Below are 51,885 nucleotides of genomic sequence, written 5' to 3'. Positions count from 1 at the left end.
CGCCCGCCGCTCCGGCGAACGCCCCCCACCAGCCATGATCGCTTCGAGGATCCGCTTCATTCTCGATCTACCTCCGGCGTCTGTCGGGTGCCCGGTGGCGGGGCTCCGCCGCCCGGCGTGGTGGACGACCCGCAGGTCGGCGGGCCAGGAGAACTGAGGGGTGTCGGCGTGCCGCGCGACGCGATAGAACTTCTGGGACAACCTTGGAGGGTCGGCGCGCGTCAGACTTTGCGTGACCGCGCCCATGACAGTCGTGGAAGGGTGGCGGCCCGTGCCTGCGCGGAGCGACGCCGCCCGTAGCGCCGTCGCGCGGGACGCCGACGCCGCTCTGACGGCGTTGTACTCCGAGCACTACCGATCCCTCGTCCGTCTCGCGGCACTGCTGCTGGATGACATCGGGTTGTGCGAGGAGGTCGTGCAGGACGCCTACATCCGGGTGCACGGTGCCTGGGGTCGGCTCCAGGACCGGGACAAGGCCCTGGCCTACCTCCGTCAGACGGTGGTCAATCTCGCACGGTCCACCCTCCGGCGTCGACTGGTCGCTCTCAAGCACGCCCCCAAGCCGATGCCCGACGCCGCGAGCGCCGAAGAGGGGGCCTACTCTCTGGTCGAGCGGGCCGCCGTCGTCCAGGCACTGCGGGAGCTGCCCAGACGGCAACGGGAAGCGGTCGTGCTCCGCTACTACGCGGACATGTCGGAGGCTGACGCCGCCGCGGTGATGGGCTGCAGCGTCGGGTCGGTGAAGGCCTACACGTCACGGGGGCTGGCGGCACTGAGCGGCAAGCTGGAGGGCCTGCGGTGAGCAGCGGGCTCGAACCGGAGGAGCTCACCCGCCTGCTGCGGGCGGCGGTGGAGCCCGTGCGGGCGTCCCCCGACGCGCTGCACCGCATCCGGGCCGGGGTGGAGCGCCGCCGCTGGTGGCGCCTGCCGCTGATGGCCACCGGTGGCGTGGCGATGGCCGCCCTGATCGTCCTGGCCATCGTCGCGGTCCGGCCGAAGTCGTCGAACCAGCAGGTCGTCGAGCCTGCCGCACCGCCGCTGGTGTCCTCGGTGCTCTCCGAGACCAGCCGGCCGGCGACCCCGTCCACCGGGGGGTCTGGCGGCTCGAACGGCGGCAACGGCGTCCCCGGCTCGACCAGGCCGCCGCGGGCGACGTCCAGCCCGTCGGTGGCGGCGACGACCCCGCCGTCCACCGTGAGCCCGTCGAGCCCGCCCGCGAGCTCGACGCCGGGGCCTGGCGGCTCCGGTGCTGCGGACCTGCCCACCCCCGTTACCCGGCCGGCGGGCGCCAGCGACGTGGACGGGGACGGGATCGGCGACCCGGTCCGGGTCAACGAGACGACCTCGAAGATCGAGGTGACCCTCTCCCGCAGTGGCAGGACCACCAGCGTCGACCTGCCCGGCCTGCAGCTTCCGACGGTTCACGCCGTCGTGGACGCGAACGTCGACGGCTTCGCCGAGATTCTGGTCCGCACCGCGACCCGCGACGGCATCGAGGAGTACACGATGCTCCGCTACGCCGCGCGGGACGTGCTCGCGCCGGTCACCCTCGGCCCCGGAGTGCGCCTGTCCGCCGGCCAGCGCGACAACGCCGGCTTCGGCTTCGGCTGCGACGAGACCGGGATGCGGCTCGTCGCCGGCACGTCGTCGACCGTCGGAACGGACTTCCAGGTCGTCACCACCCCGCTCCAGCTCACCCTGGAGGGGCTGGTCACGGCCGGGCAGGGCACGACCACCCAGATGCCGGCGTCGGGCGCGAACAGCCAGTTCCGGGCATCCTGCGGCGTCTTCTCCTGACCGGTCCGCCCACCGGTCCGTTCTTCCTGACCGGTCCGCCCACCGGTCCGTTCTTCCTGACCGGTCCGCCCACCGGTCCGTTCTTCCTGACCGGTAGGCCGACGGCCCGTTCGTCCTGACCGCCGCCGTGGTTCGCCGCCGCTCCTCCCGGCCGCCGCTCCTCCGGGCGCGGCGGGCGATGTTCGTCACACAGGGCCGCCCTGGGGCTGTTCCGGCGGGCGGCACCCCCGGCGCGTCCACCAAGATCACGTTATTGTTGCTGGGAGAGTTTTGTTCTCCCCACCCGTCCGGCTGTCGTGGCCGGCGGAACGCGGTCGCGGCACATCGCGGGGGTAGCCTCGCGGCATATCGCGGGGGTAATCGTGCAGGGCCGGTGCCGCGCGAGCCGGTACCCGTGACCTAGGAGGCGTCCATGCCTGGTTCTGTCATCGTGGCCGGTGCGCGCACCCCGATCGGCAAGCTCTCCGGCGCCCTCAAGGACTTCACCGCGGTCGACCTGGGCGGTATCGCCATCCGCGCCGCGCTCGAGCGGGCCGGGCTGGCCGGCGACGCCGTCGACTACGTCATCCTGGGCCAGGTCATCCAGGCCGGCGCCGGACAGGCCGCCGCCCGCCAGGCCGCCGTGAAGGGCGGCATCCCGATGACGGTGCCGTCCACCAGCGTCAACAAGGTGTGCCTGTCGGGCCTGAACGCCATCTCGCTGGCGGACCTCTACATCTCCAGCGGTCAGTACGACGTCATCGTGGCCGGTGGCATGGAGTCGATGACCCGCGCGCCGCACCTGCTGCCCGCGCTGCGTGGCGGCGTCAAGTACGGCGACACCACCCTGACGGACTCGATCGCGGTGGATGCCCTCACCTGCGGGTTCGACCAGGTGTCGATGGGTCTCGCGACAGACCGGTACAACTCCCGCTACGGCATCACCCGCGAGGAGCAGGACGAGTTCAGCGCCCGGTCCCATCAGCGGGCCGCGGCCGCGGCGAAGAACGGCCTGTTCGAGAACGAGATCGTCCCGGTCGAGGTGCCCCAGCGCCGCGGCGACCCGATCGTCGTCAGCGCGGACGAGGGCGTCCGGGCCGAGACGACCGCGGAGAGCTTGGCCAAGCTGCGCCCGGCGTTCGACAAGGCCGGCTCGATCACCGCCGGCTCGGCCTCCCAGATCTCGGACGGCGCGGCCGCGGTCGTCGTGACGAGCCGGGCGAAGGCCGAGGAGCTGGGCCTGCCGATCATCGCCGAGGTGGGCCACCACGGCTACGTGTCCGGCCCGGACTCGTCCCTGCACTCCCAGCCGTCGAACGCGATCCTCGCCGCCCTGGCGAAGGAGAAGCTGACCCCGGCCGACCTCGACCTCGTCGAGATCAACGAGGCGTTCGCGGCCGTCGGCATCCAGTCGATGCGCGAGCTGGGGATCGGCCCGGACATCACCAACGTCAACGGCGGCGCGATCGCGGTCGGCCACCCGGTCGGGATGTCCGGCACCCGGGTCGCGCTCACCCTCCTGCTCGAGCTGCAGCGTCGCGGCGGCGGCATCGGCGCGGCGGCGCTGTGCGGCGGCGGCGGCCAGGGTGACGCCCTGGTGCTGCGCGTTCCGGCGTGAGCTCGGGCTCCGGCGTGAGCGCGGGCTCCGCCGGGGTCGCTCCAGCCGGGCGGGCGCGCGCCGCGCGCCCGAGCCCGGCGGAGCTCACCACCGCCGCCCTGGCCGGTGACCGGCGCGCGGTGGCCCGCCTGATCTCGCTCGTCGAGGACGAATCCGACGCCCTGCGCGAGGTGAGCGCCCTGCTCGCCCCGCACACCGGCCGGGCCCGGGTGATCGGTCTGACCGGGGCTCCCGGGGTGGGGAAGTCGACGTCCACCTCGGCGCTGGTCGGCGCCTTCCGGGCTCGCGGGCTGCGGGTGGGCGTGCTCGCGATCGACCCGAGCTCCCCGTTCACCGGCGGCGCGCTGCTGGGCGACCGGGTCCGGATGGTCGAGCACGCCACCGACCCGGACGTGTTCGTCCGCTCCCTGGCCACCAGGGGCAACCTCGGCGGGCTGTCCTGGGCCACCCCACAGGCGCTGAGGGTCCTCGACGCGGCCGGCTTCGACATCGTGCTGATCGAGACCGTCGGTGTCGGCCAGGCCGAGGTGGATGTCGCCTCGCTGGCCGACACCACGCTGGTCCTGCTCGCCCCGGGCATGGGGGACGGGATCCAGGCGGCCAAGGCCGGCATCATGGAGATCGCCGACATCCTCGTCGTCAACAAGGCCGACCGTCCCGGCGCCGACCACACCTACCGCGACCTCGTCGCCGCCGTCCGGATGGCCGGTGGCAGGGCGGTCGGTGGCACGGCGGCCGGTGGGGAGACGGAAGCCGGCTGGCGGCCCGAGGTCGTGCGACTCGAGGCCGCGACCGGGAAGGGCGTGCCGAAGCTCCTGGACGCGATCGAGCGCCACCACGACTGGCTGCGGGCGTCCGGTGAGCTCGAACGCCGCCGGCTGCACCGCGCGGCCGAGGAGATCTCCCAGATCGCCCTGGCCGGCATGCGGGCCCGGCTGGGCAGGCTCAACGGCGCGGCCCAGCTGGCCGACCTGGCCCGCCAGGTCACCTCCGGCCGCCTCGACCCCTATACCGCGGCCGCCACCCTCCTGGCCGCCATCCCCGACCCCCACCTCCCGCGCTCCGGGTGACGCGACGGTCAGCTGCCAGGGCGGCCAGCTGACAGCCGGCCGCCCTCCAGGCGTCAGGCGGTGGTGAGCTGCGAGGTGGCGGCGATCAGCGAGGTGACGTCCAGCGGCATGCCGAGGACCTGTACGGCGCCCGCCTGGCGCAGGCGGGTCCACTCGTCCGGGTCCACCTCGGTGGTCAGCACCAGGGCGGGGACGGTGCCCGCCACCGGGTCCGCGGCCAGCCGGGGGAGGAGGTCGACCGCGGTCACGTCCGGCAGGTCGCGGTCGAGGAGGACCAGCGACGGGCGGGCCCGCCGGATGGCCTCGACCGCGAGGGCCCCGCGCGGCACGCTGATGGTGTCCGCCCCGAGCGCGCTCGCCAGGGTGTCGCTGACCAGGGCGCGCAGCCCCGGGTCGCCGCTGACATGGACCACACGAAGGCCACCCGGCTCGAGCTGCCCGTCGCCCATGAAGTCGTCCGGGTCATCCTCGGTGTGGTCGTAACGGACGTCCACGGCGTCCAGGACGACCGCGAAGACGCTGCCCACCCCGGGCCTGCTGGCAACCGTCAGAACACCGCCCATCGCCGTCACAAGGGCGTGGGAGAGGGCCAGACCGAGGCCGCTGCCCTCGACTCCGGTGTCCTCGGCCCCGAGGCGCTCGAACGGCCGGAACAGCCGGGACAGCGCGGACGGGGACAGCCCGATCCCGTCGTCCTCCACCTCGATGCGGATCCGTGAACCGGTGACCGGGACCACGCCGACCCGGACGTTGCCGCCCTCCCGGCCGTACTTCAGCGCGTTGCCGACCAGGTTCAGCAGGACCTGCCACAGCCGGCGGCGGTCCGCGTCGGCGATCAGCGGCCGGGCCGGATGGATGATCCGCCGGATCCCGCGGCGCTCGGCCAGCGGCTCGACCAGCTCGACCACGCCCTGGACGATGTCCAGCACGTTCACCGGCCCCTTGTTGATGTCACCGCGCCCGGCGCGCAGCCGCGCCAGGTCGAGGACGTCGTCGATCAGGGCCTGCATGTGGCGGCCGCCGGTGATGATGCGCTCGACGTCCTCGTGCAGGTCGGGCGTGAGCGGTTCGAGCTCGAGGAGCTGGGCGAACCCGAGCATCGCGTTCAGCGGTGTGCGCAGCTCGTGGCCGAGCCGCGCGACGAACTCGTCCTTGGACCGCGACTCGGTCTCGGCGGCCCGGCGGGCACGCGCATCGACGGTGTCGCGGGCGACTATGACCATCCCGCCGGCCGGGTCCAGCCGCGCCGTGACCGTGTACGGCGCGGTCGTGCCGGCCAGGTCGATCAGCGAGACGGTGCCCCGCCACACGCCCGTCCGGGCCAGTGCCTGCGACACCGGGCCGGCGAGCTCGACCCGGCACGCGGGATCGACCACGTCGGACAGGTCGTGCAGGTGCGGCGCCGTGCCGATCCGGTCTCCCACGAACGCGCGCGCGGCCGCGCCGAGTTCGAGGACACGCCCGTCACCGCCGACGACCACCACCAGGTCGGTCAGCGTGTCGAGCAGGGTACTCAGCCCCACCTAAGCCTCGTCTGCCTCGTCATAAGTCTGCATCCACCCCACGGCGGGTCATGGTAGGGCGTACCGTCAGCGCGCGTTGTCCCGGGTTTGGTGAACTCCGGTCAATTCTCACCTAGCATCAACATCCCGTGACGGGTTCGTCGCGAAAAATGGCTCTCCGGTTGGGTGGGCACCCATGGTTCGACTCCGCGTGGAACCAGCACGGACCTCCGTGTCCGCAGCGCGAGGCATGGTAGGCCTGTCCACATGCTTGTTGCCTTCAGCGTCACTCCCATCGGTCTCGGCGAGGACGTCTCGGCTCCGGTCGCCGAGGCGGTCCGGGTCGTACGCGACTCCGGCCTGCCGAACGAGACCAACGCGATGTTCACGATCATCGAGGGCGAGTGGGCCGAGGTGATGGACGTCGTACGGCGGGCCACCGAGGCCGTGGCGGCCCGGTGTGGACGGGTGAGCCTGGTGCTCAAGGCTGATCTGCGTGAAGGCGTGAGCGACGCGCTGCACGCCAAGGTCGCCAGCGTCGAGCGCCACCTGGCCGGCGGCTGAGGCCGGGCGCCGGGTCTCCGGTCTCCGGGTGTCCGGGTGTTGCCACCGGGGTGACCACGCGCGGAAAAGTGGCCCGGGGGCGTCCTGACCGCGACCGCCGGGTGTAACGATGGAGACATGCAGCGGAGGTCACCTGTCCCACCCGGCTCGCCGCGCAGGGGCGGGCCGGGCAGTATGCCCGACACCCTCGGCGGCCTACGGCTCGCCGGTGCGGTTCCCCTAGACCCGAAGCCGGCCCAGCCGCCGGCGCCCCCGGCCGGCCGGGCCGGCCCCGGCGGCTCTCCCGGCGGCGCGGCGCCCGCCGGTGCCGCCGGCCCGGTCGTGATCGACGTGACCGAGGCGACGTTCGCCGAGGACGTCGTGAACCGTTCCATGCAGGTTCCCGTGGTCATCGACTTCTGGGCCGAGTGGTGCGGGCCGTGCAAGCAGCTCAGCCCCGTCCTGGAGCGCCTCGCCGCCGCCGACGGTGGTCGCTGGGTGCTCGCCAAGGTGGACGTCGACGCCAACCCCGGTCTCGCGCAGGCCGCGGGCGTGCAGGGCATCCCCGCGGTCAAGGCGGTGGTCGGCGGTCGGATCATCGGAGAGTTCACCGGCGCGGTCCCCGAGCGGGAGGTGCGCGGCTGGCTGGACCAGCTCCTGAGCGTCGTCGGGGAGGCGATGGGCGGGCTGCCGGGGGCGGGAGCCGAGGGCGGTCCCGCGCTGCCGCCGAACATCGCCGCCGCGGAGGACGCGATGGCCACCGGCGACCTGGACGCGGCGGCCGCCGCCTACCAGGCCCAGCTCGCCGAGGCCCCCGGGGACGCGGACGCCACCCTCGGCCTGGCCCGGGTGGAGCTGCTGCGGCGGGTGCGCGGCTACGACCCGGCCTGGCTGCGTCAGCGGCTCTCGGAGAACCCCGACGACGTCGAGGCGGCGCTCGCGGTGGCCGACCTGACCATCGCCCAGGGCGACCCGGCCACCGGCCTGGGCCGCCTCGTCGACCTCGTCCGCCGCACCTCGGGCGACGACCGGGAGAAGCTGCGGGCGCATCTGGTCGGGCTGTTCCAGGCGCTGGGCGACGGCGAGCCGGCGGTCGCCCCGGCCCGGCGGGCCCTCGCCGCCGCCCTGTTCTGAGCACGTCTGTCTGACACTGCTGTCACCGCGGAGCCGCGGTGTGCCGCCGGGGAGGCCGAGTCCGACGAGGACCGGTCGCCCCGGCGGGGCCCGGCTGTCAGGCCTCGGGGTCGGACCGCACGCCGTCTGCCGGCTCGCCGGCGGTCAGCTCGTTGTCGGCCTGCCCGTCGGCAGAAGTTCCGTCGCCGGCAGGTCCGCCGTCGGCCGGCTCGTGCACGAACCAGACGGTGCCCAGCGGGGGAAGTGACAGGGCCGCCGAGGCGGGCAGGCCGTGCGACGGGTCCGCCACCGCGGTGATCCCGCCGAGGTTCCCCATGCCGCCGCCGCCGTAGTCGAGCGCGTCGGTGTTGAGCACCTCGCGCCAGCGGCCCGGAAACGGGAAGCCGAGGCGGTAGCCGACCTGGCCGACGCCGGCGAAGTTCGTCACGCACGCCAGCGCCCGCTCGCCGTCCTCACCCCAGCGTACGAACGCGAAGACGTTGTTCTCGGCGTCGCTGGCGTCGATCCACGAGAAGCCGCTCGGATCGGAGTCGCGCTCCCACAGGGCCGGGATCTCCCGGTAGGTGTGGTTGAGGTCGCGGACCAGGCGGGCCACCCCGCCGTGCCCGGCCTCGCCGAGCAGGTGCCAGTCCAGCGAGGTGGCCTCGCTCCACTCGTTGTCCTGGGCGAACTCGCAGCCCATGAACAGCAGCTGCTTGCCGGGGTGCGCCCACATGTAGCCGTAGAGCGCCCGCAGGTTGGCCAGCTGGGCCCGGCGGTCACCCGGCATCTTGCGCAGCAGCGAGCCCTTGCCGTGCACGACCTCGTCGTGGCTGAACGGCAGGACGAAGTTCTCGGAGAACGCGTACATCAGCGAGAACGTCATCTGGTGGTGGTGGTAGGTGCGGAACAGCGGCGCCCGCGACGAGTAGTCGAGGGTGTCGTGCATCCAGCCCATGTTCCACTTGAAGCCGAAGCCGAGGCCCCCGAGGTGGGTCGGGCGGGTCACGCCGGGCCAGGCCGTCGACTCCTCGGCGATCATCATCGCTCCCGGCACCCGCCGGTAGACGGTCGCGTTGACCTCCTGCAGCAGCGAGACGGCCTCCAGGTTCTCCCGGCCGCCGTGCGCGTTGGGCACCCACTCGCCCGAGGGCCGGGAGTAGTCGAGGTAGAGCATCGAGGCGACGGCGTCGACCCGCAGCCCGTCGACGTGGAACTCCTCCAGCCAGTACAGCGCGTTGGCGACGAGGAAGTTGCGCACCTCGGACCGGCCGAAGTCGAAGACGTAGGTGCCCCAGTCGGGCTGCTCGCCGCGGCGCGGGTCGGGGTGCTCGTAGAGCGGGGTGCCGTCGAAGCGGCCCAGCGCGAAGGCGTCCCGGGGGAAGTGGGCGGGCACCCAGTCGACGATCACGCCGATCCCGGCGGCGTGCAGCGCGTCGACGAGGTGCCGGAACTCGTCCGGGCTGCCGAAGCGGGACGTCGGCGCGTAGTACGAGGTGACCTGGTAGCCCCAGGAGCCACCGAACGGGTGCTCGGCAACCGGCAGCATCTCGACGTGGGTGAAGCCGTTCTCGCGCACGTACTCGACGAGCTGCTCGGCCAGCTCGAGGTAGCTCAGGCCGCGCCGCCACGAGGCCAGGTGCACCTCGTAGATGCTGACCGGCGCGGCGTGCCAGGGGATGCTCGCACGCCGCTCGAGCCAGGCCGCGTCGTCCCAGGTGTAGCTCGACTCGTGGACCACGCTGGCGGTGGCCGGGGGCTGCTCGGTGGCGAAGGCAAGCGGGTCCGCCTTCTGCCGCCACACGCCGTCAGAGCCGAGGATCTCGTACTTGTAGCGGGTGCCGGCCCCGATACCGGGGACGAACAGCTCCCAGACGCCCGACGAGCCCAGCGAGCGCATCGGGAAGCCGCGGCCGTCCCAGAAGTCGAAGTCGCCGACCACCCGCACACCGCGGGCGTTCGGCGCCCAGACCGCGAAGCTGACCCCCGCGACTGTCCCGGCGCCGCCGCCCGGCCCGCGGTCGAGGCGGCGCACGTGCGCGCCCAGGACGTGCCAGAGCCGCTCGTGACGTCCCTCGCCGATCAGGTGCAGGTCGATCTCGCCGAGCGTCGGCAGGTGCTGGTACGGGTCGTCGACCACGTGGGTCGAGTCGGGGTAGGTGACCTCGAACCGGTAGTCGGGGATGCCGCCGGGCACGGCGACGGCGAAGATCCCACCGCTGTGCAGCCTCGTCATCGGGTGGCGCGTCCCGTCGACGAGGACGGTGACGGCGGTGGCGTCGGGGCGCAGCGCGCGGATGAGTGTCCAGCCCCGGGTGGGGTGCGCGCCGAGCACGCCATGCGGGTCGTGGTGCGCGCCGCCGGCGAGGCGGTCGAGCACCTCCCCGGGCAGTCCCAGCGGGGGCGCGCTCGCCGGGTCCGGTGTGCCGGTCGGTTCCGGGGCACCGGCCGGGCGGGCCGCGGCGGTCGGTTCCGGAGCACCGCTCGGGGCCGCCGGATCCGCGCCACCGGTCCTGTCCGTGGCGCCGGTCCTCTCTACAACGCCTGGCCGGTCCACGACGGCGGTGTCGGTGAACCTCGACAGGTTCACCGAGTCAGGGCGCCCGTTCACGGATCCGGTCCGCCTCGTGTCGTCGGGGTCGTCCACTCCGGCCACCTGTCCTTCTCTCGTCGTCGAGATCGCGTCCCACCCAGGCGCCCCCCGGTGGGTTTCGGCGTGTCGCTCAGGGCGCGGGGAGCGCTGTTCGCTCAGCGCACGGGGCGTTTGTCCACTCAGGGCGCGGGGAGCTCAGTGGGTCGCCCGCCGGTCAACCGTTCGACCGAACGCAGCGGGATGCTGATCCAGCCCGGCCGGTGGCGCGCCTCATAGAGCACTTCGTACACGGCCTTGTCGAGCTCGAGACCACGCAGGACGGCGCCGCCGTCCCGGGGGTCCGCGCCGGACACCGCGCCGTAGCCGCGGCAGAAGGCGTCCCGGTTGCGGTCGGCCCACTCCAGCGCCCGGTAGGCCAGCGACGGCTCGTCGGAGCGCTCGAGCAGCATCGACTGGGCCGCGTAGTCGAACGACCGGAGCATGCCGGCGATGTCGCGCAGCGGGGATTCGAGCAGGGTCCGCTCGGGCACCGGCCGCGCCGGCTCACCCTCGAAGTCGAACAGCACCCAGCCCGACTCCACCCGCAGCACCTGGCCGAGATGCAGGTCGCCGTGGATGCGCTGGAACGGCGCCGCGTGGTCGGCGCGGCGGACCTCGTCGTAGGCGGTCCGCAGTGCGGCCTCGAACGGCGCGAGCTCCGCCACGGCCGCCAGCGCGGCGTCGAGCCGGCTGTGCAGGTAGTCGGCGACCTCGCCGAGCGCGGCGGCGTCGGCGGGCCGGGTCGGCAGCGCGGCGGCCAGGTCGCGGTGCACCTGGGCGGTCGCGGCGCCCAGCCGCTCGGCCTCGGCGGCGAAGTCGCCGCCCACCTCGTCGGCGTGCAGGTCGCCCTCGGCGTAGAGGTCGCGGACGCTGGCCAGGGCCAGCAGCCAGCCCTCGGCGCCGGTGCGCAGGAAGTCCTGCATGAACGCGAAGGTCGTCGGGACGCCGGAGAGCTGCCCGCTCAGCCAGGCCACCGGCCGGGCCACGTGCTCGCTGCCGGCGCGCGCCAGAACCCGGGTGATCTCCAGATCGGGATTCGTCCCGGGCCACAGGCGGCGGAAGACCTTCAGGATGTAGGCGTCGCCGTAGACGATCGAGGTGTTCGACTGCTCGGCGCCGACCGCGTGCGCGGGCAGGTCGTCCAACGACTCGACCGCCGTCGCGGTCAGCCCCTCGCGGCTCGCGCCCCGGCGCAGGTAGTCCAGCAGAGCGGCGCTTCCGTCGGAGTCGTGCAGGCCGTCGTAGACCAGGCCCACCGACGACTCGCCGATGAGGAACCCCTCGTGGCCGAAGGGGGCGTCCGGCCGGATCACCACCGGGACCTGGTAGTGGTCGGAGAGGCCGCCGTCGTCGTAGCGGACCTCCACCACCAGCAGGTGCATCGCCGCCTTCACCGCCGCGTCGAGGCTGAGGCGGACGTCCTGCCCGACGCGCAGCCTCCCGCCCGGCCGGCCCTTGCCCGCGAACCAGCGCTGCCTGGGCAGCCAGTCCGAGAGCAGGGCCGTGAGCTCGGAGTGGTGGTCCGTCATGCCCGACCTCCCTGCGCGTCACTTTTCACTTCGTCATCGGCGTCGAGCCGCCCCGCCGTGTTCCGCGGCTCTCCTCCGGCCTGGGTGCCGCCCGGGATGTGGAGAACCGCGCGGCACCGGAGGAGTGAATCCTGGCGTCGTCCGGCCCGGAGATCAAGACCGAACCGACCGGGTTCGGCCCGGTTCGGTTCCGCCCGGACACACCGCGCGGGCGACGCCAGCCGTACGGCGCGTCCAGCCGCATGTCCTGACGGCTGTCCTGACGTCTACTGAGTGAATTCCCCCGGATTGGACAGAGCGAACCAGTAGTGTCCGTGACCGGGCAGTGTCAGCAGGTACGGAAGCTCGCCGACCGGTGGGAAATGGACCCGGCCGAGCAGCTCCACCGGCACCAGGCCGGCGAATCTCCGCAGGTCGAGCTCGACGGGCTGGGCGAACCGGGAGAGGTTCGCGACGCAGAGCACCCTGTCGTCACCGAACTCCCGGACATACGCGAAGACCGACGGGTTCGACGCGCCGAGCTCCTCGTAGGTGCCGAGCCCGAAGACGGGATGCCGCTTGCGGACCTCGATCATCCGCCTGGTCCAGGACAGGAACGACGTCGGCATCCGCTGCTCGGCCTCGACGTTCAGTGCCTGGTAGCCGTACACCGGGTCCATGATCACCGGTAGGTACAGCCGGGCCGGGTCGGTTGTCGAGAACCCGGCGTTGCGGTCCGGGGACCACTGCATCGGGGTGCGCACGCCGTCGCGGTCACCGAGATAGATGTTGTCGCCCATACCGATCTCGTCGCCGTAGTAGAGCACGGGACTGCCGGGCAGGGAGAGCAGCAGGGCGGTGAACAGCTCCATCTGGTCGCGGCTGTTGTCCAGCAGCGGGGCGAGGCGTCGGCGGATCCCGATGTTCGCCTTCATACGCGGGTCCTTCGCGTACTCGGCGTACATGTAGTCCCGCTCCTCGTCGGTGACCATCTCCAGGGTCAGCTCGTCGTGGTTGCGCAGGAAGATGCCCCACTGGCAGTTCGGCGGGATCTCCGGGGTCTGCGCCAGGATCTCCGAGATCGGGTAGCGCGACTCCCGCCGCACCGCCATGAAGATGCGCGGCATCAGTGGGAAGTGGAAGGCCATGTGGCACTCGTCGTCGTTGCCGAAGTACTGGACGACGTCCGAGGGCCACTGGTTCGCCTCGGCCAGCATGACCCTGTCGGCGTACTTGGCGTCGATCTCCTTGCGGACCCGGCGCAGGTACTCGTGCGTCTCCGGCAGGTTCTCCCCGTTCGTGCCCTCGCGCACGTACAGGTAGGGAACGGCGTCCAGGCGGAACCCGTCGAGGCCGAGGTCGAGCCAGAAGCGCAGGACCTCCAGCATCGCCTCCTGGACGTCCGGGTTGTCGTAGTTGAGGTCGGGCTGGTGGGAGAAGAACCGGTGCCAGTAGTACTGCCCGCGCACCGGGTCCCAGGTCCAGTTCGACTTCTCGGTGTCGACGAAGATGATCCGGGCGTCGGGGTACTTCTCGTCGGTGTCGGACCAGACGTAGAAGTCGCCGTACGGCCCGTCCGGGTCCGAGCGGGACGCCTGGAACCACGGGTGTGCGTCGGAGGTGTGGTTCATCACCAGGTCGGCGATGATCCGTAGCCCGCGCCGGTGCGCCTCGTCGACGAGGTTGATGAAGTCACCCAGGTCCCCGAACTCGGGGAGGATCTGGAAGTAGTCGCTGATGTCGTACCCGCCGTCGCGCAGCGGCGAGGAGTAGATGGGCAGCAGCCACAGGCAGTCCACGCCGAGCCACTCGAGGTAGTCCAGTTTCGAGACCAGCCCGGCCAGGTCACCGGTGCCGTCGCCGTTGGAGTCGGCGAAGCCGCGGACGAGGACCTCGTAGAACACGGCCCGCTTGAACCACAGTGGGTCCTGGGACGTCCCCGTGTCGCCGCCCTCGGCCGCGGTCTCGCGCAGCGGTTGCTCCGCGAACGGTTCCGACTCGTTCACGGCAGGCGCCGCGCGGTCAGGATGTGGGCGGGCTCGGTCGGCTCCAGGCGGACGTAGTTCTCACGGCCCCACTGGTAGGTGGCGCCGGTTATCTCGTCGTGCACTTCGAAGCGGTCGCCCCAGTCAAGCCCGAGAGCGGGCATGTCCAGTCGCACGGTGGTCTCCCGGGCCGAATGCGGGTCAAGATTGACGACGACGATGACGAGGTCGTCGTCGGGGCGGAGGCGGCCGAGGGCGGGTCCGCCCGCCCGGGCCGTGGTGTGCCGTTTGGAGAAGACTGTGATCTCGGGCGTCGCGGACTCGTGGATGTGCAGGTTGCGCATCCAGTGCAGGGCCGGGTGGTCGCGCCGGATCTGGTTGAGCCGGGTGAGGTAGGGCGCCAGCGAGGCCCCGGCGCGTTCCGCGCCGGCCCAGTCCCGCGGCTTGTACTGGTATTTCTCCGAGTCGAGGTACTCCTCGCTCCCGGCCCGCACGGGGGAGTTCTCGTACAGCTCGTACCCCGCGTACACCCCCCAGGTCGGGGAGAGCATCGAGGCGAGCACCGCCCGGATGCGGAACGCCGCCGGCCCGCCCGTCTGCAGGAACCCGGGCAGGATGTCCGGGGTGTTGACGAAGAAGTTGGGCCGCATGTAGTGCGCCGCGTCGACCAGCTCCTGCGCGTACTCCTCCAGCTCACGGCGCTCGTTGCGCCAGGTGAAGTAGGTGTAGGACTGGGTGAAGCCAATCTTGGCGAGCGTGTGCATCATCGCCGGGCGGGTGAACGCCTCGGCCAGGAACAGCACGTCCGGCTCGGTCGCCTTGACCTGGCCGATGAGCCACTCCCAGAACTCGACCGGCTTCGTGTGCGGATTGTCCACCCGGAAGATCCGGACGCCGCGGGCCGTCCAGAACCGGACCACCCGCAGAATCTCGTGATATAGACCGATCGGGTCGGCGTCGAAGTTCAGGGGGTAGATGTCCTGGTACTTCTTCGGCGGATTCTCCGCGTACGCGATCGAGCCGTCGCTGCGCACGACGAACCACTCCGGATGGTGCTTCGCCCAGGGGTGGTCCGGCGCGCACTGCAACGCCAGGTCGAGTGCGACCTCCATGCCGAGCGAGCGGGCCCGCGCGACGAAGAGGTCGAAGTCGTCCAGGGTCCCCAGATCCGGGTGGACGGCGTCGTGGCCGCCCTGCGAGCTGCCGATGGCCCACGGTGAACCGGGGTCCTCCGGGCCGGGCGTGAGGGTGTTGTTCGGGCCCTTGCGGTTGATCTCGCCGATCGGGTGGATCGGTGGCAGATAGACCACGTCGAAGCCCATCGCGGCGACGGCCGGCAGTCGTTCCGCGGCGGTGAGGAAGGTGCCCGATCGCGGTGGGTCGAGGCTCGCACCCTCGGACCGGGGGAACAGCTCGTACCAGCTGCCGTAGAGCGCCCGCTCGCGGTCCACCCACACCCGGTACAACGGGGTGCGGGTCACGAGCTCGCGCAGCGGGTGCTCGTCGAGCAGACCGGCCAGCTCCGGGGAGCAGGCGGCGGCCATGCGCTCGTGCGGATCCGTCACGTTGTCATCGCGCAGGACCGCGACGGCCCGCGCGATGTCGACCCGGCGGGGCTCGGGCACTCCGGGCAGCGCGCGCAGCAGCAGCCGCGCGCCGTCCTCGAAGTCGACCGCCAGCTCGTCCACCGTCTGGCCGGCACCGACCTTGAGCTCGATGCCGTGCCGCCAGGTGGCCAGCGGATCAGCCCAGGCCTCCACGCGATAGCCCCACAGGCCCTCGCGGCCCATGGCGACATCGGCCTCGTAGCGGTCCGTGCCCGCGCCGGCGAGTTTCATCCGCGTAAACGGAACTCCCTGGCCGTCGGGGCCGGAAAGAACGACATTGGCCCCGATGAGGTCATGCCCCTCACGGAAGACCGTCGCGCTGACGGTGAGGGTTTCCCCCTCCACCGCCCGCGACGGCCACTGGCCACAGGAGACGACCGGGCGCGCGTCAGTGATGACAACCCGGCCTACTGAACGTCCGATCATCATGGGGACCTTATCCAGACGAACCACGACTCAATGGTCGACCCTGTACATGGCGTTCGGTGACACCGCCACGTGAACTGCATGCAACCACCGGATGGGCCCACGTTGTCTCTGTGGTGGGTCTGCCTGTGCTGTCCCGATGGTCACGGTCCTGACCGATGTTCCCGGCTTGCTCCGGTGGTTAACCTTCCGCGGCGAGTATTGCTCTCGTAGACACTGTGGTGTGTCCGGTGGGTGACGTCGGACGGGTCGCTGCGCCGGTCTGGGAGCCTCGATGGCGCTCGTTTCTGACGGTGTGCCCACCACATCGCCCGCCGCACGTCGAGTTCGGGCGATGTGTCGTTTGGGTGACAGTGGCCCCTGGGGTGGTGAGCCTTTGGTGGTGGCACGCTCGGTGATCTGGGAACCTCGTCGCGCGCTCGTTCGTCCCGCTGAACACAGAACTGCAGAACACCGAGTTCCGATCGACCCGGGCGCCGGGCGGGCGGAGCACGGCCCGGCCACGGCGGCCGGAGGGTACGGCCGCCGGGGCGGTCGCCCTCGGGCGAAGTGGCGGTGCGGGTGGCTGCCGGCAACTGCCCGGGGGCACGCGTCGCTGCCGGGCAGGTCCCGCCGGCTCGCGCGCGGCTGGACATGTGACGCAGGTGACCAGACCGGGCCCGCGAGGGTCCGAGGCGGACACACCGGACCCGCGAGGGCCCGGGGCGTGATGTGTGACGCAGTACGCTGCCGGCGCCCGGACCCCTGGGCGGCCGGGGGCGGCGCGCCGCCCCCGGCGCGACCACCGCGCGCGGGCGACAGCGCCGGGCCGGCCGGGAAGCCGGCCCGGCGAGCATCCGACAACACCGAACCTGGAGGAGCAGTGGGAGTCAGCCTCAGCAAGGGCGGCAACGTGTCGCTGACCAAGGAGGCGCCCGGTCTCACGAACATCATCGTCGGTCTCGGCTGGGACGTGCGGACGACCACCGGCGCCGACTTCGACCTGGACGCCAGCGCGATCGCGTGCCGGGCGGACGGCAAGGTGGTCTCGGACGGGCACTTCATCTTCTTCAACAACCTGAAGAGCCCGGAAGGCGCGATCGAGCACCAGGGCGACAACCTCACCGGTGAGGGCGAGGGGGACGACGAGAAGATCAACGTCGACCTGGCGGGCCTCCCGACCGAGATCGACAAGATCGTCTTTCCGGTCTCCATCTACGACGCGGACTCGCGCTCGCAGAGCTTCGGGCAGGTGCGAAACGCGTTCATCCGCGTGGTGAACGCCGCCGGCCAGGCCGAGATCGCGCGCTACGACCTCACCGAGGACGCCTCGACCGAGACCGCCATGGTCTTCGGCGAGGTCTACCGGCACGGGGCGGAGTGGAAGTTCCGCGCGGTCGGCCAGGGCTACGCCTCCGGCCTCGCGGGAATCGCCCGTGACTACGGGGTGAACGTCTGACGGTTCGCGTCCGCGTGCGCGACATCACCCCGGGACGACTTGGTCCCGGGGTGATCCTCGGCGTTGGCGCTGACCCCGGCATCGACTCCGGCTCCGCCGGCGGGCCCCGGCCGGGAGCTCGAGCGGGTCACGGGCCGGCCCCCTGCGACGCGTCCGCGCCGATGGATCCAGCCGTGTACGGACGGTGGGGAAGGTGGGTGCCTGTCGGGTTTCGGTCGTGCCGAGTGACCCGTACCTGGCTACGATTCGCTCGACCGCGGGACCTACACCGCCCGGTGAGCTGGACGCAGCGGTCGGCGACAGTGTGTGACGTTGTGTGTGGTGGGTTCCGTACGGACCGCGGAGCTCGTCCGTAAACGCCTGTCGAAGCACTGTGAGCCGGTCCGGGAGGTGTTTCAAGGAGTGCACGCACTTCGAATTTTCGGCTGGTCCCTCGCCATCACGGTGATCGGGGTCGCGGGGGCTGGTGTGATCGGCGGCGGCGACGCCGCGGCGATCGTCGCCATCCTCGCCGTCCTCGAGATCAGCCTCTCGTTCGACAACGCGGTCATCAACGCGACGATCCTGCGCCGGATGAGCGAGTTCTGGCAGCGCATCTTCCTCAGCGTCGGCATCATCATCGCCGTGTTCGGGATGCGGCTGCTGTTCCCGATCGTGATCGTGTCGCTGACGGCGCATCTCAGCCCGGTGGACGTCTTCGACCTGGCGCTGAACCACGAGGAGGAGTACGGGGCCCGGCTGCACGACGCGCACCCCTCGATCGCCGCCTTCGGCGGGATCTTCCTTTTTATGATCTTCCTTGACTTCATGTTCGACCCGGAGCGCGAGATCCAGTGGATCAAGCGCATCGAGGAGCCGTTCCGCCGGGCCGGCCAGCTCGACGTCGTGTCCGTCGTGCTGGGGCTCGTCGCGTTGCTGGTCGTGGGGGAGGCATTCTCCGGCGACCACACCCAGCAGGTGCTGACGGCGGGGGTCGCCGGTCTCGCCACCTATCTGGGTGTCCGCGGGCTGGGCGAGTTCTTCGAGGCCCGCGGAATCGGCGCGGACGACGACGAGGACGACGAGGACGAGAAGGCCGGGGTCGACGGCTCGGCAGCGGGGAAGACCACGGCACCCGGTCGCACCACGGGAACCTCGGACGTGGTCCTCGCGACCGGCCGGGCCGCCTTCTTCCTGTTCCTCTACCTCGAGGTGATCGACGCGTCGTTCTCGTTCGACGGCGTCGTCGGGGCGTTCGCCATCTCGCAGAACATCTTCATCATCGCGGCCGGCCTGGGTATCGGCGCCATGTACATCAGGTCGATCACGGTGTACCTCGTCCGGCGCGGGACACTGGGCGAGTACATCTACCTGGAGCACGGAGCGCACTACGCGATCGGCGCGCTCGCCGTCATCCTGGCGGTCTCGATCGAGACCGAGGTGCACGAGATCGTCACCGGGCTGATCGGTGTGGCGTTCATCGGGCTGGCCCTGCTGTCCTCGATCCGCCACCGCTCGAAGGAGCGGCAGGAGAACCTCGACGGCGGGGACGACGCGGCCGCGGGTGACCAGTCCGGGGACGCCGGCGATCCCGAGAGCGCGCCGGTCGTCGGCACCCGGAGCTGACGTCACCACCGACCACCACCCACCACCTATCTCACCGCCGACCACCCCACCGCCGTCACCCACTGCCATCACCCACCGACCGCAAGGGAGCGGAACATGGGCATCGACTACAGCAAACGACCCGCCGCACCGGCGGCGGGGCCGCCGGTGTCACTGAGCAAGGTCACGCTGACCAAGTCCACGCCGACCGTGTCGCTGAGCAAGCAGGGTGGCGGCGGGCGGCTGCACGTCAACCTGAACTGGAACCAGACCGGGACCGGCGGCGGCGGCGGGGGTAAGGGCGGCTTCCTCAAGCGGGTGCTCAGCGCCGGCAGTGGCGGCATCGACCTCGACCTGGCCTGCCTGTTCGAGCTGGCGGACGGCCGTTCCGGCGTGGTCCAGGCGCTCGGCAACGCCTTCGGCTCGTTCGACAACCCGCCGTACGTCAACCTCGACGCCGACGACCGGACCGGGGCCGCAACCGGCGGTGAGAACCTGCACGTCAACCTCGCCCGGATCGGTGAGATCCGTCGCCTGCTGGTCTTCGCCTTCATCTACGAGGGCGTGGCCTCCTTCGACCAGGCCGACGCCGTGGTGACGCTGACCCCGGCCCAGGGCGCGCCGATCGAGGTCCGCCTCGACGAGCGGGCCGGCGGCGCCCGGATGTGCGCGATCGCGCTGCTGACGAACACCGGTGGTGACTTCTCCGTCAGCCGGGAGGTCCGGTATGTCAGCGGACACCGCGAGCTGGACAAGGCGTACTCGTGGGGCCTGGACTGGACCGCTGGCCGCAAGTGACCGGTCACCGCGGCCCGTCCCGCGGTGCGAGGGGCGGACCCGGAGTTGAGTGGAACGCCGGAACCGGGCAGGCTGTCCGCAGTAGCCGGGAATCAGTCGTGATCAGGGCCCACGCACCGGGATGACCCGTCCGTTGCCGCCGCCTGACGGGGAGGGGCGTTACTCCATGTTCCAGCCACGGCGTTCCTCCCGGTCGGGCCGCTCCGGCGGCCCGGGTGAGGCGGGCGAGGGCCGGGGCGGCGCCGGTGGTTACCGCTGGTTCGCCCCTGAGGACCTGCCCGGCGAGGAGCTGCCCGACACCCGGGAGCAGGGTGAGGACGATCGGGGCGAGCCCCGGTCGGACGGGCCGGAGCGGACGTCCGCCTGGTACGACACGGACGACGGCACCGACCCGGGCGACGGGGAGTACCTCCGTCCCAGGGGCTACGTGTCACGGCTGCCGGGCGGCCGGTCGGGGCGCGAGCGCTCCGACTCCGGTGGCGCGGGCGCGCCGGCCGGGGGCGGTCGCGGATTCGCCCCGGACACCTACGAGCGCGCCGGGTACGGCCCACCGGACCGCGGCGAGGGAGATCCGGAGGCGGGCTACCGCTCCGCCTACCCGGACGAGGCCTACGGCGACCCCGGGTACGCCGGCGGCGGGTACGAGGAGAGCACGTACGAGTCCGGGCCGGAGGGCGAGGACCGGTACGCGGGCGACGGCTACCGGCGGCCCGAGACCGCCGACGGCGAGTACGACCGCGGTCCCGGGTACCCGGGCGGGCCGCGGTACGCGGGCGGTGACGGGTTCGCCGACGCTCCCGGCTTCCCCGGTGAGGCGGTTTTCACAGGCGAGGCGGACTACATCCGCGGTGGCGAGCCCCCGCTCCCGCGCCGGACCAGCTACAACGCCGCTCGCGGCTATCCCGACGACGGCGGCTACCGGGGCGAGCCCCGGTACGCCGGGGACGGCGGCGGTGCCGCGGCGTATGCCGGCACGCCGGGATACGCCCGCGACCCGGAGTTCGTCCCGGACGGCCCCGGTACGCCGGAGTACGTCGCCGAGGCCGATTACCCGGCCGGTGCGCAGTACTCCGGCGACGCCGAGTATTCCGGTGACGTGCGGTTCACTGAAGGTGACGCGCGGTTCGTGGGGGAGGCGCGGTACCCGGACGACCCGCGGTTCTCAAACGACTCCCAGTTCTCGGACGACCCGCGGTTCTCGGGCGACTCCCAGTTCTCGGGAGATGCGGAGTACCCGAGGGACACGACGTTCGCCGGTGACGAGGAGTACTCGGGGGACGGCCCGCGTGCCGGTGGCGAGGGCTACCCGGATGCCGCGCCGTACGCCCGCGGGTCCGACCGGTACGAACGCGAGGGCGACTTCCCCGACGGCCCGGCATACCGGCGCGACGCCGCCTACGCCGGTGGCGCCGACTACACCGATGATGCGGGCTACGCGGGTGGCGCCGCCTACGAGGCGAAGGCCGATGCCGGCCGCGGCACCGCTTTCGCGCCCGGCGGCGGAACCGGCTACGGCGGGGACACCGGCTACTCCGGCGACGGTGAGTACACAGCCGCCGCCGGCTACGACGGAGCCGGCGATCGCGGCGGTGCCGAGCTGCCGCCGATGCCCGCGCAGAAGATTGATTTCTTCCGGCGCTACGTGCGCCAGTCGACCGAGCCCGCCGGCATGCCGGACGCCCCGGCCGGGGACGGCGGGGACTCGACGGGGGCCCGTCCCGCCAGCCGTCGGGACGAGTTCGACCTGCTCGACTACGAGATCCTCGGCGGGAGCGCGTCCGACCGGCATGCCGGGGACGCCCCCGCCGGCCGCGTCCCCGGCCAGCTCGACGACGCCGGGGACCCGATCGGGAACTACCCGGCAGCGGAGCACGCCTTCGCCGCGCGGGACCGGGTGGACGTCCTCGTGCCGGGTGACCTCCCGACACCGGGTGGCCACCTGGCGGACGACGCCGTGGCGGCCGGCGATGTCGTGGCGACAGGCGACGTCGTGGCGGGCGACATCGTGCCGGGCAGTGTTGTGCCGGACAATGCCGCGGCGGGCGATAGCGCGGCGGGCAAGGTCGTGGCGGGCGAGGTCGTGGCGTCCGGCGAGCTGCTGGAGCCCGACGACGTCGTCGCGTCCGGTGATCTGTCGGCCTCCGATGATGTTGTGGCGTTCGATGACCTCCTGACGGGAGACGATCTCCTGACAGGAGACGAGGCAGGCACCGGCAGGACGGCGGACGGGGCCGGCGCGCAGGCGCTGGGCGCACCACCGCCGGGCACCGGCCTCGGCCTCGGTTTCGAGCGGGGGCCGTTCGACGGCACCGGCCGGCCGGCCGACGCGGACGTGATCGACGGATCGGGCGCGGACGCCGTGCCCGCGCAGACCATGCCGGCGGGCACCGTTCCGGCCGGCACCGTTCCGGCCGGCGCTGGGTCAGCCGGCGCTGGGCCGGCGGGCGCCGTTTCGGTGGGTGCCGGGGTCGTGCCGTCCGCCGCGGTCCCGGTGGGCCTGGCGGTGGGGGACACCGATGGCCCGGCCGTGACCGGCGCGGTCCCGTCGGACGAGGCCCCGCCGGCCGCCGCCGTGGACGGCGCTTTGAACGGAGCCGTCATGAACGGAGCCGGAGTGGACGTGTCCGCCGCGGCGCTGGTCGACCGGCAGGTGCTGGAACGCCTCGCCGATCGGGTGGACGAGCTCGTCCGCCTGCGCCGCCACGACGCCGAGCTGGTCGACCGCCTGCACGCGGAGAACGGCCGGCTGCGCGGCGGTGAGCTGACCGAGGCGATGACCCCGCTGCTGCGCGGGCTGGTCCGGCTGTACGACCAGATGAGCAGCCTCGGTGCCGAGGACGCCCAGAGCGTCGCCGGGATCCTGCGCAAGCAGCTGCTCCAGATCCTGGACCTGGCCGCGGACGTCCGTCCCTACGCGCCGGCGGCCGGCGACCCGTTCGATCCGGGGCGGTCGCTGGGGGTCCGCCGGGTCGGCACCGACGATCCGGCGCTGGAGGGAACGGTCGCCCGGACGGTTCGTCCCGGCTTCGTCCGCGGGGAGTCCATGGTCGTCCGACCTGCCGAGACCGAGGTCTACCGGGCCTTCTGACCAGGCGTCCCGACCGGGCGTTCCGGCGGGGTGGGACGGCCCGGGGGACGGCCGGCTCCGACGGCCCGGCACGCGCGCGTCATCATCATGAGGCAGATGCCGGCGCGCACGCCGCCGGCGGCGGAGCCGGTGGCACGTAAGCCGGCCGGGTGGGGGCGTCGCCGGTCGTGGTCTGCCGGCCGCAGCAGTCGTCAGGTGAAGGGAAGATCAGACGGTGGCAGGCACCAAGGTGTTCGGAATCGACCTGGGCACCACCTACTCGTGTATCGCCCAGGTCGACGAGTACGGCCGCCCGGACGTGATCCGCAACATCGAGTCACAGCCGACGACCCCCTCGGTGGTCCTCTTCGACGGCGTGGCCGCCGGTGGCCCGGGCGGCGCGGAAGGCGGCACGGCCGGCACGGCAGGGGCGGTGGCCGGTGCGTCCGGCGGCGGTGGCTCGACGTCGTTCGTGGTCGGCACCCAGGCCAAGCGTCAGGCGCGCATCCGCCCGGACGACGTCGCGCGGCTCGTCAAGCGGCACATGGGCGCCTCGGACTGGCGGTTCGTGGCGTACGACGTCGAGTACAGCGCCGCGTCGGTGTCCAGCCTGGTGCTCAAGGCACTGGCCGCGGACGCGCAGCGGGCGACCGGGACCCCGGTGACGGACGTGGTCATCACCGTCCCGGCCTACTTCGGTGACGAGGAGCGCAAGGCGACCAAGCTCGCCGGCGAGCTCGCCGGCCTCAACGTCGTCGACATCATCAACGAGCCGACCGCGGCGGCGTTCGCCTACGGGTTCGCCCAGGACGGCCAGTCCACCTCGACGGTGCTCGTCTACGACCTCGGCGGCGGCACGTTCGACACGACGGTGATCCGGCTCAGCGAGAACGACATCACCGTGGTGGCCACGGACGGCGACCACGAGCTCGGCGGCGCCGACTGGGACAACGAGATCGTCCGCTACCTGGCGCAGAAGTTCGTCCAGGAGCAGCCGGACGCCGGTGACCCGCTCGACGACGTCCACGACGAGCAGGAGCTGCTCACCGCGGCCGAGGACGCCAAGCTCGCGCTGTCCGGGCGGGAGAGCGTGGACGTCCTGGTGATGCACGGCGGGCGACGGAGCAGCGTGCCGGTGACCCGGGCGACGCTGGAGGAGATCACCGGGCCGCTGCTGCAGCGCACGATCGACCTCACCGGCGCGGTCCTGCAGCGGGCCAAGGAGAAGGGCGTCGACAAGATCGACCTCTGTCTCCTCGTCGGCGGGATGAGCAAGCTGCCCGCGGTCGCCCGCCGGCTGGGGGAGACCTTCGGGCTCACCTGCCGGCTGGTCGACCCGGACCTCGCCGTCGCCAAGGGCGCGGCGGTCTACGGGCAGAAGAAGGCGCTGGAGCGCGAGGTCCGCGCGGAGCTGGTGGCCAGCGGACGGCTGCGTCCGGACCAGCAGCTCGACGCGGCCGCGACCGGTGACCTTGAGGTCGCCGCCGCCGCGAGCGCGTCCGCCGCCGGGCTGACGACCTCGTCGGTGGTCGACCTCGTGCGCACCCGCGTGACGGATGTCACCTCGCGTGGCTTCGGGATCTTCGCGGAAGATCGCGGCAGCGCGGTGGCGGCATTTCTGGCCCACCAGAACGACGCCCTGCCGATCCAGGTGAAGCGCACGTTCTACACGATCTCCGACGACCAGTCCGAGGTCGACATCCGGGTCTTCGAGCAGGGCACCGGCGTCGAGTCGACGCGCATCGAGGACAACAAGGTGATCGTGGCCGGCGCGATCAGTGGCATCCCGGCCGGTCATCCCCGCGGGACACCGGTCGAGGTCACCTTCGAGATGGGCCGGGACCAGACCATCCAGGTCACCGCCACCCATGTGGGCGCCTCCGAGCCGCTTGTCCTGCGGGTCAAGGCCGGGGTCGGCAGCGAGAGCATGAAGACCGAGGAATCGGCCAAGGTCAATCTCCTCAAGCAACGGAACTGATCTCCGTCGGGGCGGCGGTGGTGCTCGCGGGGATGAGCACCACCGTGACCGCGGCCCGAGCCGAGATCCGTACCCTCGACCTGGAGCGGGTGTGCCCGGGCGTGCGGGCGGTGGCGGAACGAGGGTGAAACGGTGAGCGCGGCGTTCGACGGCAGCGGCTACCGGCGACGGGTCCTGGCGCCGCTGCGTGCCCGGACCCCGGTGGACACGGCCGACCCCTACCTGGTCGCGGACCTTGATCCGCTGCTCGAGCACACCGACTCCGAGGTCGCCGCGCAGCTCGCCCGGGTGATGGCGTTCCTGCAGCGTGAGCGCAACTCGGCGAAGTACGCGGCGCTGGCCACCGAGCTGGTGCGCCGCCGCGGCGAGTGGGAGGCGCCGCTGCTCGACGGCGACGCCCGGGCCCGCCTGCGGCACACCGTCCTCGATGCCCGGCGCAACGGCGACGCCGAGCGGCTCGCCAAGGTCGACGGCTACCTCGTCACACTGCGTGATCGTTTTGGTGGCATCCCGGCCTCCAGGGTCGCCGGCCTGCGCCGCCTCGCGGCCGCGGCCGGGGTGACCGGGGCCGAGTTCGACGCCCGGCTGGGCCGCGAGGTCATCATCGCGGACGGCGGCGGCGCCGGCGTCGAGGCGCTCGCCCCCGAGGTCCGCAGCCAGATCCGGCAGCGGCTGGAGGACCTGCGCGTCCTGCGCGGCGGAGACCGGGCCGGCACCGCCTCCCTGTGGGACTTCCTCGGTCTGCCGCCCGACGCCGGGCCGGACCGCATCCGCTCCGCCTGGGAGGCGGTGGCGGCCGGCAACGCCCGGCGCCCGCACGACCGCGAGAAGACGCTGACGGCCGACCTGCTGGCCATGGTGCGCTCCCGGCTGGTCGAGAGTGACCCGGCGGCGTACACCGCGGGTCTGCTCGCCGATGTCGCAGACGAGCTCCGCCCGATCGTCGAGGAGCACGTCGTGCTCGACGGCGAGCTGACGGCGGTCGCCTACGAGGGGCTCGTCCGGGCCGCCCTGGCCGCCGGCCGCGGGCTGGGCGCCGAGCAGGCGAAGACGGTCATCCTGGGCATCGCCCGCAACCTGGGCGCCGCGGTCAGCACCGGCGGCGCCGTCGACTACGTGCTGTGCCCCGGCTGTGGACGTCCCGAGCCGGTCGGCGGCTCGCGGACCTGCCGGTACTGCGACGCGGGGCTCTACACCACCTGCCCCGGGTGCGCCTCGCTCACCGAGGCCGCCGCCGTGACCTGCCGGCGCTGCGGGTACAGCCTGCGCCAGGTCCGGGCCGCCGGCGACGCGCTCGCCGCCGTGCGCCAGGCGCTGGAGGCCGGCCGCCCCCGCGAGGCGAGCGACGGCCTCGCCCGGGTGCGCGCGGCCGTCGCGGCCGCCGGCTCGGGGGCCGGCAACGGGACGGCGGAGGCCGCCGACGAGCTGGAGTCGCTCGTCCGGGCCGGGCTCGGCGCCGCCGAGGCGGGCTGGCGGGCACTGGCGGAGGAACGCTCCACCCTGCGCTCCGACGCCGCGGTGGAACGCGCCCGCTGGCTGGTCGCCCGCGCGGCGGACGTCCCCGGGCCGGACGGCCGCCCGCCGGCCGAGGTGCTCGGCGAGCTGACCGCGCAACAGGCCGTCATCCGGCGCCGGGTCGAGGCCGCCCGCGGCCTGCCGTCCGAGCAGCAGGAGGCCGCGCTGGTCGCCGTGCTCGCCACCGCCGTCGACAGCGCGGACGCGCTGCGCGCTCTCGCTGCTCTGCCGCTGCAGCCACCGACCGATCTGACCTCCGTGCTGGCCGACGACGCGGTCCTGCTGCGCTGGCGGCCGTCCGCCTCGGCCGGCCCGGTCACCTACCGGGTGGAGCGGGTCGCCGTCGACCCCGGCTCCGGGCAGCTCACCCGGCGCGGCCTGGGCACCACCAGCTCCACCGAGCTCGCCGACGCGGGCGCCCCACCGTGGACGCCGGTCCGGCACGAGGTGACCGCGCTCTCCGGCGAGCGGCGCTCCCGGCCGGTCAGCACCGCGCCGGTCATCGCCGTGCGGGACGTCGCCGACCTACGGGCCGAGGCGACCCCGACCGGGGTCCGCCTCACCTGGCGGCCGAGCGGGCCGTCCGACACCGTGACGATCGAGCGCACGGTCGATCCCGACTCGTCGGTCTCCGCCCCGCCGCGCCGGGCCCGGGTGACCGGCGGGAGTTTCCTCGACTCCGACGTGCTGCCCGGTGTGGGCTACCGCTACCGCGTGTTCGTCGAGTACACCGACGTCGACGGCAGCGCCGCCCGCACCTCGGGGTCGCGGGCCGAATTCGGCCTGCTCACCCGGCCGCGACCGGTCACCGACCTGGTCGTCGGCGCCGAGGACGGGCAGGTCGCCCTGCGGTGGACGCCGCGTTCCGGGGCCGAGGTGCGGGTCTACGCGACGGCCGTCCCCCCGTCCGGCGGCGCCGTCGGCGCTCTCCACCCGGGTGGTCCCGGTGCGGACGGGTCGGGCTCCGGTGCGAACGGGGCCGGTGGGTATGGCGTGGGTGCGTACGGTGCCGGTGGGCACGGTTCCGGTGGGCACGGCACCGGGGTGCTTGGCGCCGGCGCGGTGTCGGTCGGGGCGGGGGAGTTCGGGCGGGGGCCCGAGCCGAGCTCCGGCCCGCTGGCGCTGCTGGGCGGCGAGGGCGCCGAGGTCCCGCTCGCCGCGCTGACACCACCGCTGCGACTGGTCGGCGCGAGCCGGCAGGGCCACCTGCGGGACGCGGCGGTCCCGCTTGCTCCCGGCACCGGCGAGCTGATCTACACCCCGGTCACGGTCGTCGGTGGTCTCGGTGTGCTCGGCCGCTCGGCTCCGCACCGCTTCCCGGTGGTGACGCATGACGTCTCCGAGTTCACCACCGGCATCGCCGACTTCCCGACCGGCAACGGTGGTCACGGTCCCGGCAACGGTGGTCACGATCCCGCCAGCGCCGGGCTCGGTCCCGCGCAGTCCGCCCCGCCGGGCCACGGGGGTACCGCTCCCGGCCATGGCGGTGGCCCGCCGGCCGGTGGGCCACCACTGCCCGCGGTGTCCGCGGACGCCCGGCCGGTCATGATCGACGTCATGCCGTCCCCGGAGACCGTCCGGGCGCCCGGGGGCGCTCCGCTCGTAGCTCCCGTACCTGTCGGTCCGTCGTCCCCAGGTGGTCCGGCGTCTCCGGTCGGTCCGGCGTCTCCGGTCGGTCCGCCTGTATCGGGTGTCCTGCCGTCCCCGGGCGTTTCGCCGGTGACCGGCGCCCAACCCTTTCCCGGCGGCCAGCCGTTCACGGGTGCCCCGCCGCTTTCGGGTGCGCAGCCGCTTTCGGGTGCGCAGCCCGCTCCCGGCGTGTCGCCGGTGCCGGGCCCTCCGCCGGCGACAGGTGCCCTTCCGATCCCCGGCGGTCCGGCGGGGCCCGGCGGGCCGAGCGCCGGAGGCGGCGCGCCGGGGACTGGCGGGGGCCCTGTGGGCCCGCCGACGGTGGGAATGCCGCTGCCCGAGGCGTCGGACGAGTCCGGGGCGGACCAGCGTCCGGGACACGAGGAGTGGTCAGCCGCCGGCCCGCGGCCCGCGGCTGACCCGGTTGGCATGCCGGACCCGATGGGCATGCCGGACCCGATGGGCGCCGCCGCACCCGGGTCGGGACCGGCGGCCGCCACGTCCGGGGCGCACCCCGGCATGGGGACGGGTCCGGCGACGCCCGACGTCGGCGTGCACCCCGTGGCGCCGGCCGGTCCCGGCGCACCCGGCCCCGGCACGCTCGCCGCGCCGCCCCCCGCACCCGCCCAGACCCAGGGCCACGCCCTGGTTCCCGGGCCGCCCGCGCCGTTCGGTTCTCCGGCCCAGCTCCAGCCGCCGGTGCCGGTGCCACCGCCGGCGGAGCTGACGTCCGTCACCTATTCGGTGTCGAAGGCGGGGTGGCGCCGGCGGACCCTGCGCGTCCAGGTGCGGGCGACCGGGCCGGCCCCCCGGCTGGTGCTGTTGGCGCGGCCCGGCGAGGAGCCGCCCGGGTCGCCGGCCGAGGGACAGGTGCTGGCCGAGTTGCAGCCGGCTCCGAGCTCGGGGTCGTGGACCATGGAGGTCACCCTCGAGGGGGCGCAGCTCCCGTGGGGGGTCCGGCTCCTGCCGGTGGTCACGCCGGGTGCTCCGGCGGTGTGGATCGACCATCCTGAGGACCCGATGCTCGTCGTCCGCTGAGCGTCCCCGCGGACGAGGGCCCTGGTCTCGCCCGCCACCCGCGGGGCGGTGGCGGGCGATTGCGACGGTCGCGTGCGCTCCGACCTGCTTGGTGACAACCAGCCGCGCTGTCACCGCCGTCCTCGTGTGTTCCGGACGAACCGTGAACTCTTTCGCTGTTCGCCCGTCGTTGTGAGCAGGATCGCCAAAGATGATCGGATTGTTGTGTATCCGTTACTTTGGCTGTCGTGTTATGGATGGTATTCGCCGTGCCGGCACTTTCCTCCTATCGCACCAGCTGTTTCCGGGGTAGTACCACCCCCGTTCTGGTTAGTCCCTTACGATGGCTTCGATCAGCTCTGGGGCACTTTCGATCAGTCCCAGGGTGGTAAGGCCGGATTCTGCCGGATCCGGCCGTTGCAGCCGGAGAATCCGTCGGACGCCGTCGGCTCTGGCGCCGAGGCGGCACGCTGGGTCCCACCACGGTGGTGGTGGCCCGGAGGGGACGAGCCGCAGGGAGACCGCGCACAGCCGGTTTCCCGCGTGTGCCGAGTTGTTTGTCCGTCGATGCTCCGTCCGACGCCACGACCGAAAGGCGGCGCGCGAGCATGGCCTCGACACCCGGCGGCCGACCGACCCCTCAGGTCGACCGCACCTCCCGGTTCGGCTTCGGCCGGAATCCCGCGGGCGCCCCGGCGTCCCGGCCGCCGCGGCCGCGCCGCCGGCACCGCTTCGGCCGTGGGCCGCGGCTGGGCCTGGCAGCCGGCTTCGTGCTGGCGCTGTCCCTGCCGCTGGTGGCACCGGCCGGTGCCGCGCCGACGGCCGCCACACCGACACCGTCACCCACCGTGGGCACGACCCCGGAGGCTGACGGAACCTCGTCGCCCGTGCCGTCCTCGTCGGCCGGGGGTGTCGCCGACCAGCAGGTCCCGGTCGCCGGCCTGACCTCCGGCCCGGCCACCGCCGGGCAGTCGAAACTGACTCTCGTCCTGTTCGACAGCGACATCGTGCTCGTCGGCGGGCGTGGCTTCGGGCCCGGCAAGGACGTGGCGGTCACCGCCGCGACCACCGACCTCGGTGGCTCCGCGAGCGCCCGGTCCGGCGCGGACGGCCGGTTCATCCTCGGCTTCCAGGTGCCGCTTGGCTTCTCCGGCCGGGTGACCGTGACGGCGAAGCAGGAGTCGGTGGAGGCCAGCGGCACGCTCGACGTCGTCGACGCTGGCACGCCGGGCCTGGCGAACGGGGCGGCCAACGGCGCCGAGGTCCCCGCACCAGCCCCGACGGCGAGTCCTGTCCCGGGCCCCGCGGCCACCCCGGCGCCGACGACCGCCGAGCCCACGACTTCGGAGCCCACGGCCTCCGGGCCCACCAGCTCGGAGCCGACGGGCACCGCTCGGGCCACCACCCCCCCGAGCACCGGCCGGCGGGGCTCGCCGGCGCCGACCGCCGTACCCGCGCCAGCGCCCACGGCCGCGCCGTCGGCGGGGAGCGGGACGGGCACCGGCACCACCACCGGCGGCACCGGCCGGCTCTCCGGCCTGCCCTGGATGTCCGGCGTCTACCCGTCGCACGTCCTGTCGCAGGTCATGTCCTTCGGGACGTGGCGCGGGCGGGCGAACGACGTGGCGCATGTGTTCACCGTCCGTACCCAGGGCTGGAACGCGATGGTCGAGCCGCGCTGGCCGCTGGACCTGTACAAGGCCTTCCCGGGCAAGCTGATCATCAGCCAGCCGACCTATCCGAAGGGCCAGGGCAACAACGCGGCCTGCGCCCGCGGCGAGTACGACAGCTACTGGAAGACCTTCGGCACGTTCCTCAAGAACAACGGCCGCGCCGATTCGATCGTCCGCATCGGCTGGGAATTCAACGGCAAGTTCATGTACTGGCACTCGGACCCGGCCGGGACGGAGTTCCGCGACTGCTTCCGCAAGATCTCGACCGCCATCCGCTCGACGGACCCCGCGGTGAAGATCGACTGGACGTTCAACGCGCACGCCTCGCCGGTTCCCAACGGGGGCACCCCGTGGGCGGCCTACCCGGGTGACGAGTACGTCGACTATGTCGGCATCGACTCCTACGACTGGTACCCGCCGTCGCGGGACGAGGCCACCTGGAAGAAGCAGTGCGAGGACCCGAACGGCCTGTGCTACCTGCTTGAGTTCGCCCGCCAGCACGGCAAGAAGGTGGGCGTGGGCGAATGGGGTGTGTCCTCGTGCAGCCGCAACGGCGGCGGTGACAACCCCTTCTACATCCAGAAGATGTTCGACACGTTCACGAAGTACGCGGACGTGATGGCGTACGAGGCGTACTTCCACGACGCGGCGCCCGGCAACGTCTGCTCGACCATCATGAACGGCGGCCAGAACCCGAAGGCGTCCGCCCTGTACAAGAAACTGTTCGGCTCGCTCTGAACGGCGCCACTCAGCGCTGCTCGTCTTCCGGGCAGTGCTGAGCAGCCCGGTCCGAACGGCGGACCGCTCTCGGCACACAGATGATCGTTCGTTTCAGTGAACGGGCCGTCACCCCGGCATCGCGGGGGTGACGGCCCGTTCGTCTGCCGACCAACACCTGTGCACGGAGGCGTCGTGTGCTGTTTCGTGTCGAACTCCCGGAGTGGCGCGGTAGCGTCAGCCCCGGGCACCATGTCCAAGCCCGCCCTGTGACCTGCGCGGTTGCGGTTCCCGCTTACGAGGGCTCGCGGGATCGCTCGCGCAGGCCCGCCGGATCGTCCGTCCCCGGATCGTCGGATCGTCTCGACAGGAGCGCGCCGCTTGCGTCACTTCAGCTTCCTGGACGGCCAGGCCGCCAGGACCCTGTTCCACCGAGCTCCGGAAGAGATCACGACCGGCGGTGACCGGCGGCTCGTCGCCACCGCGCTCGGCGCCACCCTGTACGCCCCCGGTACCCGCCCGCGACTGGCCTCGGACGTCCGCCGCCAGGTGGCGGCCGGGGTGACCTCGATGGTCCTCTGCCTGGAGGACGCCATCGCCGACCACGAGGTGCTCGGGGCCGAGTCGAACGTGGCCGCGGCGCTCGCCGACCTGGGGGAGGATCCGCCGGTCTGCGGTGACGGTCTGCCGCTGCTGTTCGTCCGGGTGCGCGCCGTCGCGCAGATCCCGGCGCTGCTGGCCCGGCTGGGCGGGCCCGCGCGCTCCCTGCTCGCCGGGTTCGTCCTGCCGAAGTTCGGGGAGGAGAGCGGTGAGGCGACGCTCGAGGCGGTGCTGCGCGGGTCCGACACCCTCGGCCGGCTGCTGTGGGCGATGCCCGTGCTGGAGAGCCCGCAGGTGATCTACCGCGAGACCAGGATCGAGGCGCTGACGGCCGTGCGCCGCCTCGTCGACAAGCACGCCGACCACGTGCTGGCCGTGCGGCTGGGCGCCACCGACCTGTCCGGGGTGTTCGGCCTGCGCCGCGACCGTGACCTGACCATCTACGACATCGCGGTGGTACGTGACTGCATCGCCGACATCGTGAACATCTGCGCCCGCGGCGGCGACCACGTCGTCACCGGCCCGGTGTGGGAGTACTTCGCCCAGCCCGAGCGGCTGTTCGTGAGCTCCCTGCGGGTGACGCCATTCGAGGAGGCCGACCTCGTCGACGGCAGCGAGCGCGGCGCGCGGATCCGCACGGAGCTCGTCTCGGCCGACCTCGACCGGCTCATCCGGGAGGTCGTCCTCGACAAGGCCAACGGACTGATCGGCAAGACGGTGATCCACCCGAGCCACGTGCCGGCCGTCCACGCCCTGTATGTCGTGACCCAGGAGGAGTACGAGGACGCGGAGGCGGTCCTCGAGGGGGACGCGGGCGGCGTCCGGCCGAGCAGCTACGCGAACAAGATGAACGAGCTGCGCCCGCACCGGCCGTGGGCGCAGGCCGTGCAACGGCGGGCACGGGCCTTCGGCGTGCTGCGCGAGGGCCTCACCTTCGTCGACGTTCTGGCCGCGACGCAGGACGCGTTGCGGTGACCGGGCAGGATCGGATGCTCGGCCAGGACCGGACGCGTGACCCCGACTGGCTGTGGGAGGAGCTCGGGCTGGGGATCGAGGTACGCGGCGGCGAACCGGCCGCGCCCGCGGACGCGGCCGAGCTGCGCCGGCTCGTCGGGCTGGCGCTGCGCCGCAACCCGCTGCGGGCGCACCTGCTCGTCAGCCGGGTCCTCGGCAAGCACCTGCCGGTGCCGCCGGCTACCGCGCTGGACGCGGCGGCCCGCCTGGCCGAACGGGTGCGGGCCCTGCCGGCACCCGCCCGGTGGGCCGGCCCCGGGCCGGGGGCGGCCGAGGTCCCGCTCGTCATCGGGTACTGCGAGACCGCCACCGCGCTCGGGCACGCCGTCGCCGACGGCCTGCCGAACAGCCACTACCTGCACACGACGCGGCGCCGGGTACCGGGCAGCACGCCTGTCCTGGAATTCGTCGAGTCGCACTCGCACGCCACCCACCACTGGCTCATGCCCGCCGATCCCGGTGTGCTGGAAACCCCCGGCCGGCTGCTGCTCGTCGACGACGAGCTGTCGACCGGACGGACGGCGATGGGCACCATCCGCATCCTGCATGCCTTCGCCCCCCGAACGGACTACGCAGTGGCGGCGCTCGTCGACGCCCGGCCGCCGTCCGCCCGGGCCGCCTTCGACGCCCTCGCCGCCGAGCTCGGCATCCGCCTGGACGTCGTCTCCCTCGTCGCGGCGACCGTCACGGTGCCCGCGGACGTGACGGCCCGGGCCAGCCGGATCCGCGCCGCTTTCGGCGCCCCGACCCCTGCCGAGGGCGGCGGCGGCGACGGCGTCGCCGACGATGACGGCGGCCGCGCGGAGCACCGGGTCACCCGGGTGGCGGTGAGCTGGCCGGCGGGTCTGCCGGACGGGGCACGCCACGGCTGGTCCCCGGCCGCCCGTGAGCGCCTCACCGACGCGGTTCCGGCCGTGGCGAAGGACGTCCTGGCGGGACTGCCCGACCCCGCCCGCGGCGGGGACATCCTGGTCCTGGGTACCGAGGAGTTGATGTACGTGCCGATGCGGCTGGCGGACGGCCTGGCGGAACTGACCGGGCGCAGGGTGGTCTACCAGTCGACGACCCGCTCCCCGGTCCATCCGCTCGACGTCGACGGCTACGCCATCCGGGCGGCGCTGACCTTCCCGGCGCCCGACGGCCCCGAGCGGGTCAGCCACGTGTACAACGTGACGCCGGGCCGCTACGACGACATCGTGCTCGTCGTGGACTCGGGGATGGACGACCGCGGGCCGGTCCCCGACGGCCCCGACCTGGACGGCCTGCTCACCGAGCTGCGCCGCTGCGCCGACGTCACCGTCGTCACCATCCCCTGCCACGTGCCGGCGGCGCGCGGCGCCGAGGACGCCCGGTGAGCGCGGTGCGGCCCGTCGTGACCGGCGGGCGAACGCTGATCGGCTCCGGCTCCTACCTGCCCGAGGATGTCACCTTCCTGCTCACCGACCTCAGCGCGGCGAACCTCGAACGGCCGACGGAGGACCGCGAGGAGGGCTTCCAGTCCGGCCGGCACTACTCCGAGGACCTGCCGATCGAGTACCAGCCCGACGCCGCCTACCTGCGGATCTACCACCAGGCGCTGGAGCGGTCCGCACGGCGGGTGGCGTTGGCGACCGGGATCGTCGCGGAGCTCGTCCGGCACACCAAGCCCGCGCCGGTGATCGCCTCGATCGCCCGCGCGGGCACGCCGATCGGAATCCTGATGCGTCGCTGGTACGCGCTCCGGCACGGCCTGGACGTCCCCCACTACGCGATCTCGGTCATCAAGGACCGCGGCGTCGACATGAACGCCCTGCGCCACATCACCGACCGTCACGACCGCGCGGCCATCCAGTTCGTCGACGGATGGACCGGTAAGGGGGTGATGACCCGGGTGCTGGCCGAGGCGGTCCGCGGCCTCGGCGTCGACGACACCCTGGCCGTGCTCGCCGACCCGGCCCGCTGCGTGCCGCTGTTCGGCACCCGCGACGACTTCCTCATCCCCAGCGCCTGCCTGAACTCCACGGTCAGCGGGCTGGTCAGCCGGACGGTGCTCAACGCCGAGCACATCGGCCCGGACGACTTCCACGGCGCGAAGTTCTACCGGGAGCTCCTCCCGCACGACCTCTCCCGGCACTTCATCGACACGGTCGTCGACCGGTTCGACGAGGTGGCCGACGAGGTCGAGGCAGCCTGGCCCCGGCTGTGGGCCGCCGACCGGACACCGACCTGGGAGGGCTGGGCCGCCGTCGAGCGCATCGCCGAGCGGTTCGACATCCCGGATGTGATCATGGTGAAGCCCGGGGTGGGCGAGGCCACCCGGGTGCTGCTGCGCCGGGTTCCGTGGCGCATCCTCGTCGCCCCCGACCGGCTGGACGAGCTCGCGCACGTCCTGGCGCTGGCCGAGGCGCGCGGGGTGCCGGTGGAGGAGATGGCCGACCTGCCCTTCTCCTGCGTCGGCCTGGTGCGGCCGGTACGCGCCGCGGACGGCGAGAGACCGGTGTTCCACACCCCGGCGGCGCGCTGGCGCCCGGAGACGCCGTGACCACCCCGCCCCGCCCCGCGCCGGTGCCGGTGCCGGCGCCGGCGCCGGCGCCGGACGGTCCGCACCTGCTGGCCTGCGACCTCGACCAGACGCTGATCTTCGCCCGGAAGTCCTTCCGGCTGGTCTCCGGGACGGCCGAGCCGGAGGTGACCCTGGTCGAACGGATCGACGGCGTCCCCTCGGCCTACTCCACCACCCGCGCGCTCGACATCCTCGCCCGCCTGCACCGGACGGCGGTCTTCGTCCCGGTCACCACACGGACCCTCGCCCAGTACCGGCGGATCGACCTCGGGGTGCGCCCCGCGTTCGCGATCGCGGCCAACGGCGGGCACCTGCTCGTCGACGGCGAGCCCGACCCCGCCTGGGCGGAGCAGGTCGCGGCCCGACTCACGGGCACCTGCGCGCCGCTGGCGGAGATGGAGGCCCTGGCCGCCCGGCTCGACGCCGCCGGATGGGCCCGCATCGTCCGGGTGGCGGACGGCCTGTTCGTCTACCTGGTCGCGCACAGCCGGGAGGCGATTCCCGACCTGTCCGACGTCGCCGCCGAGGTGGCGTCGGCGGGGTGGTCGCTGTCCACCCAGGGCCGCAAGGTCTACCTCGTTCCGACGGCCCTCACCAAGCAGGCGGCCGTCGCGGAGGTCGCCCGCCGGGCCGGCGCGTCCCGGGTGCTGGCCGCGGGCGACTCCGTCCTCGACGCGCCGATGCTCGCCGCCGCCGACCTGGCCGTCCGACCGGCGCACGGGGAGCTGCACGAGCAGGGCTGGCAGGCCCCGAACCTCACGGTGACCACCGCCACCGGCCTCCTGGCGGCAGAGGAACTGCTGACCCTCCTCCACACCTGGTCAACCTCCCACCCCGAGCCGGCCCGGTAACCATCGCGGCCCGGGGCCGCGCTCCTGCCGAGCCGAGCCGGAGGTGGGTCAGTACCGGAGGTGGGTCAGCAGGGGTGGCGGTCGGGCCTGGCGTTCCAGGCCGCGTACGCCGTCGCGTCGACCTCCTGGCAGACCTGCTCGATGTGGATGCCCCGCTCGTTCACGGGACGGCTGAAGTCCTCGTACGGGTAGGCGTCGTCGAAGCCGATCCGCACCAGGTCGGGTGTCGTGCGCCGGGGGCACGAGCGGGAGTTCGAGACCTGGCAGGAGAAGGCACGCCGGGTGCAGGCGAGGTCGCCGGGATTCCTGGGATACGAACTTTTCCGGCCGGTTCCCGGGGTGCAGGAGCACTGGGTCGCGCTTTTCCGGTACGACTCGATGCGGCACCTGGAGGAATGGCTGGATTCAGCCGCCCGGGAGAAACTCCTCGCGGACGGGCGGCGGCATTTCGCCGGTTTCGACGTCCGCACCGTGGGGTTGTCGTTCAGCGGCTGGTTCCGGTTCGGGGACGGCGCCGACGGTGCGCCGTCGCCCAACTGGAAGCAGGCCATGATGGTCCTGCTCGCGCTCACCGTCGGCTGACGGCCCCGCCCGCCCGCCGCTGAACCGGGCCGCCCGTGCGGCCCGGTGGCCCTGGGAGGTCGCGGGGCTTCGTGATACACCGGTGAAACCGTAGGTGACCGCGTTGTCCGGGCTGCCGTTGTTCGGGCCTTCGCCGACGCAGGAGGAACGCGTGACCGTGGCAGGCATGCACGCAGGAAGCGGGACGGACGGCGACGGCGGCGGCGCCGGTGGAGCGCTCGAGGCCGAGCTGGAGCGCCTGCAGACCGTGGAGCGCTTCGACCCGCCGCCGGGTTTCGCCCGTCGCCAGCCGTACGCCGCCGACGTGGCGGCGGCCGCCGCCGACCCGCTGGCCTTCTGGGCGGGAAAGGCACGCGAGCTGCTGACCTGGCAGAAACCCTTCACCCGCGTCCTCGACGACGCGAACCCGCCCTTCTACAAGTGGTTCGACGACGGCGAGCTCAATGTCTCCGCCAACTGCCTGGACCGGCACGTGGCGGCCGGCCTGGGCGGCCGGGTCGCCTACCACTGGCACGGCGAGGAGGGTGAGCGTCGGGCCGTCACCTACTCCGAGCTGCTCGCCGACACCCAGCGGCTGGCGAACGGCCTGCGTTCCCTCGGGGTGGTCCCGGGCGACGTCGTCGGCATCTACCTGCCGATGATCCCCGAGGTCGCGGTGGCCATGCTCGCCTGCGCCCGCATCGGCGCGGTGCACAACGTGGTCTTCGGTGGGTTCGCGCCGTCCGCGGTGCGGGAGCGGATGGAGGTCTCCGACGCCAAGGTGCTGATCACCGTGGACGGGGCCCGCCGCAAGGGCCGCACCGCGGCGGTCAAGGCCGGCGTGGACGCCGAGCTGGGTGACCTGCCGAAGCTGGAGCACGTCGTGGTCGTCCGCTCCACCGGGCCGGTGGGCGGGGCCGAGACGGTGATGACGGCCGGTCGCGACGTCTGGTACCACGAGCTGCTCGCCGCCGCCGAGCCGCTGTGCCCGCCGGTGCCGCTCTCCGCCGAGCACCCGCTGTTCATCCTGTACAGCTCCGGGTCGACGGCGAAGCCGAAGGGCATCCTGCACACCACCGGCGGCTACCTGCTCGGTGCGACGTACACCCACCGCACGGTCTTCGACATCGACCCGGAGACCGACGTCTACTGGTGCTCCGCCGACGTCGGCTGGATCACCGGCCACTCCTACATCGTGTACGGCCCGCTGTCGAACGCCGTGACGAGCGTGATGTACGAGGGCGCGCCGGACTACCCGGACTACGACATCTGGTGGCGGCTGATCGCCGAGTACAAGGTCACCGTCTTCTACACCGCGCCGACGGCCATCCGGGCGTGCATCAAGTGGGGAGCGCGGTACCCGGAGCGGCATGACCTGTCGTCGCTGCGGCTGCTCGGCTCGGTCGGCGAGCCGATCAACCCGAAGGCCTGGCTGTGGTACCACCAGGTGATCGGCGGCGGGCGCTGCCCGATCGTCGACACCTGGTGGCAGACCGAGACCGGCTCGATCCTGATCTCGCCGATCCCCGGGGTGACGTCGACCAAGCCGGGATCGGCGACGACGCCGCTGCCCGGGATCAGCCCGGCGCTGCTGTCCGAGGACGGCGAGCCGGTCACCGAGGGCACCGGGGTCCTGGTGATCACCAGCCCGTGGCCGTCCATGCTGCGCACGCTCTACCGCGACGACGAGCGGTTCGTGCAGACCTACTTCTCCCGGTTCGGTCCCCGCACCTACGTCGTGGGCGACGCCGCGCGGCTCGACGCGGACGGCTACTTCTGGATCATCGGCCGGATCGACGACGTGATCAACGTGTCGGGGCACCGGCTGTCCACCGCCGAGGTGGAGTCCGCGATCGTCGCGCACGAGGCCGTCGCCGAGGCGGCCGTGGTGGCCCAGTCGGACGAGGACACCGGTCAGGCGATCGTCGCGTTCGTGACGCTGCGCGGCGAGCTGGTCGGCGACGACGCCATGGTCTCCCAGCTCCGGGACCACGTCGCCCACCGGATCGGCAAGCTGGCCCGCCCGCGCCGCATCATCTGGGCCGACGACCTGCCCAAGACCCGGTCCGGCAAGATCATGCGCCGGCTGCTGCGGGACGTCGCCGAGGGCCGCGAGCTCGGTGATGTCACGACCCTGCGCGACCCGGCGGTCATGTCCGCGCTCGCGGAGAAGGTCGCCACCGCCCCCGACGAGTAGCCGCCGTCCCGTCCGTCCCCGCCGTCCGTCCCCGCCGCCCGTCCACCGCGCGGTGGACGGGCGGCGCGGAGTGCGGAATATCCGTCTTGGGGGGATCGTGGAGAAGTTGTTGCGGCTCGGCAACCGGCGGGTCGAACCCGGGTGCGGCGAGTTCATGCACCCTGTTTAGGCTTCCCGTCTCGTGAGAGCGCTGCGCCGATTCACTGTCCGTGCCCAGCTCCCGGAGCAGCTCGCTGCGCTGGGCGAGCTGGTTCTGAACCTTCGCTGGTCGTGGCATCCGGAGACCCTCGACCTGTTCGAGTCGGTCGATCCGGAGCTGTGGCGGGTCTGTGAGGGCGATCCCGTCCGGCTGCTCGGCGAGGTCGACCACGATCGGCTCGTGGCGCTCTCCGCCGACCGGAAGTTCCTGCGCCGGCTCTCCGACGCCGCGGACGACCTGCAGGAGTACCTGACCTCCGACCTCTGGTACCAGAAGCAGGCGATCCCGGGCGCACCCAGCGCCATCGCCTACTTCTCGCCGGAGTTCGGGATCACCGAGGTCCTCCCGCAGTACTCGGGCGGCCTGGGCATCCTCGCCGGCGACCACCTGAAGACCGCCAGCGACCTCGGGGCGCCGATCATCGGGGTCGGCCTGCTCTACCGGGCCGGCTACTTCGTCCAGTCGCTGTCGCGGGACGGCTGGCAGCAGGAGCGCTACCCCGGCATCGACCCGCACGGCCTGCCGCTGACGCAGCTCACCGACGCCGAGGGCGCCCCGGTGAAGGTCGCCGTCGGCCTGCCCGAGGGGCGCACCCTGCACGCCCAGATCTGGAAGGCGCAGGTCGGACGGGTCCCGCTGCTGCTGCTCGACTCCGACGTCGAGGACAACCAGTCCGCCGAGCGGGGCGTCACCGACCGCCTCTACGGCGGCGGGACCGACCACCGGCTCCTCCAGGAGATGCTGCTGGGGATCGGCGGCGTCCGCGCGCTGCGCGCCTACGCGGCCGTCACCGGCTCGCCGGCGCCGGAGGTCTACCACACCAACGAGGGCCACGCCGGCTTCCTCGGGCTGGAGCGCATCCGCGAGCTCACCGAGACCGGGCTGAGCTTCGACGAGGCGCTGGAGGCCGCCCGCGCCGGCACGCTGTTCACCACCCACACGCCCGTGCCCGCCGGTATCGACCGGTTCCCGAAGGACCTGGTGGCCCGCCACTTCGGCGGCGACAACAGCTGGCCCGGCGTCCCGGTCGACCGGGTGCTCGAGCTCGGCGCCGAGCCCGACCCCAACGTGTTCAACATGGCCCACATGGGCCTGCGGCTGGCCCAGCGCTCCAACGGCGTCAGCAGCCTGCACGGCATCGTCAGCCGGGAGATGTTCGCCGGCCTGTGGCCCGGCTTCGACCACGCCGAGGTGCCGATCGGCTCGGTGACCAACGGCGTGCACGCCCCGACCTGGGTCTCCCGCTCGATCACCGAGCTGGCCGACCGCCAGCCCGGCCCCGGCCTGCTCAGCGGCGGCGCCGAGGCCTTCATCCGGTTCGACAAGGTGTCCGACGAGGCCATCTGGGCGACCCGGCGGGAACTGCGCGAGCAGCTCGTCGCCGAGATCCGGCGCCGGGTCCGCGTCTCCTGGCTGCAGCGCGGCGCGGCCCCCGGCGAGCTCGACTGGGTCGAGTCCGTCTTCGACCCGGACGTGCTCACCATCGGGTTCGCCCGCCGGGTGCCGTCCTACAAGCGGCTCACGCTGATGCTGCGTGACTCCGAGCGCCTCAAGCGGCTCCTGCTGCACGCCGACCGCCCCGTCCAGATGGTCATCGCGGGCAAGGCCCACCCGGCCGACGACGGCGGCAAGCTGCTCGTCCAGCAGATCGTCCAGTTCGCAGACAACCCGGCCGTGCGCCACCGGATCGTCTTCCTGCCCGACTACGACATCGGCATGGCCCGCTTCCTCTACGCCGGCTGCGACGTCTGGCTGAACAACCCACTGCGCCCGCTCGAGGCGTGCGGCACGTCCGGGATGAAGGCGGCGCTCAACGGCTGCCTGAACCTCTCCATCCGGGACGGCTGGTGGGACGAGATGTTCGACGGTCAGAACGGTTGGGCCATCCCGACCGCGGACGGCGTCGAGGACCCCGACCGCCGCGACGACATCGAGTCGGCGGCCCTGTACGACCTGCTCGAGAACACGGTGACGGCGCGCTTCTACGACCGGGCGACGCCGACGTCCGCCCCGCCGCGGTGGACGGCGATGGTCAAGCACACCCTCTCCACGCTCGGCCCGCAGGTGCTGGCGACCCGGATGGTGCGCGAGTACGTCGAGCGTTACTACGTGCCCGCCGGGGTGTCGGCCCGCCAGGCCACCGAGGGCGACCTCGCCGGGGCGCGCGACCTCGCGGCCTGGAAGCACCGGGTGCGCAGCGCCTGGTCGGGCGTCCACGTGCTCAACGTCGACTCGGCCGGGCTCGGGGACACCCCCCAGGTGGGCCAGTCGCTGGTCGTGCGGGCGACGGTCGACCTCGGCGGGCTCGACCCGGCCGACGTCGAGGTGATCGCCTCCTACGGCCGGGTGGACGAGACCGACCGCATCATGGCGCCCGGCACGCTCCCGCTGACCGACGTGGGTGAGGGGGAGGGCGGCCACGGCCACCGGTACGAGGGCACGATCCCGCTCGGCCGGACCGGCCCCTTCGGCTACACGGTGCGAGTCCTGCCCCGCCATCGCCTCACCGCAAGCCCAGCCGAACTCGGCCTGGTCACAAACCCCTGACCCACCCCCGCGCCCTGGGCCTCCGGCCTCCGGGCCCAGGGCGGCCGGTGTGGTGGCCGAGTGTCATCGTGGACTCACTCGGCCGCCACACTGCAATCGGAGCCGCCGAGGGCCCGCAGGATGAGGACTGTTCGTCCGGCCACGTCGAGTTGCGCGCCGGCCGCCAGCGTCCGGCGGGGCTCGGTGATCGTGTCCGGGAACCCGGCGAGGTCGTCCGCGGCGGTGTCGAGCAGCAGGTCGTACCAGGTCGCCCAGGGCGCCCCGGGGAGCACGACCGTCCGGTCCTCGCCCTCAGGATGGATGACCAGCAGCAGGCTCTCCCCGGTGATCGGCGTGCCCGCGGCGTCGGTCCACTCGATGCCCTCCCCGGCCAGGTGCGCCACCAGGATCGCCACCTGCGGGGCGTTCCAGTCCGCGGCCGACATCACCGCGCCGTCCTGCCGGAACCAGGTGATGTCGGGCAGCCGCTGCGGGGTCGGCGCGCCACCGCGGAAGAACCGCTGCCGCCGCAGCACCGGCGCGGCCCGTCGCAGTCTGCTCAGCCCGCCCACCAGCGTGACCAGCGCCGGATCGGGACCTGCCGGATCCGCGGCCGGCACCTCGCCGGCCGGCACCTCGCCGGGCCCACCGGCCTCGGGGGTTCCTGCCGTTCCGTTCGGCCAGGCGAGCCAGGAGACCGCGTTGTCCTGGCAGTAGGCGTTGTTGTTGCCGCCCTGCGAACGTCCCAGCTCGTCGCCGGCGAGCAGCATCGGCACACCGGCCGACAGCAGCAACGTGCTGATCAGGGCCCGGCGGGCTCGGCGGCGGTTCGTGAGGATCTTCGGGTCGTCCGTCGGTCCCTCGGCGCCGTGGTTCGACGACCGGTTCTCCGACTCCCCGTCCCGGTTGCCCTCCCCGTTGGCCTCGTTGTGCTTCTCGTTGTACGAGACCAGGTCGGCGAGGGGGAAACCGTCGTGCGCGGTGACGAAGTTGACCGAGGCCCAGGGCCGGCGTCCCGAATGCTCGTAGATGTCGGACGAGCCGGTGATCCGGTACCCGAGATCCGCCACGCTGCCGGTGCGGTCGCTGAAGATGTCACGCAGGGTGTCGCGGAACCGGCCGTTCCACTCGGCCCACGGCGCCGGGAACGCGCCGACCTGGTACCCGCCCCAGCCGAGGTCCCACGGCTCGGCGATCAGCTTGACCGAGGACAGCAGCGGGTCGGCCTGGATCGCGGTCAGCAGCGGCGCGGCCGGCTCGAACCCGTCCGGTGACCGCGCGAGCGCCGTCGCCAGGTCGAAGCGGAACCCGTCCACCCCCATCTCGGACACCCAGTACCGCAGCGAGTCGCAGATCAGGCGCACGACGTGCGGCGACGTGGCGTCGACGGTGTTCCCGCAGCCGGTGACATCGCGGTAGCGGCGCGGGTCGGTGGGTTCGACGCGGTAGTAGGCGATGTTGTCCAGGCCGCGCAGGCTCAGTGTCGGCCCGCGCTCGCTGCCCTCGGCGGTGTGGTTGTAGACGACGTCGAGCAACACCTCGATACCCGCGTCGTGCAGCGCGGCGACCATGGCGCGAAACTCGGCGACGGGGTCGTCCGTGGCCGCGTAGCCGGGGTGCGGGGCGAAGAACGCCAGCGTGTTGTAGCCCCAGTAGTTGGATCGGCCGTTCTCCAGCAGCGTCGTCTCGGAGATGTGCGCGTGGACGGGCAGCAGCTCGACCGCGGTGACACCGATCCGCAGCAGGTGGTCGACGACCGCCGGATGCGCCAGGCCGGCGTAGGTCCCGCGCAGCCGCTCGGGCACCCCCGGGTGAAGCATGGTGAAGCCCCGGACATGCAGCTCGTACAGGATCGTGTCGGCCCAGGCCGTCCGCGGCCTGTTCGCGGCCGGGTCCGGCCCCGTGACGGACCCGGCGGCAGACCCCGTGACGGATCCCGCGGGAGGCCGCGTGACGGGTCCGGTCACGACGCCCTTTGGCACATACGGTGCCGAGTCCCGGTCGTCGGGGTCCTGCCCGTAGGGATCGCCGGCCACATACCCGTGCACCGCCGGATGGGGCACGAAGCTTCCCGTGACCCGGCGCGCATAGGGGTCGAGCAGCAGCTTCGCCGGGTTGTACCGCTCGCCGCGCCCGGGCGCGTACGGCCCATGAGCCCGCAGGCCGTAGGCCTGCCCCGGGCCCACCCCGGGGATGTAACCGTGCCAGACACCGCCGTCCCGTTCGGGAAGCCGGTACCGCGTCTCACCACCTGAAGTGGTCTCCGCGCCACCGTCCGTTCCGCGGACCGGGTCGGTGCCGAGGTCGGTGCGGCCGGTGGCGCCCGAGCCGTTCTGGCCGCCCGAGCCGTTCTGGCCGTCGAACACACAGAAATCCACCGCGTCGGCACCGGGCGCCACGACGGCGACGTTGACTCCCTCGCCGTCCCACCACACGCCGAGCGGGGTGGCCGAGCCGGGGCGGATCATGGGAACGACGCTAACCGCCACATCATCCGGTGGTCCCCCGAACTCTCACCTCCACCCATCCCAAGTGACCGGCGTCACTTCCCGTCCCGCGGCGCACCCAGTTGGCCGACGCCCGGACCCTGTCGGCCCCCACCCGGGCCCGAGGTGCCCCATCTGGCGTGGTCCCGGCCCGGCTTCAGGGCCTTCGGCGCCTGGGGGAGCTTGTGTGCCTCGGGCAGGCTCTCGCCGGGGAAGGGCGTGGGCTGAGTGTGGTCTTGGGGTGGTTGTTGGCGGCCTGAACGTGGAGGCCTACTCGTCTAGTGTTGGCTGCGGCCCGGCGGGGGAGTCTCCGGCGGGCGGGTGGCTCACGGATGCGCGGAATCGTGATGAGGATTCATGGTTTCGCGACGATGCGGAGGTTTGGCGATGGCGGTCGTGCGGCTCGAGGTCTCCGACGGTGTCGGGACGATCAGGCTGGACCGGCCGCCGATGAACGCGCTCAACGCGGCGCTTGCCGCTGAGCTGCGCGCCGCCGCCCTCGAGGCCACCGCCCGGGCGGACGTCCGGGCCGTTGTCATCTACGGCGGCGAGAAGGTGTTCGCCGCCGGGGCGGACATCAAGGAGATGGCGGGGCTGGACGTCGCTGGCATCACCGGCTGGGTCCGCGATCTGGCCGCGGCCTTCGACCTGGTGGCGCGTATCCCGAAGCCGGTCGTCGCGGCCGTCACGGGCTATGCCCTCGGCGGCGGCCTGGAGCTCGCGCTGTGTGCCGACTTCCGGGTCTTCGCCGAGAACGCGAAGGTCGGGCTGCCCGAGATCACCCTCGGTGTGATCCCGGGCGCCGGTGGCACGCAGCGCCTGCCGCGGCTCGTCGGGCCGGCCCGGGCCAAGGATCTCGTCTTCAGCGGCCGGCAGGTGCGGGCCGCCGAGGCGGAGGCGATCGGGCTGGCCGACAAGGTCGTCCCGGCCGATGAGGTGTACGCCGAGGCCCTGCGGATGGCGGGTCGCTTCGTCACGGGGCCCGCCCTGGCACTGGCCGCGGCGAAGCAGGCGATCGACGACGGCGGCGACCTCGCGCTCTCCGAGGCGCTGCGGTTGGAGTCGGCGCTGTTCATCGGCCTGTTCGGTACCGAGGACCGCCGCCACGGCATGGACTCGTTCATCGAGCGCGGCCCGGGCAAGGCCGACTTCGTCGGCCGCTAGCTAGCCGTCGCAGCACCCGACATCGGCCCCGGCTCGGTCTGCGGTCCGGGCCGGCCGGCGCGAGGCTCGGCCCGGCTCGGTCAGTGCAGGCCCGGGGCCGGGTTGGTCAGCGTAGGGCCAGGTCGGCGGTCACCGGCTTGTGGTCGCTGCCGAACTCGGAGCCGACCTGGTAGCCGGTGACCGCGAAGGCCGGTGACGCGAGGACGTGGTCGATCCGCAGCACCGGTGGGAACGCGACCGTTTTCGCGTTCCAGGTCGGTGTCCAACCGGCGCCGAGGACGTCGTGGGCGTCGCGCACACCGGCGGAGAGCAGCCGGCGCAGCGGACGGTGGTCGCGGGTGGCGTTGAAGTCGCCGGCGAGCACGACCGGCAGTTTCGACGTCTCGACGTCCTCGCGGAGGTGGTCGAGTTGGGCGCGCCACCGTTTCGCGTAGTCCCCGCTGGTCGGCGAGATCGTGTGCACCGCGTACATGACGAAGGAGCGGCGCTCGTCGACCCGCACCGTCGTGCGCAGTGACATGCTGCCGGCCACCTCGGGTGCCGCCGTGTCCGACAGCGGGAAGCGGGAGAACACCGCCGAGCCGAACGCGCCGTCCTGCGGGTGGACCTCGGAGTACCGGTACTCCTTCAGTGCACCTGACGCCTGGACGTCCGCCAACGTCAGCGGCGAGAGCTCGACCAGCACCAGGACGTCGGGGTCGGCGGCCTCGATCTGCCGGCCCAGCCGGCCGGCCTCGGTGTTGGAGTAGAGCAGGTTCGCGCTCATCACCCGCAGCCGGGCCGAGCCCTGCGGGACGTCGTCGGCGTCGCCGGGGAGGACCTCGGGCAGCGCCCAGACCAGGTGGGCGACTACGAGCAGCGCACAGAAGATCATGAGCAGGTTGCGCCGCAGCGCGAAGCCGATCGCGAGCGCCGCGTAGACCGGCAGGTACAGCAGCGGTGTCAGCGCGTTGAACGAGGCGAACGGCCAGGCGAACGCGTCGTCGAGGTGGACGAGGCGCACCGCGGCGATGACGGCGAGCGCCACCGTGACGACCCAGGCGGCGAGCACCAGGGCGATCCGGGCCGGCGGATGCGTCCCGCCTGCCCGGCCGGGCGGGTCGGACGGGATCGCCGGGATGTCGCCCGCGCCGATGCCCGTGCCCGTCCCGGCACCGACGTCACCCCCGCCGCTTCCGCTTCCGCCGTTGCCGCCGCCGCTCCCACCGCCGTCACCTCCGCGGCTTCCGCCGCTGTCGGTAGCTCCGCCGATGTTGGTGCCGTTGCTGGAGGTGGGGGCGCGTCGGCCGATGCGGCGGCCGATGCCCTTCGCGGGGCTCACCGGACATAGGGTGCCCGGTCCACGCCGGTCAGCCGACGGCGGGTTCCGGCCGCTGCGGGGAAGGTCGCACGAGACCAGCGGCGCGTGAGCGCCACTCACGGGCCGCGACGGCTTTCGAGAAGCCGGCGATCGTCCGGTCCAGCTCGGCGAGTTTGTTGACGATCCGGGTGGAGGACACCGGACCGGCCACCTCAACCGCCCGGTACCCGGCTTCGAGGGCCGCCTCGAGCTCGGGGCGCGGGCGTTTCAGGTAGGACAGCGCCAGGTCCGCCTCTGCGTACGCGCGGGTCCGGGCCCGCGCCGGACCCTGCAGGTCACGTGCCTCCAGCAGCCGCTTCTCGGCCATCTCCGCCCGGCCCAGCAGGAGGAAGCAGTGGCCCTGACACTCGGCCACGTCGCCGATGTTGTAGTGCCCGGCCCAGGACGGGGCGTCGCCGGGCTCGCGGGAGATCGTGCGCTCCAGCGCGTCCAGGGCACGCATGCAGCCGGCCTCGTCGCCGTTGCGGGCGAGGGCCCACGCCAGCTTGTCCTGCAGCATCGCCTGCACGGCCGGCGCGGACTGCCGGGCGGACCGGTCGATCGCCGCGCGCGCCAGGGACAGACTGTGCCGGTTGTGCCCCAGGGCCGCGGACTGGTCGCTCATCGCGGACAGCACCCGGCCGGCCATCATGACGTCGTCGGCGTGCTCGGCCAGCGTGAGTGCCTGGATGTAGTAGCGCTGGGCCAGTGCCTGGCGGTTGCAGTCCTGGGCGAGCCAGCCGCTGAACTGGGCCAGCTCTGCGAGGGCGCCGAAGGTGTCGGTGTCGGCCGGTCCTGCCACGGCCGCCCGCGTCCGGTCGTGCAGGAACGTCACGACCTGGGGGCGGATCTCACTGCTGCCGAACCGGGCGTCCAGGCGGCGGAACGTCTCGGTCATGTCCCGGATCATCGCTCCGCCGGACGGGGAGGACGGGACGTCCGCGCTGATCCGGCGGATCATGCCGGTGAGGCTGGACAGCACGGGGTCGGCGAAGGCGGTGGCGACGAAGGCCGCCCCGTCATGTAGGACGTCACGTCGCCGCATGTCTCGTCCCGAAAGTCCAGCGAGCGTCCGCAGGGTGTCGTCGGGGATGTCCGCGACGGCGAGGCCGAGGTCGTCGCGTTCACTGGCTTCGCCCCGCCAGCTGAGGTCGGCGGGGGTCACCGGGTAGCCGACGAGGGCGGAGAGTTCGGCCGCGGCCAGCTCGGCGACCATCGGGTCCCGGGGCCGCATGCCGCGGCGCCAGTGCCCGACGGTCGTCCGGGCCAGGCCGAGCTCGATGCGGCGCTGGGATCGGGCGCGGTTGTTGACCTGACGTGCGAAGCGGGTGTCGGAGACGTTGGCCTCGGCGAGCAGGCGGGAGAACAGGGTCGGCGTGCCGGATTCGCCGGTGTCGGGGCTGGTACCGGCACCCCTGGTGCCGCCTGCGCGGGTGCTGCTGGCGCCGCCAGCGCCACCCGCGCCGGTGGACGTTCCGCCGCCGGCCTTGCCCGCGGCAGCCTTCGCCGTCGGCCTGGCGCGCCCGGTGGATGCCATCGACGGCGCCGGGACCTGGTTGTTCGGGAGCTGGGTGGCCGGGATGTGCGTGCCCGGGATGTCGGCGGCGGACTGCGCTGTCGAGATGCGGTCCGGCGGGATGATCTCCGGGGAGGTGTGGTCCGGGGAGATACGGGCCGACAGGCGGCCCGGCCGGATCGGGCCCGACAGGGCCAGGGGCGGCCCAGCCACCATGAGTTCTTCCGCGACCATCGGACCCCCGTCTGCTCGATGTGGCCGGATGGGCCTTTACCAGGCCCTCGGCTACCTCATGGGGCAGAAAGTAGCCGATTGGTCACACATTCAGGAAGAGGGTGTGCAGTAGTGGGCCGGAATGCACGGTCATGGTGGGACCCGGGCCTCTTGCGGTAGGGGCGGTCGAAGTGGGAGACATCATGGCAAACCAGGCCGCTGTCGCGGCGGTGCCGGGCGGCGTCGATGGCCGATCCGTCAGATCGGTCCGCCCGCGGACGCGCCCGGTGGGCGTTACCCGTCCCGCCGCCGCGCGCGGTCGGTGGCCGTCGCCGTGGGTGGGCGGCCGTGTCGCGATACGCCGGTCGAGGCTGCGCCGGCCGGCGCCGTTGTGTCCGGATGATGTCTCCCGGATGTCCGTCGCCGCCGGGCTGGCATGCCCGGAGCGGGCGGATTGCGGCCTGCATCACGGCGCCGATCATCGGGCATGTCAGGGCGTCAGATGCGACGATGCGTGGAGGACCGACATCGATATTGCTGGCTACGGAGGCCCCAAGGCGTGAACATCGTGGTTACCGTCAAGCAGGTTCCCGATACCTGGGCGGAGAAGAAGCTCGACGCCTCGGACAAGACGGTCGACCGTAAGAGCGTCGACAACGTCATGAACGAGATGGACGAGTACGGGGTCGAAGAGGCCCTGAAGATCAAGGAAGCCCATGGCGGCGAGGTGACGGTCGTCACGATGGGGCCGGAGAAGGCCGTCGAGACGATCCGCAAGGCTCTCTCGATGGGCGCCGACAAGGCGGTGCACCTGACCGACGAGTCGCTGCACGGCTCCGACGCCCTCGCCACCTCCGCCGCGCTGGCGAAGGTGATCTCCACGCTCTCGCCGGACCTGATCATCACCTCCTCGGAGGCCTCCGACGCCCGAGGCGGCGTCATGGGCGCCCTCCTCGCGGAGCGTCTCGGTCTGCCGCAGCTCACGCAGGCCCGCAAGGTCACGGTCGACCCGGGCGCGAACAAGGTCTCCGTCGAGCGCCTCGCCGACAACGGCTACGCGCTCGTCGAGGCGACCCTGCCGGCCGTCGTGGGCGTGGTCGAGAAGATCAACCAGCCGCGTTACCCCTCGTTCAAGGGCATCATGGCGGCCAAGAAGAAGCCGCTGACCAAGCTCTCGGCCGCCGACGCCGGTCTCGACGCGGGCTCGGTTGGCCTCGCCGGGGCGACGTCCACGGTTGTCGACGCGCAGCCGGCACCGCCGCGCCAGAGCGGCACCATCGTCAAGGACGAGGGCGATGGCGGCGCGAAGGTCGCTGCGTTCCTCGCGGCCCAGAAGCTCATCTGAGGGGTTGTTGTTCGATGGCTGAAGTTCTTGTACTCGTCGAGCACAGCGATGGCGAGCCGAAGAAGGTCACGGCCGAGCTGCTGACGCTGGCCCGCACGATCGGCGAGCCGTCGGCGGTGTTCCTCGGCGGCCCGGGCAGCTACGCCAAGGCGAAGGAGTACCTGGCCCAGTACGGCGCGGCCAAGGTCTACCTGGTCGAGTCCGAAGACGTCGCCGACTACATCGGGGCGCCGGCGGCCGAGGTCCTGTCGAAGCTGGTCGCGGACGTCTCGCCCGCAGCCGTCCTGGCCGCGGCCACGCCGGACTCCCGTGAGGTCGCGGCCCGCACGGCCGCCCGCACGGATTCCGGCCTGATCTGGGACGCCACCGCGCTCACCTCCGACCTGACGGCCACCCAGGGCATCTTCGGCGGTTCGACGATCGTCAACTCGAAGGTCACCAAGGGCACCCCGATCGTCGTCGTCCGGCCGAACTCGACCGCACCCGAGGCCGCGCCGACGACCCCGGTGGAGACCCCGGTCGACATCGCGATCTCCGACGCCGCGAAGGGCGCGAAGATCGTGGACCGCGTCGTCGAGGCGAAGTCCGGCCGTCCGGACCTCACCGAGGCCCAGGTCGTCGTCTCCGGCGGCCGTGGCCTGGGTGCCGCCGAGCACTTCGCGCTGGTCGAGAAGCTGGCCGACACCCTCGGCGCGGCCGTCGGCGCCTCGCGCGCCGCGACCGACGCCGGCTGGTACCCGCACCAGAACCAGGTCGGCCAGACCGGTAAGACGGTGTCGCCCCAGCTGTACATCGCGGTCGGGATCTCCGGCGCCATCCAGCACCGGGCCGGCATGCAGACCTCGAAGACGATCGTGGCGGTCAACAAGGACCCCGAGGCCCCGATCTTCGAGTTCGCGGACTACGGACTGGTCGGTGACCTGTTCAACGTCGTCCCGCAGCTCACCGAGGAGATCCAGAAGCACAAGGCCGGCTGACCAGCCGAGCCGCTCCATCCGGGACGGCCCGCGACCGGGCCGTCCCGACCGGGCGCAGGACGGCCGGGTGCGTTCCCTCTCTGTCCGGAGGGCCGCACCCGGCCGTCGCCGTTCCCGGGGCGCTGAGGTCGTCTCCCGGCCGAAGCCTCTCCCGGTCCCGCCGCCCCCGGCTCCTGAGCAGGGGCAGTCCGCGCCACCGACGGTTACGCTCGGTGTCGAACTGGGAGCGGGAGGTGTCTGAGTGTCGCTACGTCACGGGTTGCTGGGGCTGCTCGCGGAGGGTCCGGCCAGTGGCTACGACCTCACGAGGCGATTCGAGCAGGTGCTGGGCGCCGTCTGGCCGGCCGGGCACCCGCAGATCTACGGGGAGCTGAGCCGGCTCGCCGGCGACGGCCTGATCGAGATCGACAGCGAGGGCCCCCGCGGCCGCAAGGCCTACCGGATCACCGACTCCGGCCTGGACGAGATCAGGCGCTGGCTGCGTGAGCCGTCGGAGGTCGACCACACCATGCGGCTCCAGTCGCTGCTGCGGTCGTTCTTCTTCTGGCTCATGGAACCGGCGGACCTCAACCAGCACCTGGTGCGCGAGGCCGAGTTCTTCGCGTCGGCGGCCGGCCGGTACCGCGCCTACGCGCAGGCCACCGACCGCGGCGACTTCCCCGACACCCCACAGAACCGGTCGCTGCGCCTGGCGATCGAGGGCGGAGCGCGGCTGTACGAGGCCCTGGCCGGCTGGGCACGGTGGGCGGCCGAGCGCTCCGAGGCGGCGGGCGGACGTCCACGGCCCTGAAACGCGAGCCGGCAGCTCTCGGGCGCATCGGAAGCCACCTGGGCGCAGCAGGCAACCGCGAGAACACCGATACCCGGCCATGGACGTCGAAGCGTGCGATACCCGGCCACGGATGTTCCCCGTGGGCACGGGTGTCGGGGCGCTCGATATGGGGTAGCAGTCCTGAAGCGGCGACGCCGGGAGGCAATCGCCGGAACTCGCCGGGAGAGACCCACCGTGGGCAGGCCTGCGGGGCCCCGGGGAAGCCGGGCAGCGGCCGGTGACAGGCGGTCGGGGAGCCTTCGCCGGGCTCGCTTATGCGCATCGCCGAGCCTACGAGACCGTACTAGAGCGCGTATGCCGTCGGCAGCGTAGACAGTCGGCTGTTAG

General features: G+C 72.8%; 34 protein-coding genes. 24 read left to right on the top strand and 10 right to left on the bottom strand.

Translation table 11 applies throughout. The features are described from left to right. Positions 1-201, bottom strand: a 201-nt coding sequence (locus E0504_RS51505; RefSeq protein ID WP_207974651.1) for a hypothetical protein, incomplete at its 3' end; no start/stop codon positions are given. Positions 202-244: 43 nt separating this feature from the next. On the opposite strand from E0504_RS51505, the gene E0504_RS37095 reads away from it, so the two are divergent. The 4 genes from E0504_RS37095 (at position 245) to meaB (ending at position 4,464) form a co-directional block, all read left to right on the top strand. Next, positions 245-802 carry a SigE family RNA polymerase sigma factor gene (locus tag E0504_RS37095; RefSeq protein WP_050796088.1) on the top strand — a complete coding sequence of 186 codons (558 nt, stop codon included), beginning with the start codon at positions 245-247 and terminating at the stop codon, positions 800-802. Then, positions 799-1,797 (top strand): VCBS repeat-containing protein, encoded by a 999-nt coding sequence (locus tag E0504_RS37090; RefSeq protein ID WP_131626770.1) that lies wholly within the window; start codon positions 799-801, stop codon positions 1,795-1,797. The genes E0504_RS37095 and E0504_RS37090 overlap by 4 nt, the downstream gene beginning before the upstream one ends. Before the next feature lie 412 nt (positions 1,798-2,209). Further along, on the top strand, positions 2,210-3,394 hold the full coding sequence (locus E0504_RS37085) for an acetyl-CoA C-acetyltransferase (RefSeq protein WP_112109406.1): 1,185 nt from the start codon (positions 2,210-2,212) through the stop codon (positions 3,392-3,394). A gap of 14 nt (positions 3,395-3,408) precedes the next feature. Further along, positions 3,409-4,464: a methylmalonyl Co-A mutase-associated GTPase MeaB gene (meaB, locus tag E0504_RS37080; RefSeq protein ID WP_112109414.1), complete on the top strand. Its 1,056-nt coding sequence runs from the start codon at positions 3,409-3,411 to the stop codon at positions 4,462-4,464. Between the two features lie 53 nt (positions 4,465-4,517). Here the strand turns inward: meaB and E0504_RS37075 are convergent, their stop codons facing one another. Further along, complete coding sequence (locus E0504_RS37075) at positions 4,518-5,987, bottom strand: hybrid sensor histidine kinase/response regulator (protein WP_112109407.1); 1,470 nt, start codon at positions 5,985-5,987, stop codon at positions 4,518-4,520. A gap of 246 nt (positions 5,988-6,233) precedes the next feature. Here E0504_RS37075 and E0504_RS37070 point away from each other — a divergent pair, with 246 nt between their 5' ends. Beyond that, positions 6,234-6,530, top strand: a complete 297-nt coding sequence (locus E0504_RS37070; RefSeq protein WP_020458684.1) for an MTH1187 family thiamine-binding protein — start codon at positions 6,234-6,236, stop codon at positions 6,528-6,530. Positions 6,531-6,704: 174 nt separating this feature from the next. Then, entirely contained in the window at positions 6,705-7,643 is a 939-nt protein-coding gene (locus tag E0504_RS37065) for a tetratricopeptide repeat protein (RefSeq protein WP_112109408.1), read from the top strand. Between the two features lie 97 nt (positions 7,644-7,740). Here the strand turns inward: E0504_RS37065 and glgB are convergent, their stop codons facing one another. The 4 genes from glgB to E0504_RS37045 form a co-directional block, all read right to left on the bottom strand. Next, positions 7,741-10,269 (bottom strand): 1,4-alpha-glucan branching protein GlgB, encoded by a 2,529-nt coding sequence (gene glgB, locus E0504_RS37060; protein ID WP_131626772.1) that lies wholly within the window; start codon positions 10,267-10,269, stop codon positions 7,741-7,743. Between the two features lie 125 nt (positions 10,270-10,394). Then, the gene (locus tag E0504_RS37055; protein ID WP_112109410.1) at positions 10,395-11,783 is read right to left on the bottom strand and encodes an aminoglycoside phosphotransferase; all 1,389 of its coding nucleotides are present in this window, start codon (positions 11,781-11,783) and stop codon (positions 10,395-10,397) included. Positions 11,784-12,049: 266 nt separating this feature from the next. Beyond that, entirely contained in the window at positions 12,050-13,768 is a 1,719-nt protein-coding gene (gene treS, locus E0504_RS37050; RefSeq protein ID WP_071065997.1) for a maltose alpha-D-glucosyltransferase, read from the bottom strand. Then, a complete protein-coding gene (locus E0504_RS37045; RefSeq protein WP_112109411.1) occupies positions 13,765-15,783 on the bottom strand; it encodes an alpha-1,4-glucan--maltose-1-phosphate maltosyltransferase in 2,019 nt (672 codons plus the stop codon). Before E0504_RS37045 ends, treS begins: the two co-directional genes overlap by 4 nt. Before the next feature lie 859 nt (positions 15,784-16,642). Here E0504_RS37045 and E0504_RS37040 point away from each other — a divergent pair. The 11 genes from E0504_RS37040 (at position 16,643) to E0504_RS36990 (ending at position 36,203) form a co-directional block, all read left to right on the top strand. Continuing rightward, entirely contained in the window at positions 16,643-17,218 is a 576-nt protein-coding gene (locus E0504_RS37040; protein ID WP_020458691.1) for a TerD family protein, read from the top strand. Positions 17,219-17,620: 402 nt separating this feature from the next. Next, the gene (locus E0504_RS37035) at positions 17,621-18,823 is read left to right on the top strand and encodes a DUF475 domain-containing protein (RefSeq protein WP_071065999.1); all 1,203 of its coding nucleotides are present in this window, start codon (positions 17,621-17,623) and stop codon (positions 18,821-18,823) included. Positions 18,824-18,919: 96 nt separating this feature from the next. After that, entirely contained in the window at positions 18,920-19,600 is a 681-nt protein-coding gene (locus E0504_RS37030) for a Tellurium resistance (RefSeq protein ID WP_112109412.1), read from the top strand. 166 nt (positions 19,601-19,766) lie between these two features. Next, the gene (locus E0504_RS52620) at positions 19,767-22,688 is read left to right on the top strand and encodes a hypothetical protein (RefSeq protein WP_243657789.1); all 2,922 of its coding nucleotides are present in this window, start codon (positions 19,767-19,769) and stop codon (positions 22,686-22,688) included. A 214-nt stretch (positions 22,689-22,902) separates the two neighbouring features. Continuing rightward, a complete protein-coding gene (locus E0504_RS37020) occupies positions 22,903-24,645 on the top strand; it encodes an Hsp70 family protein (RefSeq protein ID WP_112109413.1) in 1,743 nt (580 codons plus the stop codon). A gap of 132 nt (positions 24,646-24,777) precedes the next feature. Next, positions 24,778-28,827 (top strand): zinc ribbon domain-containing protein, encoded by a 4,050-nt coding sequence (locus E0504_RS37015; RefSeq protein ID WP_131626769.1) that lies wholly within the window; start codon positions 24,778-24,780, stop codon positions 28,825-28,827. A gap of 587 nt (positions 28,828-29,414) precedes the next feature. Next, complete coding sequence (locus E0504_RS37010; RefSeq protein ID WP_071066004.1) at positions 29,415-31,217, top strand: glycoside hydrolase family 26 protein; 1,803 nt, start codon at positions 29,415-29,417, stop codon at positions 31,215-31,217. A 360-nt stretch (positions 31,218-31,577) separates the two neighbouring features. Beyond that, entirely contained in the window at positions 31,578-32,771 is a 1,194-nt protein-coding gene (locus tag E0504_RS37005) for an HpcH/HpaI aldolase/citrate lyase family protein (RefSeq protein ID WP_131626768.1), read from the top strand. A 14-nt stretch (positions 32,772-32,785) separates the two neighbouring features. Further along, positions 32,786-34,165, top strand: coding sequence for a phosphoribosyltransferase family protein (locus E0504_RS37000; protein WP_131626771.1), 1,380 nt, complete (start codon positions 32,786-32,788; stop codon positions 34,163-34,165). Further along, the gene (locus E0504_RS36995; RefSeq protein ID WP_071066006.1) at positions 34,162-35,331 is read left to right on the top strand and encodes a cysteine protease StiP family protein; all 1,170 of its coding nucleotides are present in this window, start codon (positions 34,162-34,164) and stop codon (positions 35,329-35,331) included. Before E0504_RS37000 ends, E0504_RS36995 begins: the two co-directional genes overlap by 4 nt. Next, a complete protein-coding gene (locus E0504_RS36990) occupies positions 35,328-36,203 on the top strand; it encodes a sucrose-6-phosphate hydrolase (protein WP_373693976.1) in 876 nt (291 codons plus the stop codon). The genes E0504_RS36995 and E0504_RS36990 overlap by 4 nt, the downstream gene beginning before the upstream one ends. Positions 36,204-36,268: 65 nt before the next feature. Here the strand turns inward: E0504_RS36990 and E0504_RS36985 are convergent, their stop codons facing one another. Continuing rightward, a complete protein-coding gene (locus tag E0504_RS36985; protein ID WP_235014521.1) occupies positions 36,269-36,418 on the bottom strand; it encodes a hypothetical protein in 150 nt (49 codons plus the stop codon). 13 nt (positions 36,419-36,431) lie between these two features. Between E0504_RS36985 and E0504_RS36980 the strand changes: the two genes are divergently transcribed. From E0504_RS36980 to glgP, 3 genes are all read left to right on the top strand, one after another. Next, the gene (locus E0504_RS36980) at positions 36,432-36,785 is read left to right on the top strand and encodes an antibiotic biosynthesis monooxygenase (protein WP_235014519.1); all 354 of its coding nucleotides are present in this window, start codon (positions 36,432-36,434) and stop codon (positions 36,783-36,785) included. A gap of 166 nt (positions 36,786-36,951) precedes the next feature. Then, positions 36,952-38,961, top strand: coding sequence for an acetate--CoA ligase (gene acs, locus E0504_RS36975; RefSeq protein WP_112108185.1), 2,010 nt, complete (start codon positions 36,952-36,954; stop codon positions 38,959-38,961). Between the two features lie 181 nt (positions 38,962-39,142). Next, on the top strand, positions 39,143-41,707 hold the full coding sequence (gene glgP, locus E0504_RS36970; protein ID WP_131626767.1) for an alpha-glucan family phosphorylase: 2,565 nt from the start codon (positions 39,143-39,145) through the stop codon (positions 41,705-41,707). Positions 41,708-41,781: 74 nt separating this feature from the next. Here the strand turns inward: glgP and glgX are convergent, their stop codons facing one another. Then, entirely contained in the window at positions 41,782-44,154 is a 2,373-nt protein-coding gene (gene glgX / locus E0504_RS36965) for a glycogen debranching protein GlgX (RefSeq protein ID WP_112108180.1), read from the bottom strand. 405 nt (positions 44,155-44,559) lie between these two features. On the opposite strand from glgX, the gene E0504_RS36960 reads away from it, so the two are divergent. Next, entirely contained in the window at positions 44,560-45,336 is a 777-nt protein-coding gene (locus E0504_RS36960) for an enoyl-CoA hydratase/isomerase family protein (RefSeq protein ID WP_071066009.1), read from the top strand. A 106-nt stretch (positions 45,337-45,442) separates the two neighbouring features. Here the strand turns inward: E0504_RS36960 and E0504_RS36955 are convergent, their stop codons facing one another. Both E0504_RS36955 and E0504_RS36950 read right to left on the bottom strand, forming a co-directional pair. Then, positions 45,443-46,657 carry an endonuclease/exonuclease/phosphatase family protein gene (locus tag E0504_RS36955; RefSeq protein ID WP_235014518.1) on the bottom strand — a complete coding sequence of 405 codons (1,215 nt, stop codon included), beginning with the start codon at positions 46,655-46,657 and terminating at the stop codon, positions 45,443-45,445. A 28-nt stretch (positions 46,658-46,685) separates the two neighbouring features. Then, positions 46,686-48,425 (bottom strand): transcriptional regulator, encoded by a 1,740-nt coding sequence (locus tag E0504_RS36950; protein ID WP_112108179.1) that lies wholly within the window; start codon positions 48,423-48,425, stop codon positions 46,686-46,688. A 538-nt stretch (positions 48,426-48,963) separates the two neighbouring features. On the opposite strand from E0504_RS36950, the gene E0504_RS36945 reads away from it, so the two are divergent. From E0504_RS36945 to E0504_RS36935, 3 genes are all read left to right on the top strand, one after another. Beyond that, the gene (locus E0504_RS36945) at positions 48,964-49,749 is read left to right on the top strand and encodes an electron transfer flavoprotein subunit beta/FixA family protein (RefSeq protein ID WP_041253713.1); all 786 of its coding nucleotides are present in this window, start codon (positions 48,964-48,966) and stop codon (positions 49,747-49,749) included. Positions 49,750-49,763: 14 nt separating this feature from the next. Then, positions 49,764-50,726: an electron transfer flavoprotein subunit alpha/FixB family protein gene (locus E0504_RS36940; RefSeq protein WP_071066011.1), complete on the top strand. Its 963-nt coding sequence runs from the start codon at positions 49,764-49,766 to the stop codon at positions 50,724-50,726. Between the two features lie 241 nt (positions 50,727-50,967). Next, positions 50,968-51,516 carry a helix-turn-helix transcriptional regulator gene (locus E0504_RS36935; RefSeq protein WP_020458713.1) on the top strand — a complete coding sequence of 183 codons (549 nt, stop codon included), beginning with the start codon at positions 50,968-50,970 and terminating at the stop codon, positions 51,514-51,516. Positions 51,517-51,885 lie beyond the last annotated feature (369 nt).

This window comes from Parafrankia sp. BMG5.11 (genome assembly GCF_004337455.1).
This window is presented reverse-complemented; position numbering and strand designations above follow the sequence as displayed.

Excerpts from the sequence above, each read along its gene's own strand:
- E0504_RS37095 (WP_050796088.1), top strand. The coding sequence starts at position 245 with ATGACAGTCGTGGAAGGGTGGCGGCCCGTGCCTGCGCGGAGCGACGCC.
- E0504_RS37085 (WP_112109406.1), top strand. The coding sequence starts at position 2,210 with ATGCCTGGTTCTGTCATCGTGGCCGGTGCGCGCACCCCGATCGGCAAG.
- E0504_RS37070 (WP_020458684.1), top strand. The coding sequence starts at position 6,234 with ATGCTTGTTGCCTTCAGCGTCACTCCCATCGGTCTCGGCGAGGACGTC.
- E0504_RS37065 (WP_112109408.1), top strand. The coding sequence starts at position 6,705 with ATGCCCGACACCCTCGGCGGCCTACGGCTCGCCGGTGCGGTTCCCCTA.
- E0504_RS37055 (WP_112109410.1), bottom strand. The coding sequence starts at position 11,783 with ATGACGGACCACCACTCCGAGCTCACGGCCCTGCTCTCGGACTGGCTG.
- E0504_RS37045 (WP_112109411.1), bottom strand. The coding sequence starts at position 15,783 with ATGATGATCGGACGTTCAGTAGGCCGGGTTGTCATCACTGACGCGCGC.
- E0504_RS37030 (WP_112109412.1), top strand. The coding sequence starts at position 18,920 with ATGGGCATCGACTACAGCAAACGACCCGCCGCACCGGCGGCGGGGCCG.
- E0504_RS52620 (WP_243657789.1), top strand. The coding sequence starts at position 19,767 with ATGTTCCAGCCACGGCGTTCCTCCCGGTCGGGCCGCTCCGGCGGCCCG.
- E0504_RS37010 (WP_071066004.1), top strand. The coding sequence starts at position 29,415 with ATGGCCTCGACACCCGGCGGCCGACCGACCCCTCAGGTCGACCGCACC.
- E0504_RS37000 (WP_131626771.1), top strand. The coding sequence starts at position 32,786 with ATGCTCGGCCAGGACCGGACGCGTGACCCCGACTGGCTGTGGGAGGAG.
- acs (WP_112108185.1), top strand. The coding sequence starts at position 36,952 with ATGCACGCAGGAAGCGGGACGGACGGCGACGGCGGCGGCGCCGGTGGA.
- glgX (WP_112108180.1), bottom strand. The coding sequence starts at position 44,154 with ATGATCCGCCCCGGCTCGGCCACCCCGCTCGGCGTGTGGTGGGACGGC.
- E0504_RS36960 (WP_071066009.1), top strand. The coding sequence starts at position 44,560 with ATGGCGGTCGTGCGGCTCGAGGTCTCCGACGGTGTCGGGACGATCAGG.
- E0504_RS36950 (WP_112108179.1), bottom strand. The coding sequence starts at position 48,425 with ATGGTCGCGGAAGAACTCATGGTGGCTGGGCCGCCCCTGGCCCTGTCG.
- E0504_RS36940 (WP_071066011.1), top strand. The coding sequence starts at position 49,764 with ATGGCTGAAGTTCTTGTACTCGTCGAGCACAGCGATGGCGAGCCGAAG.